This window comes from Hahella sp. NBU794, from assembly GCF_050749805.1.
In the GTDB taxonomy this organism is placed as follows: domain Bacteria; phylum Pseudomonadota; class Gammaproteobacteria; order Pseudomonadales; family Oleiphilaceae; genus Hahella.
Map to the genome: position 1 here is coordinate 3,109,323 of NZ_CP192738.1, position 55,726 is coordinate 3,165,048.

55 protein-coding genes (2 of these 55 only partly in view) are annotated in these 55,726 nt (G+C 54.3%); 25 read left to right on the top strand and 30 right to left on the bottom strand.

Annotated features, from left to right (window positions below; genetic code table 11):
• On the top strand, window positions 1-404 hold the 3' portion of the coding sequence (locus tag ACQYWX_RS13845; protein WP_431689198.1) for a gamma-glutamyl-gamma-aminobutyrate hydrolase family protein. Its footprint begins 298 nt before the window's first position; only the last 404 of its 702 coding nucleotides appear in the window; its start codon lies off the left edge, out of view; the stop codon is at window positions 402-404.
• Here the strand turns inward: ACQYWX_RS13845 and tcyN are convergent.
• The 4 genes from tcyN to ACQYWX_RS13865 form a co-directional block, all read right to left on the bottom strand.
• On the bottom strand, window positions 380-1,156 hold the full coding sequence (gene tcyN / locus ACQYWX_RS13850) for an L-cystine ABC transporter ATP-binding protein TcyN (RefSeq protein ID WP_431689199.1): 777 nt from the start codon (window positions 1,154-1,156) through the stop codon (window positions 380-382). The genes ACQYWX_RS13845 and tcyN overlap by 25 nt on opposite strands.
• A 5-nt stretch (window positions 1,157-1,161) precedes the next feature.
• Window positions 1,162-1,830, bottom strand: a complete 669-nt coding sequence (gene tcyL / locus ACQYWX_RS13855) for a cystine ABC transporter permease (RefSeq protein ID WP_216740278.1) — start codon at window positions 1,828-1,830, stop codon at window positions 1,162-1,164.
• Entirely contained in the window at window positions 1,827-2,627 is an 801-nt protein-coding gene (gene tcyJ, locus ACQYWX_RS13860; RefSeq protein ID WP_431689200.1) for a cystine ABC transporter substrate-binding protein, read from the bottom strand. Before tcyJ ends, tcyL begins: the two co-directional genes overlap by 4 nt.
• Before the next feature lie 126 nt (window positions 2,628-2,753).
• The gene (locus ACQYWX_RS13865; RefSeq protein WP_431689201.1) at window positions 2,754-2,888 is read right to left on the bottom strand and encodes a hypothetical protein; all 135 of its coding nucleotides are present in this window, start codon (window positions 2,886-2,888) and stop codon (window positions 2,754-2,756) included.
• 36 nt (window positions 2,889-2,924) lie between these two features.
• Between ACQYWX_RS13865 and ACQYWX_RS13870 the strand changes: the two genes are divergently transcribed.
• The gene (locus ACQYWX_RS13870) at window positions 2,925-3,863 is read left to right on the top strand and encodes a hypothetical protein (RefSeq protein WP_431689202.1); all 939 of its coding nucleotides are present in this window, start codon (window positions 2,925-2,927) and stop codon (window positions 3,861-3,863) included.
• Window positions 3,864-3,998: 135 nt separating this feature from the next.
• Window positions 3,999-4,505: a hypothetical protein gene (locus ACQYWX_RS13875; protein WP_431689203.1), complete on the top strand. Its 507-nt coding sequence runs from the start codon at window positions 3,999-4,001 to the stop codon at window positions 4,503-4,505.
• Window positions 4,506-4,556: 51 nt separating this feature from the next.
• Here ACQYWX_RS13875 and ACQYWX_RS13880 read toward each other — a convergent pair whose 3' ends face one another.
• Window positions 4,557-5,729, bottom strand: coding sequence for a low temperature requirement protein A (locus ACQYWX_RS13880; protein ID WP_431689204.1), 1,173 nt, complete (start codon window positions 5,727-5,729; stop codon window positions 4,557-4,559).
• Between the two features lie 406 nt (window positions 5,730-6,135).
• Between ACQYWX_RS13880 and ACQYWX_RS13885 the strand changes: the two genes are divergently transcribed.
• The 3 genes from ACQYWX_RS13885 to ACQYWX_RS13895 all read left to right on the top strand — a co-directional run bounded on the left by ACQYWX_RS13885 (window position 6,136) and on the right by ACQYWX_RS13895 (window position 9,329).
• Entirely contained in the window at window positions 6,136-8,124 is a 1,989-nt protein-coding gene (locus ACQYWX_RS13885; RefSeq protein WP_431689205.1) for a methyl-accepting chemotaxis protein, read from the top strand.
• A 322-nt stretch (window positions 8,125-8,446) separates the two neighbouring features.
• On the top strand, window positions 8,447-8,704 hold the full coding sequence (locus tag ACQYWX_RS13890) for a YjhX family toxin (protein WP_127970261.1): 258 nt from the start codon (window positions 8,447-8,449) through the stop codon (window positions 8,702-8,704).
• Window positions 8,705-8,777: 73 nt separating this feature from the next.
• Window positions 8,778-9,329: a GNAT family N-acetyltransferase gene (locus tag ACQYWX_RS13895; RefSeq protein ID WP_431689206.1), complete on the top strand. Its 552-nt coding sequence runs from the start codon at window positions 8,778-8,780 to the stop codon at window positions 9,327-9,329.
• Window positions 9,330-9,477: 148 nt separating this feature from the next.
• Here the strand turns inward: ACQYWX_RS13895 and ACQYWX_RS13900 are convergent, their stop codons facing one another.
• The gene (locus tag ACQYWX_RS13900; protein ID WP_431689207.1) at window positions 9,478-11,406 is read right to left on the bottom strand and encodes a M66 family metalloprotease; all 1,929 of its coding nucleotides are present in this window, start codon (window positions 11,404-11,406) and stop codon (window positions 9,478-9,480) included.
• A gap of 810 nt (window positions 11,407-12,216) precedes the next feature.
• Between ACQYWX_RS13900 and ACQYWX_RS13905 the strand changes: the two genes are divergently transcribed.
• Window positions 12,217-12,561 carry a hypothetical protein gene (locus ACQYWX_RS13905; RefSeq protein WP_431689208.1) on the top strand — a complete coding sequence of 115 codons (345 nt, stop codon included), beginning with the start codon at window positions 12,217-12,219 and terminating at the stop codon, window positions 12,559-12,561.
• A 24-nt stretch (window positions 12,562-12,585) separates the two neighbouring features.
• Here the strand turns inward: ACQYWX_RS13905 and ACQYWX_RS13910 are convergent, their stop codons facing one another.
• The 6 genes from ACQYWX_RS13910 to ACQYWX_RS13935 all read right to left on the bottom strand — a co-directional run bounded on the left by ACQYWX_RS13910 (window position 12,586) and on the right by ACQYWX_RS13935 (window position 18,803).
• Complete coding sequence (locus tag ACQYWX_RS13910; protein ID WP_431689209.1) at window positions 12,586-14,271, bottom strand: RNA-directed DNA polymerase; 1,686 nt, start codon at window positions 14,269-14,271, stop codon at window positions 12,586-12,588.
• A gap of 328 nt (window positions 14,272-14,599) precedes the next feature.
• Window positions 14,600-15,364: a hypothetical protein gene (locus tag ACQYWX_RS13915; RefSeq protein ID WP_431689210.1), complete on the bottom strand. Its 765-nt coding sequence runs from the start codon at window positions 15,362-15,364 to the stop codon at window positions 14,600-14,602.
• 2 nt (window positions 15,365-15,366) lie between these two features.
• On the bottom strand, window positions 15,367-16,116 hold the full coding sequence (locus ACQYWX_RS13920) for a hypothetical protein (protein WP_431689211.1): 750 nt from the start codon (window positions 16,114-16,116) through the stop codon (window positions 15,367-15,369).
• Window positions 16,116-16,868: a hypothetical protein gene (locus ACQYWX_RS13925; protein ID WP_431689212.1), complete on the bottom strand. Its 753-nt coding sequence runs from the start codon at window positions 16,866-16,868 to the stop codon at window positions 16,116-16,118. The genes ACQYWX_RS13920 and ACQYWX_RS13925 overlap by 1 nt, the downstream gene beginning before the upstream one ends.
• Before the next feature lie 25 nt (window positions 16,869-16,893).
• Window positions 16,894-17,658, bottom strand: a complete 765-nt coding sequence (locus tag ACQYWX_RS13930; RefSeq protein WP_431689213.1) for a hypothetical protein — start codon at window positions 17,656-17,658, stop codon at window positions 16,894-16,896.
• Entirely contained in the window at window positions 17,655-18,803 is a 1,149-nt protein-coding gene (locus tag ACQYWX_RS13935) for a hypothetical protein (protein WP_431689214.1), read from the bottom strand. The genes ACQYWX_RS13930 and ACQYWX_RS13935 overlap by 4 nt, the downstream gene beginning before the upstream one ends.
• Window positions 18,804-19,304: 501 nt before the next feature.
• Between ACQYWX_RS13935 and ACQYWX_RS13940 the strand changes: the two genes are divergently transcribed.
• Window positions 19,305-19,949 carry a hypothetical protein gene (locus tag ACQYWX_RS13940; protein ID WP_431689215.1) on the top strand — a complete coding sequence of 215 codons (645 nt, stop codon included), beginning with the start codon at window positions 19,305-19,307 and terminating at the stop codon, window positions 19,947-19,949.
• Window positions 19,950-20,039: 90 nt separating this feature from the next.
• Here the strand turns inward: ACQYWX_RS13940 and ACQYWX_RS13945 are convergent, their stop codons facing one another.
• Together ACQYWX_RS13945 and ACQYWX_RS13950 are read right to left on the bottom strand one after the other, a co-directional pair.
• Entirely contained in the window at window positions 20,040-20,525 is a 486-nt protein-coding gene (locus ACQYWX_RS13945) for a GNAT family N-acetyltransferase (RefSeq protein WP_431689216.1), read from the bottom strand.
• A gap of 39 nt (window positions 20,526-20,564) precedes the next feature.
• Window positions 20,565-21,026, bottom strand: a complete 462-nt coding sequence (locus ACQYWX_RS13950) for a DUF6368 family protein (RefSeq protein WP_431689217.1) — start codon at window positions 21,024-21,026, stop codon at window positions 20,565-20,567.
• Between the two features lie 489 nt (window positions 21,027-21,515).
• Between ACQYWX_RS13950 and ACQYWX_RS13955 the strand changes: the two genes are divergently transcribed.
• Together ACQYWX_RS13955 and ACQYWX_RS13960 are read left to right on the top strand one after the other, a co-directional pair.
• Window positions 21,516-23,321 (top strand): carbohydrate-binding protein, encoded by a 1,806-nt coding sequence (locus ACQYWX_RS13955; RefSeq protein WP_431689218.1) that lies wholly within the window; start codon window positions 21,516-21,518, stop codon window positions 23,319-23,321.
• Window positions 23,322-23,580: 259 nt separating this feature from the next.
• Window positions 23,581-23,976, top strand: a complete 396-nt coding sequence (locus ACQYWX_RS13960) for a hypothetical protein (RefSeq protein ID WP_431689219.1) — start codon at window positions 23,581-23,583, stop codon at window positions 23,974-23,976.
• A gap of 656 nt (window positions 23,977-24,632) precedes the next feature.
• Here ACQYWX_RS13960 and ACQYWX_RS13965 read toward each other — a convergent pair.
• Genes ACQYWX_RS13965 through ACQYWX_RS13975 form a run of 3 tightly spaced genes read right to left on the bottom strand, consistent with a single transcriptional unit; the run spans window position 24,633 to window position 26,481 of the window.
• Window positions 24,633-25,127 (bottom strand): hypothetical protein, encoded by a 495-nt coding sequence (locus ACQYWX_RS13965; RefSeq protein ID WP_431689220.1) that lies wholly within the window; start codon window positions 25,125-25,127, stop codon window positions 24,633-24,635.
• 18 nt (window positions 25,128-25,145) lie between these two features.
• A complete protein-coding gene (locus ACQYWX_RS13970; RefSeq protein ID WP_431689221.1) occupies window positions 25,146-25,742 on the bottom strand; it encodes a hypothetical protein in 597 nt (198 codons plus the stop codon).
• A gap of 10 nt (window positions 25,743-25,752) precedes the next feature.
• Window positions 25,753-26,481, bottom strand: a complete 729-nt coding sequence (locus ACQYWX_RS13975; RefSeq protein ID WP_431689222.1) for a HupE/UreJ family protein — start codon at window positions 26,479-26,481, stop codon at window positions 25,753-25,755.
• Window positions 26,482-26,701: 220 nt separating this feature from the next.
• Between ACQYWX_RS13975 and ACQYWX_RS13980 the strand changes: the two genes are divergently transcribed.
• Together ACQYWX_RS13980 and ACQYWX_RS13985 are read left to right on the top strand one after the other, a co-directional pair.
• A complete protein-coding gene (locus ACQYWX_RS13980) occupies window positions 26,702-27,085 on the top strand; it encodes a hypothetical protein (protein WP_431689223.1) in 384 nt (127 codons plus the stop codon).
• 65 nt (window positions 27,086-27,150) lie between these two features.
• Window positions 27,151-27,885, top strand: coding sequence for a hypothetical protein (locus ACQYWX_RS13985; protein ID WP_431689224.1), 735 nt, complete (start codon window positions 27,151-27,153; stop codon window positions 27,883-27,885).
• Window positions 27,886-27,914: 29 nt separating this feature from the next.
• Here the strand turns inward: ACQYWX_RS13985 and ACQYWX_RS13990 are convergent, their stop codons facing one another.
• A complete protein-coding gene (locus ACQYWX_RS13990; protein WP_431689225.1) occupies window positions 27,915-28,301 on the bottom strand; it encodes a winged helix-turn-helix transcriptional regulator in 387 nt (128 codons plus the stop codon).
• A 78-nt stretch (window positions 28,302-28,379) separates the two neighbouring features.
• On the opposite strand from ACQYWX_RS13990, the gene ACQYWX_RS13995 reads away from it, so the two are divergent.
• Complete coding sequence (locus tag ACQYWX_RS13995; RefSeq protein ID WP_431689226.1) at window positions 28,380-29,132, top strand: SDR family oxidoreductase; 753 nt, start codon at window positions 28,380-28,382, stop codon at window positions 29,130-29,132.
• Between the two features lie 178 nt (window positions 29,133-29,310).
• Here ACQYWX_RS13995 and ACQYWX_RS14000 read toward each other — a convergent pair whose 3' ends face one another.
• Window positions 29,311-29,670, bottom strand: a complete 360-nt coding sequence (locus tag ACQYWX_RS14000; protein WP_431689227.1) for a hypothetical protein — start codon at window positions 29,668-29,670, stop codon at window positions 29,311-29,313.
• 389 nt (window positions 29,671-30,059) lie between these two features.
• Here ACQYWX_RS14000 and ACQYWX_RS14005 point away from each other — a divergent pair, with 389 nt between their 5' ends.
• Entirely contained in the window at window positions 30,060-30,350 is a 291-nt protein-coding gene (locus ACQYWX_RS14005) for a hypothetical protein (protein WP_216736163.1), read from the top strand.
• A 43-nt stretch (window positions 30,351-30,393) separates the two neighbouring features.
• Here the strand turns inward: ACQYWX_RS14005 and ACQYWX_RS14010 are convergent, their stop codons facing one another.
• From ACQYWX_RS14010 to ACQYWX_RS14040, 7 genes are all read right to left on the bottom strand, one after another.
• The gene (locus ACQYWX_RS14010; protein ID WP_216736164.1) at window positions 30,394-31,728 is read right to left on the bottom strand and encodes a magnesium transporter; all 1,335 of its coding nucleotides are present in this window, start codon (window positions 31,726-31,728) and stop codon (window positions 30,394-30,396) included.
• 51 nt (window positions 31,729-31,779) lie between these two features.
• A complete protein-coding gene (locus ACQYWX_RS14015) occupies window positions 31,780-32,607 on the bottom strand; it encodes a magnesium transporter MgtE N-terminal domain-containing protein (RefSeq protein ID WP_431689228.1) in 828 nt (275 codons plus the stop codon).
• Between the two features lie 36 nt (window positions 32,608-32,643).
• Window positions 32,644-33,504, bottom strand: a complete 861-nt coding sequence (locus ACQYWX_RS14020) for a mechanosensitive ion channel family protein (protein ID WP_216736166.1) — start codon at window positions 33,502-33,504, stop codon at window positions 32,644-32,646.
• Window positions 33,505-33,563: 59 nt separating this feature from the next.
• Window positions 33,564-34,478, bottom strand: coding sequence for a 30S ribosomal protein S6--L-glutamate ligase (rimK, locus tag ACQYWX_RS14025; protein WP_216736167.1), 915 nt, complete (start codon window positions 34,476-34,478; stop codon window positions 33,564-33,566).
• A 301-nt stretch (window positions 34,479-34,779) separates the two neighbouring features.
• Window positions 34,780-35,385 (bottom strand): hypothetical protein, encoded by a 606-nt coding sequence (locus tag ACQYWX_RS14030; protein ID WP_431689230.1) that lies wholly within the window; start codon window positions 35,383-35,385, stop codon window positions 34,780-34,782.
• 152 nt (window positions 35,386-35,537) lie between these two features.
• Window positions 35,538-36,377 carry an alpha/beta fold hydrolase gene (locus tag ACQYWX_RS14035; protein ID WP_431689231.1) on the bottom strand — a complete coding sequence of 280 codons (840 nt, stop codon included), beginning with the start codon at window positions 36,375-36,377 and terminating at the stop codon, window positions 35,538-35,540.
• A gap of 157 nt (window positions 36,378-36,534) precedes the next feature.
• Complete coding sequence (locus tag ACQYWX_RS14040) at window positions 36,535-37,713, bottom strand: ATP-binding response regulator (protein WP_216736169.1); 1,179 nt, start codon at window positions 37,711-37,713, stop codon at window positions 36,535-36,537.
• A 296-nt stretch (window positions 37,714-38,009) separates the two neighbouring features.
• Here ACQYWX_RS14040 and ACQYWX_RS14045 point away from each other — a divergent pair, with 296 nt between their 5' ends.
• The 9 genes from ACQYWX_RS14045 (at window position 38,010) to ACQYWX_RS14085 (ending at window position 48,205) form a co-directional block, all read left to right on the top strand.
• Window positions 38,010-39,716, top strand: a complete 1,707-nt coding sequence (locus tag ACQYWX_RS14045) for a putative bifunctional diguanylate cyclase/phosphodiesterase (protein WP_431689232.1) — start codon at window positions 38,010-38,012, stop codon at window positions 39,714-39,716.
• Between the two features lie 203 nt (window positions 39,717-39,919).
• Complete coding sequence (locus ACQYWX_RS14050; protein WP_127970285.1) at window positions 39,920-40,288, top strand: response regulator; 369 nt, start codon at window positions 39,920-39,922, stop codon at window positions 40,286-40,288.
• Window positions 40,289-40,320: 32 nt separating this feature from the next.
• A complete protein-coding gene (locus ACQYWX_RS14055; RefSeq protein ID WP_431689233.1) occupies window positions 40,321-40,587 on the top strand; it encodes an STAS domain-containing protein in 267 nt (88 codons plus the stop codon).
• Window positions 40,588-40,855: 268 nt separating this feature from the next.
• A complete protein-coding gene (locus ACQYWX_RS14060) occupies window positions 40,856-42,988 on the top strand; it encodes a chemotaxis protein CheW (RefSeq protein ID WP_431689234.1) in 2,133 nt (710 codons plus the stop codon).
• Between the two features lie 138 nt (window positions 42,989-43,126).
• A complete protein-coding gene (locus tag ACQYWX_RS14065) occupies window positions 43,127-44,785 on the top strand; it encodes a methyl-accepting chemotaxis protein (protein ID WP_431689235.1) in 1,659 nt (552 codons plus the stop codon).
• 30 nt (window positions 44,786-44,815) lie between these two features.
• Window positions 44,816-45,328 carry a chemotaxis protein CheW gene (locus ACQYWX_RS14070; protein ID WP_216736174.1) on the top strand — a complete coding sequence of 171 codons (513 nt, stop codon included), beginning with the start codon at window positions 44,816-44,818 and terminating at the stop codon, window positions 45,326-45,328.
• Entirely contained in the window at window positions 45,328-46,167 is an 840-nt protein-coding gene (locus ACQYWX_RS14075) for a CheR family methyltransferase (protein WP_431689236.1), read from the top strand. Before ACQYWX_RS14070 ends, ACQYWX_RS14075 begins: the two co-directional genes overlap by 1 nt.
• Window positions 46,140-47,099: a chemotaxis protein CheD gene (locus ACQYWX_RS14080; protein WP_431689237.1), complete on the top strand. Its 960-nt coding sequence runs from the start codon at window positions 46,140-46,142 to the stop codon at window positions 47,097-47,099. The genes ACQYWX_RS14075 and ACQYWX_RS14080 overlap by 28 nt, the downstream gene beginning before the upstream one ends.
• Entirely contained in the window at window positions 47,096-48,205 is a 1,110-nt protein-coding gene (locus ACQYWX_RS14085) for a protein-glutamate methylesterase/protein-glutamine glutaminase (RefSeq protein WP_431689238.1), read from the top strand. The genes ACQYWX_RS14080 and ACQYWX_RS14085 overlap by 4 nt, the downstream gene beginning before the upstream one ends.
• A 77-nt stretch (window positions 48,206-48,282) precedes the next feature.
• Here ACQYWX_RS14085 and ACQYWX_RS14090 read toward each other — a convergent pair whose 3' ends face one another.
• Genes ACQYWX_RS14090 through ACQYWX_RS14100 form a run of 3 tightly spaced genes read right to left on the bottom strand, consistent with a single transcriptional unit; the run spans window position 48,283 to window position 52,318 of the window.
• Window positions 48,283-49,404: a response regulator gene (locus tag ACQYWX_RS14090; protein ID WP_431689239.1), complete on the bottom strand. Its 1,122-nt coding sequence runs from the start codon at window positions 49,402-49,404 to the stop codon at window positions 48,283-48,285.
• On the bottom strand, window positions 49,401-51,791 hold the full coding sequence (locus tag ACQYWX_RS14095) for an ATP-binding protein (protein ID WP_431689240.1): 2,391 nt from the start codon (window positions 51,789-51,791) through the stop codon (window positions 49,401-49,403). Before ACQYWX_RS14095 ends, ACQYWX_RS14090 begins: the two co-directional genes overlap by 4 nt.
• Window positions 51,788-52,318 carry a heme NO-binding domain-containing protein gene (locus tag ACQYWX_RS14100; RefSeq protein ID WP_431689241.1) on the bottom strand — a complete coding sequence of 177 codons (531 nt, stop codon included), beginning with the start codon at window positions 52,316-52,318 and terminating at the stop codon, window positions 51,788-51,790. Before ACQYWX_RS14100 ends, ACQYWX_RS14095 begins: the two co-directional genes overlap by 4 nt.
• A gap of 463 nt (window positions 52,319-52,781) precedes the next feature.
• On the opposite strand from ACQYWX_RS14100, the gene ACQYWX_RS14105 reads away from it, so the two are divergent.
• Window positions 52,782-53,759 (top strand): calcium/sodium antiporter, encoded by a 978-nt coding sequence (locus tag ACQYWX_RS14105; RefSeq protein WP_216736181.1) that lies wholly within the window; start codon window positions 52,782-52,784, stop codon window positions 53,757-53,759.
• 169 nt (window positions 53,760-53,928) lie between these two features.
• Entirely contained in the window at window positions 53,929-55,170 is a 1,242-nt protein-coding gene (locus ACQYWX_RS14110; protein WP_431689242.1) for a hypothetical protein, read from the top strand.
• Between the two features lie 35 nt (window positions 55,171-55,205).
• On the opposite strand, the gene ACQYWX_RS14115 is transcribed toward ACQYWX_RS14110, so the two are convergent.
• Window positions 55,206-55,726 carry the 3' portion of an SDR family NAD(P)-dependent oxidoreductase gene (locus tag ACQYWX_RS14115; protein ID WP_431689243.1) on the bottom strand. Its footprint extends 199 nt past the window's final position, so the window shows 521 of its 720 coding nt (coding positions 200-720); its start codon lies beyond the right edge, outside the window; the stop codon is at window positions 55,206-55,208.

Genomic DNA, 55,726 nt, shown 5'->3' on the forward strand with positions numbered 1-55,726 from the left:
GTCGCGGAGCGCAACTGATTAACTGCGTGCTGGGCGGGGCGCTGCATCAGGACATTCGTCATATGCGCAAGCTCACCTACAACCGGCCGGGATTGCTGCCCACCAAACAGGTGCAGCTGGAAAAGGACTCACGGGTATCCGCCATCTGCGGCGCCAGAAAACTGCGGGTCAACAGTTTGCATCATCAGGCGATCAAGGTGCCCGGTGCGGGCCTGAAAGTGGTGGGGCGCGATCTGGACTTTATCGTGCAGGCGGTGGAATGCGTCAGCGGACGCAAGATTATCGGCGTGCAGTGGCACCCGGAATATCTGTTTTACCTGCCGTCGCAGTTCGCGTTGTTTCGCTGGCTATTGCAGGCGCAACCGCACCGGAAGCACGCTCACGCGTCTTCCGGCAGGGGCTGAGCGGTGTTGTCGCCGAGGAATTTATTCAGGAACTGGCGGGTGCGCGCTTCCTTGGGATTGCTGAACAGCGTTTTGGCGTCGCCTTGCTCGACGATGACGCCGCCGTCGATGAATATGGCGCGATTGGCCACATCCCGGGCGAAACTCATCTCGTGAGTGACGATCACCATGGTGCGCTTTTCTTCCGCCAGACTGCGAATCGTCGCCAGCACTTCGCCCACCAGTTCGGGATCGAGGGCCGAAGTGGGCTCGTCGAACAGAATCACATCCGGCTCCATGGCCAGGGCGCGGGCGATGGCGACTCGTTGCTGCTGTCCGCCGGAAAGGCGTTTAGGATAGGAATCCTCTTTCCCGGTCAGACCGACGCGAGCCAACAGACTGCGGCCTTTGGCGTCGGCCTGCTCGCGGGGTTCCTTTTTCACCACCACCGGGCCTTCCATTACGTTCTCCAGCGCCGTGCGATGAGGAAACAGATTGAAGTTCTGGAAGACGAAGCCGACATGCTGCCGCAGCTTACGGATCAGACCTTGCTGCGGTCCCAGAGGACGGTTGGCGTCGATGTCGAAATCCCCGACGCGGATATGGCCGCCGCTGGGCTCCTCCAGCAGGTTCATACAGCGCAGCAGCGTGGTTTTACCTGAGCCGCTGGGGCCGATGATAGCGACCACTTCACCGGGCTGAATCTCCAGGTCAATGCCTTTCAGTACGGCTTGTCCTTTGAATTGCTTGGTCAGATTGCGCAGGGTGATCATATCAATCAGGCGTCCTTTTCATGCAGGTTGACCCGGGCTTCCAGGCGATTCTGTAAATGCGCGAGAAGGCTGGCGAGCACCCAGTAAATCAGCGCCGCGGCCAAATACATGGTGAAAATTTCGAAGGTGCGGGCGGTAATCAGTTGCGCCTGACGGAACAGCTCGGGCACCTGAATGGTCGCCGCCAGGGCGGTGTCTTTCACCAGCGAGATGAAGCTGTTGCCCAGCGGGGGTAAGGCGGTGCGCGCGGCTTGCGGCAAAATGGTGCGGTACAAAGTCTGCGTGCGGGTCATGCCGATACTGGCGGCGGCTTCCCATTGTCCCCGGTCGATGGAGGCGATGGCGGCGCGCAGGATTTCCGCGGCATAGGCGGCCATATTGAGAGAGAAACCGATCAGCGCGGCGGTTAACGGCTCCAGACGGACGCCTAATTGCGGCAGCCCGTAGTAAATCATGAACAGTTGCACCAGCAACGGCGTGCCGCGAAAGAAAGAGATATAGACCCGGGCGGTCCAGTCCAGGGCGCGGAAACTGGACAGCCGCATCATCGCCAGCGTGAAGCCCAGTATCAGGCCGAAAAACATACCGCCGAGACTGAGCCCGACGGTGTATCCGGCGCCTTTCAGCAGGAATGGGGCGGAGTCCGCAATCAGCTTGAGACTGCTTTCGATCATTGCGTTACGTCAGCCTTGAACCATTTCTCCGACAGTTTTTGCAGCGTGCCGTCTTCGCGCATTTTGGCGATGGCCTTATCAATAGCCGCCAGCAGTTCCGGGTTGCCTTTACGCAGGGTGACGCCAGCTTCCTGACGGGAGAAAGGCGAGCCAGCCAGGGTGAGCGCGTCGCCGGTTTTATTCAGCAGTTCGAACGCGGCGAAGCGGTCGATCAGAATGGCGTCGATGCGGCCGAAACGCAGATCCTGGTATTTGGTGGGATCGTCGTCGTAGGTTTTCACTTCCGCTTGCGGCGCGTTTTCACGCAACCAGGTTTCATAGTTGGTGCCCAGACCCACGCCCACTTTCATGCCCGCCAGATCGGAAGGGCCGTTGATCTCGCTTTCCAGATCCTTGCGGGTCAGCGCCTGAATGCCGGACACCGTGTAAGGCGCGGAGAAGTCATATTTCTGTTTGCGCGCATCGGAAATGGTCACTTGGTTGATCACCACGTCCAGACGTTCGGATTCCAGCGCCGCGAGCAGGCCGTCCCACTTGGTGGTCTGATACTCCGCCTTCACGCCCAGCTGATCCGCCAGCGCTTTGGCGAACTCCACTTCGAAGCCGGTGAGCTGGCCATTTTCATCCTGATAGTTAAACGGAGGGTAGGTGCCTTCCAGGCCAACCTGGATGGAGCCCCGTTTTTGGATGCTTTGCAGCAGGTCTTCTGCGGCAAAGCTGGGGGTGACTAACGCGGAGGCAAGGGCCAGACCCAGGCCGCCAAGTACAAGAGTGCGACGTAAGCGATTGAGTTTCATAAAAGCCTCCCATGGCCTGTGATAAAGATCGGACAATTCTAGGTGTCTTCTTATATGCAATAAAATAATTAAAAATTATGTGCTAATTCGTTTTATGAATATTGTTTCTGCGCTTTCGTGACAATGTCACATTTTTGCGTCCAAAAAGTTAACTGCCCCCTGATCCACCCCTTCGTAAACTGAACCCATCCTGATGACAGGCAACGACTCAAACCAGCGTCGTTGCAGCAAGGTTTCCAGCAGGCTGCGCCGCCAGTTCATCGCGGAGCCCATGGATCATAAATGCAGGAGGCAGCTATGAAAACTATTCATTTTTCCATCGCCATCGTTTTAGGCGCGGCGATCAGCGTCGCCGCCATTAATTTATTGGGGGAGCGCGCGGAGCCTGTTAAACGGGGCGTTGAAGTCGCCTCCGCGGCGTCTGTCAAAGCGACTGCTTCTGAGCGCGACACGTCCGTCTATGTCCCGGAAGAAATCCCGACGCAAGAGAGCGCAACCAAACCTGCGGATGGGACTATCGACGTCGCCGCCAACGGATTGGTGTCAGTCAATGTAAACGCTTATCCCTTATCGTTACTGACTAACAAATTGGAATCGCTGACCGGGGTGCGTTTTTATCTGGATGACCGTCTGCGGGATAACAAGCTGTCCTTGTTGGTGGTCAACGCACCCATTCCCGACGCTATGAAGCGCCTCTCTCAAACCTATAACCATGCGGATCTTTACCACGGCGAATCTCTGGCGGCGATCAGTCTGTATCCGAAAGAGCAGATTGAGCTGACGGAGTCTCTGTTGTTTCTCAACGCCAGTCTCTATGCGTCCGCGCCAGCAGAGGCAGTGGATGACAATCCGGTGACTCAGTATCGGACCAGCCTGTTGAGCGCAACGTCTGAACAGGTGAGCGAGCTATTTGATCAGGGCCTGCAATCCAGCGATGCGGATACCCGAGCGATGGCGCTGAGCGCCTATGCGGAGCGGGGCGAAGCGGCGCCGTTCGAGCAACTTAGCCGGCTGGCGCGGCAGGACCCATCGCCACTGGTGCGCGCCATCGCCTTCAACCAATTGATGGGGCAGGAAGAGATTGACGTCTCCCTCAGGCGGGATCTGGCACTGGCGATGCAAAGCGACAGCGATCCTTTCGTCAAAGAGCAGGCGACCGCCATCCTCGCCTCCCTTAATTCAACCCGCAGCGTGGCGGCTTTGACCGACAACGAGCAACAGGCGCAGACGCCTTAACCGTTAACTGACCTCAAATTTCCAGCGCATTTATCCGGAATTCACAGAGCACACATTCCCTCGTCGTCGCAGTTGCGGTTTAGACGACGAGTGGGCGGTGCGCGCCTCAATACGAGCAAACAAGAGGGCATTACAATGAAAACCAAACAAAGACTCATCTCCTTGACCGCTGGCGCGCTGCTAGGCGCAGCCTCCGCTTTCAGCTTCGCGGATGTGGAATCCAGCGTGTATTACCTCAATCCGGTAATCTATTCAGACGGCGCGGCGCACGCGCTGCCAATCACGTCCAGCGGCGGCACCATCGCCTATGTCTACGCCAGCAACGTGGATACCCGGGCGGTGTTCTTCAACGCGGAATGCGCCGTGCAGTCTGCTGACAATTTCACCTGGTTCGATATCAATCTGGAGGTGACTTATCCCAACGGAACCGTCTCCATCATTGCGCCATCCAACAGCGACAATGCATTCTGCACCGGCCACGGCGATAACATTCTGGGGACCTGGAGCAGCAATGAAACCCATGGGACCTTCTATGCCTCGCAAACCGGCTGGTATCGCATTCGCGTGATCGGCCAGTTGATGGGCTACACCAACGGCGAACGGGTGCGCATGGATGACATGTCCCTGATCGTGATGGATTAAAGGTAGATTAAGAGAGCGCCAACGCGTATCTCAATCATATGGAGGCCGGCGTCAGTCGGCCTCTTTTTGTTGTGTTTGCAGCTGACGCGCATTGAGACGGCCGCAAATGACGCCTTCGAAGACCACCAGCGCCATCAGTCCCAAGGCGGTGGAGAGCGCCGCCAATTCCCGGTTTGGGTGCAGCATCGGCAGTGACAACAAGGCGACGGCGAGCAGACTGCGGGCGACGCGCACCGGACGATTGACTGCGCCTTGTAATTGCGCTTGCGCGATGGAGATCGCGGCGAGAAATACCGCGAGGCCGCCGCAATACGCCCACAGACCGCCTGTGACGCCATGCTCTCCCTGTTCTCCCACCATGACTCCCACGCCGGCGGCGACAAAAGTCAGCGCTCCTAGAATGGGCAGGTGAGAGTAGGCATAGGCGACGATAGGCAGGGCTTTGCGCGGCAAGTGTTTCCCGTCGATTTGTTCGAAATAGAGCCACCACAACGATACGGCGGCGATGAAACAGCACACCAGGGTCATCACCAGTGAGCCGCTCCACTCGACTTCCAGCGCTCCCAATGTCACGGAGACGATTAGCTCGCCCAGTACAATAATGGTGAACAGCCCCAGACGCTCCGGCACATGCTCCGGGTCGGTGGGAATATGTTCGTGTAAATGCGTGGTGAGCCAGGGCTGGGCGAGGTCGAGCAGCACGGCCGCCGCCCAGAGCCCCAGAGCGACGGGCAGGGGAACGAAGGCGGAAATGATCCAGAGACACACGCTGAACGCGTATACGCCGCCATAGCGAGCAGCGAGGGGTTTGGCGACGGGGACGAAACGCCACACCAACGCATACAGCATCACCAGAATGCTCCTGAGCGCAGCGAACGCCAGGGCGAAAATGCTGTGGTGACCTTCCGCCACATGAGGCGCTTGCGCCGCCAGCACCAGCATCGCCAGCATTTGCCCGAAGGCGGCGATGCGAAAGGCGGGGTCGTTGTTGTCGAAGCGGTCCGCGTAAAAGCTGAAGCCCTGCCAGCCCAGGAAGATCACGCAGAACAATCCGGCGGCGGCCAGCGCGGCGGCGATGGAAGGGTGATGAATGTACACATGGGCGATCTGGGCGATGGACACCACGATCACCAAATCGTAAAACAGCTCCAGCCAGGAGGCGTGGCGGCCGCCATCCGGGGTTTCCAGAGTGCGTAAACTGGGACGACCAATGGGTTTGCTCACAATGACCCCTCTCAAAAAATCGTGACGGAATGATAGAAATACATGACGGCTTAATAAAACTGCATGATGACTTGATAAAACTACATGGTGGCTTGATAAATATAGTTAGCGAAGCCAATACGGCAACGCCCTGATGGCCCGAGTCGCAAGCCGTTGGCGCAGGTTGCGAATCCCTGCAGACATAACAGACTGAGAATAACCTTTGATGACAGCGGCGTTCTGAATCTGGCGGCCGCGCCTTCGCGTTTATCACCGATCAGCCTTGGCATTCACGGCCGCAACCGGCGACGTAAAGGGGAAAATCTGGAATTTAGTGCTATATCTTATAGTTAGTCGCGATGCGGCTTTCGCATCCTGAATCGACCCAAAATATCCAGTAACCGAGGCGCATATTCGGGGAGACGTCATGTCCATACGTTACAGATACACCTTGTTTTTAATCGTGTTTCTGGCCATCGTCGGCGTATTTACGGCGTTAGGAATACAGCAGTGGGTAGCGCCCACCCTGGTTCAGGGAGAACAGAGAAACATCAACAGCGTGCTGCATGCGCTGGTGCACGAGATTCTGTCGGAGCTGGCCGAGGTGCAGGCGCAACAGCGGGTGATCACCCAGACTGTGCCTTTGCTGGAGAGCGATCAGATCGACAAGCAACTGGGCGCAATGATCGATCAATACGGCAAGAAGCAGGTGTTCGGCGGCGGCGTCTGGCCTCTGCCGCGCAAGCGGGACAGCAATGTCGTCAAGAACAGCACCTTTATTCATCGCGACGGCAGCGGCAAGCTGGTCACCAACACCTACTGGAATTCCGCGGAGTCGCAGAATTATTACGAGCAGAGCTGGTACAAAGACGGTTTGAACGCCCCGGCCGGGCAGTGCGCCTGGGCGCCGGCCTATCGGGATTCCGCCAGCCCGGAGGCGCGCACCAATTGCTCCATGGGCATTCGCATGAACGGCGAAGCTTATGGCGTTTCCACTATCGATGTGACCCTGGGGTTCTTTAATGGCCTGGCGGCGGAGAAGGAAAAGGAGCTGAACGGCCAACTGCTGATCTTTGAACGCGACGGCAAGATTCTCAACAACAGCAGCGGACTGCAGGGCGATGCGATTCTGAAGAACGTCAGCGAGCTGGCGTCACAGTCTCCTTTTCTGGCGGAGGTTAAAGATTATCTGGGCTCCGCGTCCAATCAAGAAACCTACTCCAGCGAGTATGAAAACGCCAAAGACGGCGAGGACTATTCCTTTTTCGTTCGCGATGTCCCCGGCACGCCCTGGTTGCTGGCGGTCAGTATTAAAACGTCTTTGCTGAGCGCGGCGACGGACTCGGTAATGTCCACCTTGGCGGCGATCCAGATTCCCATTGCGCTGGCGATCGTTTTCTTCGGCTTCCTGGCCTTCACGCAGTTGAGCAAACGTCTGGGCGTGCTGCGCGCTAATATCGATATTCTCAGCACCGGCGAAGCGGATCTGACCAAGCGTATTCAAATCAGCAGCCACGACGAAGTGGGCAATGTCGCGGAGTCGGTGAATAAATTCATTAAGTATCTGGCGGCCATGATCGGTGAGTTGTCGGTTTCCAGTAAACAGATCTCCGGCATTGTGTCGGAGGTGGAGAAGCAGAGCAGAGAAAACTATCGCATGATGAACAAGCATGCGGGAGAAACTGAGCAGGTGGTCACCGCCGTCACAGAGATGGCCGCTACCGCGGAATCCGTCGCCAAGAACGCCACGGAAACCTCTACGTTCACAGAAGAAGCCAGCCGCTCTGCGCAGAAATCCAAAGAGACGGTTTCCCGGGCGCGGGTGAGCGTGGTGGATCTCAGTCGTCGGGTGTCGGAGGCGGTGGAGAACGTCAACACCATGCGTCAGGAAGCGCAGTTGATCAGCAATGTCATCAATGTGATTCGCGGCATCGCCGAACAGACCAACCTGTTGGCCCTCAACGCGGCCATCGAAGCCGCCAGAGCAGGGGACCAGGGCCGGGGCTTCGCCGTGGTGGCGGACGAGGTGCGCGCGCTGGCCGCCCGCACCCAGAACAGCACGGAAGAAATCGACGGCATGTTGAATCGTCTGGAGAGCGGCGTGTCCGTCGTGGTGAACGCCATGTCCGGCATGAAGGACAGCAGTGAAGTGGTGGTGAAGGACAACGAAGAACTCACCCAGGGGCTAGATAAAGTGCTCAGCTCTTTTGATGAGATCAACGACCTCAACACCCATATCGCCACCGCCGCCGAGGAGCAGAGCCAGGTCAGCGACAAGATCAGCGAGAACATGTCGGAAATCTCCATGATCATCAGCGAGCTGACCAAGCTGGCGCAGGATTCCGAGGCGTCCATGAATCAACTGTCCAGCGCCAACGAAGGGCTGAACGGTCTGGTGTCGCGCTTCAAGTTATAACGCAGCCCTTCTTTCGCACCCCAGTCGCCGCCGGAAAGCGCCTCCGGCGGCTTGACGTCTGCAGGAAAAATAGGCTAACTTCTCCCGCCTGACGCAAAGCGTCTGTTTTCAATCAGAATTTTTTATTTCATCCCAGCTAAAAAAACAGCGGGATGGAATTGCCTATCAGCCTTTCAAGAGGTGTATATGTTGGAGATAGCAGTAATCCGATAACCCAACCCCTGTTTCCTCAGGAGTTTCGGTTATCGATACGCGCATTTTCGTGGCGAGCATGAACGCATGCTTGCCGTGTCGCATATTTGATTACTGCTACAGGTTCCACATGAACATTTCCAAGCCGGAACAACGGACGTTGCACGTCCTCGCCAAAGGCGGCCGCATCATATTCACACGTAATACCTCAGGTAAGGTGACATTCGTTGAATGCTACACCCGCGAGGGCTATGTGCTTGCCGACTGCACGTTGCCGGTTTTCACTAAACTCAAAAACAAACGCCTTATCCATTCAAAAAGCGGAAAGCCTTATCAAATTAATATGGCCGGGCTAAAAGCCGTACGTCCGCAATTGGATAACCAGTAAAACTTCATTCCCTGGCGGCTGGCGACAGCTCGCCAGGGCTAGCCTTGTTTGGCAAGCAACAACGAGACAACACATGAATTTCCATATTCGCAATGAACAACCCGGCGACTTAGACGCGATCACCCGCGTCACCGAACAAGCGTTCCTGAACGCGCCTCATACCAGTCATACGGAGCACCATATCGTCAACGCGCTCAGGCAGCGTGGCAAGTTGACCATTTCACTGGTGGCGGAAGCGCAGGGCGAGCTGATCGGTCACATCGCTATTTCCCCGGTGGCTATCCAGGGCCATCACAGTTCTGGGCAAGCCGATGCCGCTAATATTCAAAACTGGTACGGCCTCGGCCCGGTTTCCGTACACCCGGATCGACAAGGCCAGGGCATTGGCTCCGCCCTTATCAGGGAAGCATTGAGCTGCCTGCAAGCGCATAACAACGCCGCTGGCTGTGTGCTCCTCGGTGAACCCGATTACTACGGCCGTTTCGGCTTTAAACCTCATCCTGGTCTGGAGTTACCCGGCGTACCGCCGGAGTATTTTATGGCGCTGGGGTTTGGGGGAGAGACGCCAGTCGGCGTGGTGAAATATGATGAAGCGTTTGAGTTGGAGGCTAAAGCCTCCAACTGAAGACCTTCGCAAACGGCGACTTAAATAACGTGAAACTTTCCCCCAAGCTTGATTCCGCTCTTGCTAATAAAGCCTCGGCGCATAAGTCGCTCCGGTTTTCTAAAGCTGAACGCTCAAGCATTGGGGGCAAGCTGTATCTGTCTAGATGCTACAGCTGTTTGACGACCAGCGCTTTCGCCGCCATAACAGCGGTGGGGCTCAAATTCCACAGCATGGGCGTGTCGAGCAGCTCAAGCTTTTTCACCTTCGGCGCGCCCTCGGGCGCCACCAGCGCTACCGCCCAAAACAGATAGCTGTCTTTACTGTTTTCATTCAGATAGTCGTCCTTCCACACAGAAGGTTGCCAATCCTTGCGGGCGCTTCCTTTTAACACTCGGTATGAGGTCGAGCCGTCTTCGTAGGTGACCTTGAGGGTGAAGTCACACCCCTGGCGTCGGCAGTAATCGGAGTATTTGGCTCTGGCTCCGCTTGAGATATCGGCGTTAATGCTGTTGAGGTCGTCCTGATCGATCGCGTCGACATACTCAATGGCGTTTCCTTTGTACCGGATCGGGTTATAGAACTGCGACGCAGCGTCGGTCCCTGCGAGGCTGTACGTGACCATGATGAAGTCAGTGGTTTCATCAAACGACACGGGGAAGTGTTCCTTGATATGCCATCCCGCGTAGTGTTTGGTTTCTGGAACAAAGTCCGCCCAGTCGCCGTTATCGTCAAGCACCTGAAAGCCATTGTTGGTGGAATTCATCCTGGCGCGGTTACGCACCCAGCGCTGCATTTTTCCTGCATTAAAATCCGAGAATAACGGGAAGTCGGCATCGGGGTCTTTTTGCTCGTCCGCAGAGTGCATCGGGTCGAATCGATAGCAGCGTCCTTCCGCGTTTTTCTGGAAAACGCCACCGCCTCGTTCTCCACTGCAGACGAAGTAGCGGGAAGTAGGCGCGGTAAGGGGAGAGCGGAAATAGCCCTTGTATTGATCATACCCCCAGACTGAACCGCTTAAACTGCCCTCTGCATAGGGATAGTAGGGGCCATTCACGTCTTTGCTGCCGCTCAACGAGTGTGGAAGACCGATGGCGTGTCCGCCTTCGTGCCAAAGCAGTCCGAGAGAGGGGTAGCCCATAGACGCCCCGGAGCCGGTGTAAGCCACGCCGCCCAATCCACGGGTTTTAATCGGACCCGTTTTTGAGTGGTCGATGAGCATGGATGGGGCGAAGGTGATTTTGTTCAGCGCCATATCGCCCAGGGCGTATTCGATGTGCCAGACCATATCCAGAATCGGCCTGGAATAGTCCGGGTCCGCCGCGGATTCCACTTTCTTCGCCGGAGCCGAGCCTGAAGGTGGCGCAATCAGATAGTCCGATTCAAACACTCCCAATGGATGGTTAACGATATGGGTCTTTGAAAAGGGCATTCCCGCAAAGCCCTGTCCGGCGGTGTCGGGGTCTGCGAACATCACTTTCAGATCGTCGATTTTAAACGGGATATTGCTTTCATTGACGCCGTAGATCAGAAAGGGCAGTGATTGAATAGTGAGATCCAATTCAGGATGCATGGCGGGCGTGACGGTTTCCGATGCGCTCTTACCTTGCGCGACGACGCGGATATTCACGCCTTTAGACATGTCATCAGACGGAATCACCGCCGACCAGGCGTCATCCGAGTAGGGCAGATCGTCGCCTTCAGTGGGAGGGAGATCACTCGGCTTTGACAGGTTCAGGGAAGAAAGTAACTGATGGTTTTTATCATAAACGCGCACTTCCGCAGCCTGCACGGCCTCGTCGAAGGTGGCCAATACCAGCGTGTCTCTTTTTTCGACCAATTGCAGCTCGCCGGATTCTTTAAGGTTCCAGCTCAGACCACTTGGAGGAATAACGTGAGACTGGGCGAACTCAACCGAACGCAGCGATGTCGGTTCCAGCGGGGCGTCATCATTGGATGAAGAATTATCGTCGGGCGCCACATCGCCGCTACTATCGCCGCTCGCTTGAGTCCCTTCCGATTTATTGTCGTTGTTCCCTCCACAGCCGGACAATTGCCCAGCTAATACTAACAAAACCATGATCATAGATAGCTTCATAAAAAGCACCTCATCTATTTTCCAAATCAGTTGTTTGGCGGTGTAAGACCCCTCGACGGCGCCATCGCTGGCGTCAGTGCGAAGTCATCGAGTTTATTTTTCTTTGAATCGTCGGCGTGTTGACTGTGAAGGCGTCTGGCTATGCAGGGAGAACCGTTGTCGCGTATTCCTGATAAATACTGGATCGACAGGCTCTCTGTGTCGGCGGTGTGGCGTCACTCCCTGATACTTTTCCAAACACTTCCTCGAAGCGCGGTAATAGGAAAATACACTGCTCCACCCGATAGATGTGACGCCATCATCTGCATTAAGGAGTAGTTTATTGGTACAACGAAACCTTAAACCGGTAATCCATTGCAATGGAGTGACCCATTAGCCGCTTAAACTAATCGTGATAAGTTTCACCTACAACCCTCAATCACAACAGATTCTCCCTGCCGTGACCCAGCCCGCAAAGTTGAAGAAAAGTGCGGGGCGATTTTGGTGCGTAGTGGTTTTTTGTATGGGAATCAGTGCACTAGGATGGGGCGTGGTGATCATCGCAAAGATGACTGCTGGGGGCGGTGGCTTCTGCTGTGTCATTTTTATCAGCCTTCGCCTTATCTGATGTTGTTTATTAGCTTGGAGCTATGCAAACGATGACCTTCCTGACAGAAGCACGTTGTCGGATTGGTTTTCCGCTAAGCTTAAATCAACAGCGAGTGAGCGCTTTACGTTCTTTTCCACAGGTGAAAAATGCCTGCTTTTCGAAGTTGAAGTCTCAAAAGTGGAGCGGGGATGTGCTAGCCCGATGAGTGAGAGAGGGGGGACATGTTGAGGCAGCAGGAAATTCTGGCGCTTAAGCTCATTTTCCGAGGCGAAGATGATCTAAGCCAAGCAATCAGAGTGCGCATACATGAGGCAAAAAGCTTTAATTGGCAAGAAACAGGAGTTGGCTTTTACTCAACGATAAAATTGAAGCCGCCGCTTGCCAGGGCGCCCGACATACGCATGTGGGAATATAATTTTAGACACCCTGACTTTCCTCATGGAGGCTCATTTATGTGCTCTGTAATTAGTGATAATGAACTGGAATTGGAGGCTGTCGCATTGGGTGGCGCATGTTGGCCATATCCGACTGCCCCGGAGCAATTTAAAGAGCTGGGGATAGTTTGAAATTATATAACTATGTGAAAAGTATTACTCGTAATCATAATCTCCTCTCGACAGTCTATATTGAATTACTTCTCCCCCAGACATACCAATCCCTCGTTTGACTGCAGCTTCTACTGTGCGGGGTTGCTCTGGGAGCCTTCGTGTTGCTCTTGGGCTAACTCCATATCTCGGTTTTTCAAGCTCTTTAAGGTAATTGATGAGCTGGGTGTGGTCAGGGCAGGTTTCTTGGGCTCTTTGGTATAGTCTATTTCTTAACCCTGTTTCAAGCTCTTGTATTGCTATGAGTATGGCGCGTTGAATTGGGTAGGAGCGTTGTACGCTAAAGTGCTGTACGAAAAGCATTTCTCTCTGTTGATTGTTTGCATGCTTACCGTAGCAAACTATTGCTTGAGCTCCTTCAAGTTCTGAGATGGCAGATGTTACTGTACTATATGCAAAATTATGTAAATCCTCAGGAATAGAAGGTCTTGCTATTAATAACTTCCATAAGTAAAACCGCTGCCAATTATACACGGAAGGGTCGTCTTTAAGTAAACGGCTGGCCATATCAAGCCAATCGCCTGATGGACTTGATTGAAGTATTTTTGTCCAATAATCACTTCGATTTGGGTGAGACTCCATTCGTGTAACGACAAATGGAACTAGCTGTGAAAGTACTTGGTCTTGAAACTCTTGATAGTCAGCTATTTGCAACGTGCGATTTGCATATGCCCGAAATTTCCGGTCATCGCCAGATGGGGATGCATGTTGTTTTAGGCGATGAAGAACTTCTGGGATCGCACTGTTTATTTCTTCGCGGTCGCCTCGTGCTATTATATCTTCGACTGAAGAAATATATGCGTCATCCTCGACATCAACTAACTCTTTGAACTCCTCGCTTTCCTTTAGATATATTTTTGTTTTATCACTGGCAAGGAACATTCGATGGTGGGAAAGGGCCTCCTGTAAATCATGTAAAGCTCTTATGGCCTGCTTTTTATTTTTTGCACAAATTCGAATGTCATCTACCCAACGGAAGTATCTGTATCTTTTTTGTATTATTTCGTGATCTACGCCAGAAAGGAATAACGATCCAAAAAAACTACTAGCGTCAAGATTTTGAGGTATGCCGTAGCCATCGGTACTCCACTGCCTTATTAGCGCTTCTAAAAAATCGACCATAATCCGATCATCTTCGCTCATGCCTGCACCGAGTAACGCTCTGATACGTACAGCAAGATCTTCTATGCGAATATGATCATAAAAGCTAGCGATGTCTGTTATTAATACAGCTCCCGTTTGTTCATCAAGGCAAGCTCTTCTAAAGTCGTTGTGGAATTGCTTCCAACGATCAATTCTATTCCCAAATGGGTAGCAGTCAGGATCATCTGCGTCTAAGCGGTATGAATATACCTCTGGTGGTAAGTGATGGTCTAGCTTGGGTAAGAAATAGTGTAAAGCTGCTAAATAGAGCAGCCGATGAACTGGGTGGAGCCAAATTGCTTCTCTGACCATCCCGCTAGCTTTGGGGACAAAGTCTCTAAGGGAAGTCAGAGCATCAATTTGGAGTAGTCGGTGCTCTCGCTGGGCTAGATATTGTTCAAGATGACCTGCGACATCGGAAAAGTTTAGAGGATCAGGGAAAAAGTCATCATCACTGTCTCTGACTAACCATCTACCAGCTTTCGACAGCTGTAGTATGCGCTTGATATGTTGGTAGTTTATTGCCATCTTATTTCCTTAATGGCTTGTTTTATATTGGGTTTTATCCCTACATTGCCTATCCTAATTTTGCTATTCTTACGAGTGCTCCTCATTTCTTTAAAAGTAGAACCCGTATATAAGCTTTTCAAGGCGGGTTTTGTAAATGGGTAGTAGCCTCGGGCTAATTAGTTATAACAATCAGGTTCATTGAGAAAGTGTCAGTATGATTCAGAAATATCTGTGTGATATATAAAAACATTTGAAGAGATATCCTTTTCCTTAACTTAAGGTCAGGTCTTGGTAAATGTTACTAAATTGATATTCGATCATAGTAAGCTCAATAATTTCTTAACTATCAGGCTTTTCGAAGTGCGACCATCGACATAATGCGCTTGGCGTCTTCGTACATGCGTTGGTATCTCAGCTCTTTGTCGCCCACTTCGGAGGTCAAATGAAAATTGAATGTTAGGTAGTAACCAGCGCCCAATGGATAAGCCCAGTAGTAGTTCAGACCTCGGCCGACGCCTTCGCCGCGAATGCCGTAGTGCAGCCAGTCGATGCCGTTGATTTCTTGTCTGTAGTAGACTTCCGGCAGATGGGTGACTAACACGAGTTTCCCGAGTGGAATGTAACCTTGGGCGCTCATTTCCTCTGGGTGCTCAAATGCGTACCGCGCCTCCCAGTTGGCTCCGGGTTCTCCGTCTTTATTTTTCTCAGTTTCGTAGTAGTCCCATAAATCCTTTTTCAGGTATGTCTCCAGGCTATCGAGGTCTCTCTCGGCAATTGGGGTGTGGGACTCTGCGCGGTTTACGTCAATCGTGAGGCTCATGTCACCGAGCTTACCGGAATGGCCTTGTATGAACAGGCCTCTGTACGCCCACCATTCGAAACAGGCATGTACATACTCCCGATTGAACTCTTTCTCTAAGTTCGCCTTGAAAACATCCGGAGTGAGAAGAACTTGTGTAAGGTCAGGGTCTTTATGTTTGGCTAACCTCTGAACATTGCCCGGTAACTTGAACCTCAAGTGATAATCGCCAATCTTGCATTCCTTGGCGGTAAGCTCAGAAAAATCTGGCCCTTTGCCCGTTAGGGCAGGCCTGAGTAATTGGTCGATCATAGTCAGCCCTTACGAAGTTCCATCATGGACATGATGCGTCTGGCGTCATCGCGCATTCGTTCGGACCGCATTGATCGGTTTCCTATTTCGAGCTGCATCCAGAAACTGATGGTGAGGTAGAAATCCTTGTTTAGGGGATAGGCCCAGTAGTAGGTATGGTGGTGTCCGGCCATGCCTTCCGAGTTGATGTGGTAGGAGAGCCAGTCTGCGCCATGGATGCGTTCTTTGGTGTAGGGATCAGGTAGTTTCACCAGAAAGCCTGAGACAGGCGTATCGCCCATCAAAACCTTGTTGTTTTCGTAGTGCTGTCTGGCTCTCAGGTTAATGCCGTCGCCAGTTTCTTCTGTTTCGTAGTATGTCCAATACTCTTGTTTCAGATAGGACTCTAAACTATCGAGGTCGCCTTCTTTGATTGGCGAGTGGGGCATGGCGCGATTGACATCAATGTCCATACTCAAGTCGCCGAGTTTGCCAAGATGACCTTGAAGGAATACACCTCTATACGCCCACCACTCAAAATCCATTCGCACAAAAGTGCGATTAAACTTTTGCTCGTTTTCATAGGAGTTGAATAAGCCTGGCTGCAAATTGACTTGTCGAGGTCTGGCTTTTTTGGCTCTTCCTGTATCAATAACATTCCCCGGCAACTTATAGCGCAACCTATAGTCTCCAATACCGCATTCCTTGGTCGTCAGCTCAGCAAAATTCGGCCCTTTGCCTGTTAAGGCAGATTTGAGTAATTGGTCGATCATTATGAGCTCTTGTAAAGTTCCATCATGGACATGATGCGTCTGGCGTCGTCGAGCAGGCGTTCCGACCGCTTTGCGTGATTTCCTATTTCGAGCTGCATCCAGAAACTGACGGTGAGGTAGAAATCCTTGTTTAGGGGATAGGCCCAGTAGTAGGTGTGGTGGTGTCCGGCCATGCCTTCCGAGTTGATGTGGTAGGAGAGCCAGTCGGCGCCATTGATGCGCTCTTTGGTGTAGGGATCAGGTAGTTTCACCAGAAAGCCGGAGACAGGCGTATCGCCAATCAAAACCTTGTTATTTTCGTAGTGCTGTCTGGCTCTCAGGTTTATGCCGCCGCCTGTTTCTTCCGTTTCGTAGTATGTCCAATACTCTTGTTTCAGATAGGACTCTAAACTATCGAGGTCGCCCTCTGATAAGGGTGTATGAGGCTCTGCGCGATTAACATCCACATGCAAAGACATTCTTCCTAGTTGGCCAAAACTGCCTTGTAGGAAAAACCCGCGATAGGCCCACCACTCAAAACCCATTTGCACAAAGGTGCGGTTGAATTCTTTGTCGCACTCATACGTCGCAAACAGATCACTATTTAGATTCAAGTGCGAAGGATTGGGCTTCTTAGGTATGCCAATATCAATGGCGTTCCCTGGCAGTTGATACTTCAGCCGATAGTCTCCGATGCTGCATTCCTTTGCAGTAAGCCTTGAAAAAGCAGGCCCTTTGCCCGTTAAAAGTCGCTTCAACAGCTGCTTGATCATAGTAAGCCCAATAATTTCTTAACTATCAGACTTTTCGAAGCGCGACCATCGACATAATGCGCTTGGCGTCTTCGTACATGCGTTGGTATCTCAGCTCTTTGTCGCCCACTTCGGAGGTCAAATGAAAATTGAATGTTAGGTAGTAACCAGCGCCCAATGGATAAGCCCAGTAGTAGTTCAGACCTCGGCCGACGCCTTCGCCGCGAATGCCGTAGTGCAGCCAGTCGATGCCGTTGATTTCTTGTCTGTAGTAGACTTCCGGCAGATGGGTGACTAACACGAGTTTCCCGAGTGGAATGTATCCTTGGGCGCTCATTTCCTCTGGGTGTTCAAATGCGTACCGCGCCTCCCAGTTGGCTCCGGGTTTTCCGTCTTTATTTTTCTCGGTTTCGTAGTAGTCCCATAAATCCTTTTTCAGGTATGTCTCCAGGCTATCGAGGTCTCCCTCAACTAGCGGGGACTGAGGTTCTGAACGGTTAACGTCAATCGTGAGGCTCATGTCACCGAGCTTACCTGAATGGCCTTGTATGAATAGGCCTCTGTACGCCCACCATTCGAAACAGGCATGTACATACTCCCGATTGAACTCTTTCTCTACGCTCGCCATGAAAACGTTCGGAGTGAGAATAACCTGTGTCAGGTCAGGGTCTTTGTGTTTGGCTAACCTCTGAACATTGCCCGGCAACCTGAAGACCAAGAGATAGTCGCCAATCCGGCATTCCTTCGCGGTCAGTTTTGAAAAATCCGGCCCTTTGCCTGTTAAGATCGACCTGAGTAGTTGATTGATCATAATAGGCCTAACTCTCTCATTGTATGTTTCGCCAGCCTTTCCGCTTTTCTTTGATAGCCGTTCATTTGCAAATGTCTGATGGCGCATTCGGCGCTGAGGAAGGGTAACGTATGGGGGCTGGCTTGCACAGGACGCTTATCGCGGAATACCAGAAACATGCTGTTCATGCTGCGCAAGAAAGAGCCGGGGGATAGGTCGTTGAAACCAGCCAGGTTTGGCACGAGGTCGTTTGGGTGATCCCGCTTGATTTCATCAATGGTTATACCTGCCTGCCTGAAGGCTTTCTCTGCGCGAGTCTTCTCATTTCCTCCTGCATGAATCGAGACTCTTTGTCCTTCCAGGCGCACGCCTCTTTGATTCACCAGCTCTACGGCCCGCGTCAGGATAATTCCGCCCTGACTATGCGCCGTCCATTTGCGGTGCAAGCCTTTTTGCTGATTTTCGATCAACATAACCGCTATAAATTTCGCTAACTCGGTAGTGGATATCTTATCTGCGATGCATTCGAAGAAGTCGATTTTTCCACGAGTCGGGTTGTAGAAGAGCGTGTAGGCTTTGGCGTAGTCGTCCCAGTAGGCGGTATCCGTGTGGACGCCCATCAGCCAGGAGGCTTTTTTCAAATCATTCGACATACCATTGATTGCAACATGTTCTGTTCTTATCTTAGGGACGGGTTTTGGTTTTCCCCAGGCCAACTCAAGTCTGGGAATTTCCCTTTCAGTTATTTCTTCTCGCCACCGAATATCAGACTCCCGCCTAACCTCAAACAACCCCATCTGCTGCATGTTCGCCGGTGTTTCAACCTGTGTAATTTCCCGCTCCAGTTTCATCCGATTAATAACAATCATCTCGGGATTCACGCTGTACATAAAACTGACTCCGCCTGAGCAGATCTTATGACGCATAAACATGGGCGCTTTTTGAAAACCTCTGCTGTTCCAGCCATAGCCGCCGTCGCTGGTTAGTTTGAGGGCCTCTTTGTATACCTGGGTTTTCTCATACAGATTCAGGCTGCGCATAAAGACATTTGCTTCCCTGGTGATCATCAGTTTTTTACCGGCCTTGGGAGTTTGAGAGTTCCAGGCAGGGAGCGGGTTTTCCAGCGGCAAAAGTTGATGCTGAGCAGGGAGGTTGTTGTTTTGCATTTCGCTTTCCTTAGGTGTGCAAGAAAAGCAATAATTCTAGTAATTAGACGAGTGAAAGCAATTTATCTTTTGTTCGAGGCTATTTGGTCTAAAAGCCAGCTTGCAAACAATTAGCGATAAAATACGCTAATTATCATGAAAATAAAGGGAAAAACATGGCGCTTGGCGATAGGCTCGATAGGTAGTGTTTGGTACTGTAAGGCAATAATACTTGCTTAATGGCGCGAACTGAACTGGCGTTGATAATTGAACAAGGGCTTCTGTCTTGTATCTAGGATGGTCTGACTAAACCGGGAAACAGGGAGCGCATCGTGCCGCCATTCACCCTGCGTGAAGGTAAATTTCCAATAAAAACGATAAAGGGTTTTGTTTCAGGTGGGCGCTAACTTAAACGAAAAATGCAGCGTCAGTGAATGACGTGGAAAGCTGGCGCGTTGAAGTTGAGCTGAGATTAATAAAAGAATCTGGACACAGAATTCAGCAGGGATCAGGGATTTACTTATGGCATTAATACATGTGCAAAACGCGATTAATATTGCTGAGCAGTGGCATCAACAAAACAGACGGATTACATGGTCTCCGTTAGTTATGCCGCCTCAGGTCATGGGGCGTCGCTGGCGTTATACCAGCTCCATGGAACGCTGGGCGAGAGGGCTGGATCATAATGTTCCCAACCCGCTGACAATGGGACCCAATCAAATAGAAATATGCTGTTTTGAAATGCTGTTTCTGGCCGCCGCCGCAGCCCAGGCGCCGAGACAATTTTTCTCTGATCGTTATAACCGTGCGCATACCGCCAGGGTGATCAATGGACGCAACTGGGGCGTACAGATAATGCGCAATATGTTTCACAACGAGACGTTTTATCCCTGGCCGGCGCCATTTCCCGCGTCACTGAACCGAGGCGATGTCGTCGTTTTTTCCTACCGCAATCAACCTCTCTACAACGGACAGTTCCAACTGGGACACGCCGTCCTGCTCACCGGACAAAGAGACGCTTTTGGCCGACACATCGCAATGAGCTTTTGCGGAACCAATACGCAGCCAGTTACCCGAGTGGAAAGAGTGACGGTTGAAGAACAGATTCTTAACAGCGGCAACCTGGCCAGGGCGTTTTATGGTCGCCCCGCCTGGTTGGGAGCGTAGGGCGTATTTAAAAGGCGAGGGGAGAGGTTTCTAACTCTCCCTGATGACTCAATCAATGGTGGTTGTACTTGGTTTCGATCTGCCTGCCGCCTATTCGGACAGCGCCATTGTCATATATTGCGATCCAGGATTTTCACCCAATGCGGCGTTCACTCGATAACCGCAGGCTTCATACACCCGGATCGCATTTTGATTGGATTTATATACTTCAAGCAGCAGCGTTTTTACGGGCATTGCGCGACAAAGGTTATTGATAGCCGCCAGCATTTTTCCGCCAACGCCGGCGTTCTGATTCGCCGGCTTCACGTACATTTGAATAATCTCCCCAGCGTCAGGCGCGACTTGAGTTTGAAACGTCACGCCGCAGATGCCCACCAGCTCGCTATTTAGAAACGCCCCAACCATCATGGCTTTGTCGGAGCGCTCTTCAATGCGCATCTCGAAATAGAGTTTTTCCAGTTTCACTTGCTGCTCATAACCCGAACCAAAGTGCTCAGGGAAAGTCTTTAACGCCTCTAATCTGATTGCTCGGTAGGCCTTTGCATCCCTGGGTTCCAATACTCTGACTTCGTACAAGGTCGACTCCTTTTAAACATGCGCCTGTTTGTGTTGGGGCTATTTGACCATACAGAAATCTGGGTGTTGTAACCAACGTTCAAATAGATCTGGGGAAATGAGTGATTCACCTTGGATGTCGATAATCCCTTTGTCCATTACTATATCGGGATCATTGGTATAGAGGCTAAGTGGATTGTGAAAGGCGATCCAGCCATTAAATAACCTTGCTATACTGAGTGCGACTTTCCCCAACAGAATATGGTCTTGGGCGTCATTACACATCGCATACAGCCCAATTATATCTTTTGGCTCCCACCCAATTACTGAGTGCGCCCTAGAGTATTCTGCAATCTCTTCTGCGTACTCAGGGCCGATCGCGTAGCCTAGCGGTCTGCTATCGACCCAGAAGTTTTCGCCATTGATAGCATTCGAAATCGACGTTACGAAGACATGCAAACTTTGTTTGCCTGTCGCCGATATCTTTTCCCTAATTAATATGCCTACAGTAGGTCCAGCCACTTATATCTTATCCTCATGGTTTCGTTAATTTAGCCCAAAACGGTGGATTGATATTGTCTCCCAAAATTGCTGGTCCAAGTACCTATAGTGGTCAACCCATGTCGCAACCCCGGGGAAGTCGAATGTGATATCGATTTGTTCATGGTTTTGGGGCTGTGGACGCTCTGGATGTGTGTTGTGTCGGGCGGTTTGGGTTTATTGATTTTTGTCTTTAAAACTCTCAAACGTACGGGGCAATAAGCTCCCTGTCAGCTTGGCCCAAGATACTGCAGACCATGAAATGAGGAGTGCTGTCCGCCCGGAAAGTTCCTGTTCGTTTCCTGCGTTATTCCATTCGATTGATAAGCGTTGGCGAGGTCGTACACATAGGCGCGAAGGCCTGCGCTTCAAAACATGGACTCCTACGCCATTTGGGGGGCGTTTGGGACGTATTCCCACTCTAGACTCGGGAGTGCGCCCTAATAACGACGACCAAAAAGGACTGGATTCATGCCAAAGAAGAAATTTCGACTCGCCCTTTTATCCGCTCAGCTGCTGCTCGTGGGCATCGGCGCCGCTGGCGCGCAGAGCGTTTTCGCCGCCGACTGCCCCGCCAACTGGGCTGAAGGAGCCCAATATCAAGTCGCGCAGGAAGTGCTGTATCAAGGCGATATCTATCGCGCACTGGTGACGCACACCGCCTATCCCGGCGCTGGCTGGACGCCGGAGGTGGGATCTCTATGGGAACGAGTCGGGCCCGCTGATTGTGATGATGATAGCGACGGTGGCGATAACGGCGACGGCGACAGCGGAGGTGAGGATGGCGATGGTGGAGATCATGGCGGCGGCGAAGGTCCTTATAATGGCGCGCCCATTCCGATACCGGGTGTACTGGAGGCGGAGCACTATGATTACGGCGCTTTCCAGGACACCACTCCCACCAACGAAGGCGGAGCTTTGCGCCAGGATGCTGTGGATATCGAGCCCAGCACGAGCAATGGCTATAACATCGGCTGGATCGAGCCCGGGGAATGGTTGGAATACAGCGTTAACGTCAGCGAAGGCGGCGTTTACACCATGTCCTCACTGGTTGCGGCGGAAAGCGTCGAAGGCCGCTTCGCGGTGAGCATTGACGGCGCCAGGGCGGTGGAAGTGACGGCGCCTGTGACTGGCGGCTGGCAGAATTGGACCTGGGTGGACGCCGGCATTGAGTTAAGCCCAGGCGCGCACACGCTGAGAGTCACCATGCTGCAATCCGGCTTCAACCTGAACGCCCTGCAATTCACGCTGGGGGACGGCCCGGGGCCAGACCCTGACGTATCCCGCCTGTGGGCCGGCGCCAACCAGTATCAGCTTGCGCATATGTCCGAGGCGGATCGTCGCAAACAATTGCAGGCGATGAAGGACAGTGGATTGAAAGTCTTACGCGTTTTTGTCACGCGCAGGGGCGATGCGCCATGGGAGATCCAACCCAAGGGCTGGACCTATGAGGAACCATTGGGCGTATACCACGACGATCAGCTGGAGAAAATGGATAAGCTGATGCAAGAGTGCCAGGAGATGGGCATAAAGATGGTGCTGGCGTTGATCAACTTCGCTTATGCTCAGGACTCCAACTCAGTCTATTACAATGCTTTCGGCCCTGTCGGGATGTATCAGCAGGATGCGATAGACGCCTATAAAAAACGCTTCTCCCACTTCCTTAACCATCAAAACCCTTATCTCGGCAATAAGAAATGGAAGGACATTAACGATGTGGTGCTGGCCTGGGAAATCGCCAATGAATCCGGCGTCTCTCTGGCGGATGAGAACCTGTCGAACGATCAGAAATACAATATCCACCGCAACTTCCTGACCCAGATGGCCGCCCACCTGAAAGCGGAAGACCCGGACACCTATGTCGCCCTGGGGATCGCTGGCTACGATAAGTACTACAACAAAGGCAGCGCCGACGATATTAAAACACTGGGCGACATTCCGGCGGCGGATATCTATACCTTGCACTATTACGGCGGCGACCTGGATCAGTGGTTGAACGACGCTCTGCCGTCAGTGCGACAGTGGGGCAAACTGTTGTTCGTGGAAGAGTTTGGTAAAGAGCGCAAGGTGGGGATGGAGGCGATGACGAATGAATACCGCCATGTAGCGGAGACTGCGAGGCGTCGTGGCATCCCCTGGATGTTCTGGCGCATGGGATTGCGCAAGGATGAGAATACCTGGTCGGTCATGAATGACGATGGCGTCTGGCGCGACGTGATTGATCCCGAATCAAAGCGGATATCGGAGATTGAAACCAGCGATCCCTGGTTGCGTTAGTCTTACTAGTCTTATCAGTCCTATTAGTCCAGCAGACAAGTAACTTCCTTCTATTTGTGTGCGAATGACAGGTTGTCTGCGGATGACAGGGATGAGAATAGTTGACCTTGTGTTACTATTTCTCCGGCTTAAATGGAGGCGTCGGATGCATTAAATCCGACGCCTCCTGAACCGACCATTGTCTGACCTGTCCCACAAACATATTGAGAGCCTGTGAAGACGTATCTGCGCCAACACGCCGCTCTCGTGAGGAGAAAACATGCCGAAGGGAATCAAAGTCATATCCATCATCAACACAGTTTTTTTGTTGCTCAACCTGGTGCTGGTCATCATCGTAGCTGATGATTTATCCCGCTATGTGCTGATGGCGAATTGCGTTGCCTGGACCCTGTGCGGACCCTTGCTGTGGGTGCGCTCGAAGTATGTCTGGATGCTGGCCAGACCCTTGATATACGGCTGGGCGTTACTGACGGTATTCGGCATGTTGATGGGAGATTGGGCGTCTTTGATTGTTAGTTTGATCACCGGTATTCCGTTTCTGGTCTACATCATTGGCGTTCGCGGATACCTGAATGAAGACCACGTCAGAGCCTACTTTGGCGTACCGCCAAGTGAAGTGAAAACAACTCAGGGAGATGAAACCGCTCCGGCGTGAGCTGGAACTCTGGTTTTATATCATCCGATTCCCTGGCCATATTCCCCGTTCGCCCTGAGCCTGTCGAAGGGCTTTTCAGAGCGCTAGTTTGAAACCGCCATATGCGTTATGACTCTGGGATAGGGGGCTTTTCGTTTTATTCGCCCGGGAGGGCCCTTCGACAAGCTCAGGGCGAACGGAGTGGGGATAAGCGTTGGAGGGTGATTGTAGGACGGTTTAGCTGGATCTGATTGGAAGGATTCTGACCGGAAGGATGGATGGCGCTGGGTGAAAAACTGTGTGTCCTAAGTGTTGAGATCAACTTAGATCTCACGCGAAAGGAAAACCTGACTAACTCCTCCTGAGCAATTTAACTTTCCAGCTCCCATATTCCCCGTTCGCCCTGAGCTTGTCGAAGGGCTTCCCAGAGCGTTGGTTTGAAACTGCCATATGCGTCACGACTCTGGGTTAGGGTGTTTTCCGTTTATTCGCCCGGGAGGGCCCTTCGACAAGCTCAGGGCGAACGGAGTAGGAATAAGCGCGAGGGGAAATACATTCTAATGATCCTTGAGGATCGTGTGATGGCGCTGTGCCCAAGAGGGCCCTTCGGCAGGCTCAGGGCGAACGGAGTGCGGATAAGTGTGGGAGTAGAAATGAGCGTGGGTGGATGTTTGGGATTATTCAAAAGCCTGTTTGTATTCAAGCATGGGTTTTTGCGTTGCTTCCAGGACTTCTTCTTTGGTGAAGGATATGACGTTGCTGGTGTAGTCTGGAATTATCATGGGGTCGTATCTTAGCTGGAAGTCGATGCGGTCGAATTCGAATGTTTTCAGATACGTGAGACATTCGTGAAAGCTTCTGTAATTGGGATATACGCCGTCCAGTGTGCCATCAAAGAAATCCACTTCGTCATTGCCTTTCACGATTGTGGCTCGGAATTGATTGAGGAAATCTTCCGTATCTATCGGTTGATCCGACTTAAACGTAATCACCAAATAATCGCCATCAAATAAGTAGGGATCGCCGTTCGCCCACTTTTTAGTTTCTTTGACGTCAATGGGTAACAGCTCGGCGTGGCTGATTGTCAGTTTCTGTGTGGAGCAGCCGAACAGGAAGGTGGCAAGCAGCGTCAGCACAGCCAGTCTTAACTCTTTCTGTATCTTCTTTGACATGGCGTGAAGCCCCTGCGACTACAGCTTATAAAGTTTCTCGTAAAAACCAGTTGTGGTGACGGTTACGGTGACGGGTTGATTGCCGCCGTTGTGCCAGTACCAGCCGTGAACGCCTTCGAAGGGGGCCTGGAAGGCGCCGTTGGCGTTGGTTTTATTTCTGCCTACCCAATAGCTGGTGAATTCGTCGCCGGCATTGGGGCGTTCGCCGTGCATGTCGAAGTTGACGGGGCCTTGCGATTCCCATTTGAACATGAAGCGGTCGCCCTCCTGCATTTGCGCTTTGATCTCGGCGCCTTCATTGGGACCGAGAGTGATGGTCAGGGTGTCGTTGCGCAGTGGAGCGTTGCTTTTCCATACCGGGTTGAGCAGGGAGGCGAGTTGGGCGTCGCTGATCATGGGGTCTTCCACCGGCTCTGCTGCTTCCTGTGGGGCGATGGCGTTGAGCTGGGTCAGGCCCAGGTAGCCGCCGACGCCGGTGGGATCGATGCCGTATTCCGCTGGCAGCACTGTCGTGACGAGCAGGCCCGCGCCAACTACCATGGCGATCGCGGTTGCTTTAAACAGTGTTTTGCTGGATGGCGATTCAGCGCGGTTGCGGTGGGTGATGTCATGCATGTCGATTATCTCAAGAACTCACGAAAAAGCCGGTGAGTTGGTAGCCTATTAACATAAATCCGGCGCTCATCAGGAGCACATTGGCGGTGAAGGCCTGCTTGGCGAAGGCGTCGGTTTTGCGCCAGAAACTCATGATAATGAGAATGGCGCTCAGCGCCAGTAACTGACCGATTTCCACGCCCACATTAAAGGCGATGATATTGGGGATCAGGCCATCCTGGGACAGGGTGAAATCCTGCAGCTTCGTCGCCAGTCCGAAGCCGTGAAAAAAGCCGAAGATAAGCACAGCCGCTTTGGTATTGGGCTGAAAGCCGAACCAGCGAGGGTAAGCGCCAAGATTATCCAGGGCCTTGTAGACAACGGAAAGACCGATGATGGCGTCGATCAGATAAGGGTTAACCTGGGCGCCGCTCAACACGCCATACAATAAGGTGACGCTGTGGCCGATGGCGAATAGCGTGACGTAAACGCCAATGTCTTTCATCCGATACAGGAAAAAAATCACGCCGATAAGAAACAGCAGGTGATCATAGCCCGTCACCATGTGCTTGGCTCCGAGATAGATAAAGGGAATCAGGTGCATGCCTTCCGCCTGTTCGATGAACAGCGCGTCGCCTTCCGCCACGCCGTGCGCGAACACGGGAGACGCAACGATGGCGAGAAACAGCAGGAAGAGAATGAAGGGACCGCGTGCGCTAAGCGTCGTATTTTTATATTGAGCTGAAGAAATCAAAACCACCCGGCATGGCCTCCGAAGTCTGTGTATGAGGTCGCTGTCGTAAATGCCGAAAAACTATAGCCCAGCTGCATGGCCGAACCTATCAGCCGAAATGCTGAACTTGTCGCTTTTGTGAAGAGTACGGCGAAGGTTATGCCTCCCGGCGGGGGCTCGCAAGCGTTGAAGTCTGGGATCTGTTATTGCGATACTCGTCAGTCCCATCTCATGCCTCAATTTGATTATGGCCAAGAAACGCAAAACGAAACCTTCGCCCAAAAATCCCCTGGACGCCAGTTGGCTGCTGGCGGAGGCGGATAAGCGCGACCAGCTGGAGGCGAGGGCGGCCAGAATTAGCGCCAGAAACGCCCGCATCGCCAGTAAAGTCGTGAATGAACTGGTGCGGACGGACGCCGACTGGGAGCAAATCTTCAAAGCGCTGAATCCCCGTAAAGACGAGAAAATTCAAACACTGCTGCTAAGATTCCGCGGCCCGCACATGTTCGCCCCCCATGTGGCGTTGAACATCCTGCAACACTGCCTCGAAGCGAATCCGACCCTGGATTTGAATGGCTTGGTAAACGCGGCGGTTGATGAATCAGGTAAAGTGACGAAGTTTAGAAGTTAGTGGGGCGGCTCAAATGAAGCTTTCTATCTTGTCCCGTTAATTGCGAAATCCGTGGAGCTTTTATAATGCAGTTTATGAAAATAGTTGAGAGGCTTGTAGAGTACTATGATCCTATGCTTCAGCATATTATAAGCTTGCTGAAAAAAAGTGATTATAGACAGCCCATTGATGGCGATTTTATCGCCATCGGCTATGAGCAGTTTAGACTTCGATACAACTATATGTTTGGCGACTCTGTATGTGACATAGATGACCTAAGTGACATAAATCTGGGAGAGTCAATTGTTAAAGAAATTGAAGTAGAACTATTGAATAATGGCATATTCGTTAGAGAGTACGAGGACGATGAAGGCGAATGGGAGGTTGACGACTCCGAAGCGTTTCTTGAGTTGATCGTGTTTGCGGCTCTACCATTGGTATTGCTCATGTGTAGACAACGTTTAGCCGAGTCAGGCTTGACTCTGGATGGTATTAATTGGATTGTATTTGACGATGCAGAGGGAATGCCTGGCCAAGCGAATTTGTATATGAAAAGCGATGTGGGCGACACAGATTCTGTTATCGCACTTCAGTGGTTAGCGTCTATTAGTTCAGATGAAAAAATTGCTCGTTTCTTACAAACAATTTACATACTCAGGTTTTCGGGATTCTCAACTAGTAGGAATAAGATAAAACGAAAATCTATTTTAGAGGCGTTTCTCACTACGATTTCTGGAGAGCACGTGGCTCTTACTTCTGAAGACTGGCTGGACTGTGAGCATATTTGGGACGTGGCGCTGAAATGCTTCCCAGAGCTCTGACATTTGCAGTTTCCATAATCGCTGCCCTTTTAACTCGCGTTATTCCGACTATTCGTCAATAACTCATCCCGATGCTCGGTCATCCACTGCGCCAGTGAGTCCAGTGTGGGTTTCAGCGTTTTTCCGAGTTCTGTAATCTGATACTCAACTCGTGGCGGCATTTCCGGGTATTCCTGTCTGGATACGATGCCTAATGATTCGAACGTCCTGAGTTGCTTGGTTAATTCTTTTTGCGTAATGCCGCCAATGCCTCTTTGCAGGGCGCCAAATCGAATAATATCGTCGGTAATAATTAAGCGATATAAGGTGGGGATCGCCCATTTTCCGGAAACGATATTGATGAAATCCGTCATTGGACAACGTGAATCGTCCTGAATTTTTTTATCCGAATGACTGATTTTCTCTTTAGTATCCATTTGGAACCTACTGTTTTAACCAAAATAGCCTGCCTATACTATAAATCCTCTAATGAATTGCAAGTAAAGGCGAGTAGTATGTCGAAAAGGCTGGATGGGAAATATGCATTAATTACAGGTGGAACAGCGGGTATTGGTTTGGAAACCGCTAAGCAATTTCAACTTGAAGGGGCGACCGTTGCCGTCACGGGCCGTAATGAATCTGGTTTGCAATATGCGCAGGATCAACTGGGAGAGTCGGCGCTGGTTATAAAGAATGATGCTGGCAAAGTAGATCAACAAACTATATTGGCTCAGCAATTATCTGAAAAATTTCCGCGTATCGATATTGTATATATCAATGCCGGTGATGTAACCCATAAACCATTGGATAAATGGGACGAAGAGTGTTTTGACAGAGTGATGGACATTAACTTGAAAGGGCCCTTCTTTTTAATTCAGTCATTGCTCCCTTTATTGTCTGACTTGGCATCCATTATTTTATGCGGTAGCGTTTCAGCCCAGATCGGGTTGGCGCAAAGCAGTGTGTACGCGGCGAGCAAAGCGGGACTTAATTCTTTATCCCGGACGCTATCCGGGGAGCTGCATCACAAAGGAATTCGGGTTAATACTCTCAGCCCTGGGCCTACTTATACCGACGCTTTTCAGAAATTTGGTTTATCGGAGGAGAAACAGCAGGAACTGATCGAGGAGGTTAAGGAACTCGTGCCGTTAAAGCGCATGGGAACGCCATTGGAACTGGCGAAAGCCGCCGTTTTTCTGGCGTCGGATGAGTCGGCTTACATGTTGGGAGCAGAGCTGTTGGTGGACGGCGGAGTGGGAAATATATAATTGGGAAAGATTTTTCTTCTTTAAAAGAATCAACCTGACATTACCGGTAACCGTCAGGTGTAAATACCGCTATGGTTGGCCTGGAGGGGCGATCCCAGCGTAATAACTCAACGTATAATCGCGAGACCTTAATAAGGTTCTATCTATGGCCGGGCGCCCCCATATTCTTTTTCAGCGATTACCTTTTTAAGTTGATGATAAAGTCGTTTTCGTCAGCGTGGCCAATGACCTGCGGCTCTTCCAGTTTCACCAGGACTTGTGAGTTGAAGGCGTGGCTTGCTTCTGGTTCTTTCGCATTGCTGATAAAATCAACATCCACGATGTAATCGGCGTTCTGCTTCTGAATTTTTCCAGATAGTTGCACGCTCTTCGTATCCGTTTCCATGGCGCCGGCGAAGGCGTTGTTTTCGTCGATAGGCGCTGATATTAAGGTATCGCCGTAAGTGAACACCACCTGGGTCGGCTCCGAGGGTTGATTCGACGCACAGCCGATTAATAGTGAGCACATTGCGAGCATTAATTGGGACTTGATCTTCATTCTGCTATGTCTATAAATTTCCAAAAAAGAGCGCTAACTATTCGTTGTTTTATTAACGATGTAAAGTTAACAATTCCAACTACTTAGGCCGCATTGGAAAATTCTTGAGCAAGCCTGAAAGGGCGGTCTTTTTTTCTGGTGTAGTTTGATAATGATCTGGCCAAAAGTTTGGGTTTATTTTCGTTATGAAGCGCTCGCATTTTCGCTTGGGATCTGTTTACACTGAAACTTCGTAATCACCCCGTTGAAATTTAAAGAGCGGCAAAACTTATCGAGTTGCAGCCGGGCATGACGGCGCGAAAGCGTATGAATCACCGCCCGCCGATGGAAGATTGTTCCTGGCGCTTCTCCATAACACTCAAACCAATGATTAAAGGCAGGAGCAAACTGTGTACGTAATGCTGCATGAACCGGGCTCGTGGTTTCTTTTCGAGCAGGACACGAAGTTCTATCTCGACGCCAGATGTTCTCGCTCGTTTGTGGATTTTTCCATTCTCATCGAACTCAATGAGGAGGAGAGTGAGGCGTATCAAGCTGAAGGCAAGGCGTTCATTGATCAATTGGCGACGCGCATCAACGCCTGTCAGAACGAGTTTTTGCCCAGAGACATCACCAATGCTCATCTGGCCGCAGTGAGCCAGGCGGTTTCCGAGTGGCGGGAAACCACCGTCAGGCATTAATTGTCGTTAGTGACTGGTCTGGCCTGTCTACATCAGCAAGCCTCTATCCCTCGGGCAAGAGTCCCGACAGCAAGGTCGCAATCCCCAGAAATGACATAAAACCGGCGATGTCGGTCACCGTCGTCAGGACGATGGAAGAGGATTGCGCCGGGTCCAGGCCGAGTTTCTTGAGCGCCATGGGCACCAGGGCGCCGGCGCCGCAGGCGATGGTCAGAGACAACACCATCGCGAGGGCGATGATCAGCGCGAGGCCAATAGAGCGGCTCCAGATCCAGACGCCGATAGCGCAGGTCACGGCGATAATGACGCCGTTGAGAAAACCGGCGAAGCTCTCTTTGCGAAACACCTGTCCCATATTACGAATCGTGATCTCTTTGAGAATCAGGCCGCGCATGGTTACCGCCAGGGCCTGAGCGCCGGCGTTGCCGCTTTGGCCCGCCGCCACGGGCAGCAAGATCGCCAGGGCGGTGTACTTGGAAATAATGCCTTCGAAGGCGCCGACCACGCCAGCGGCTACAAACGCCGTCACCAGATTGATCTGCAGCCAGGGCATGCGTTTGCGTACGGCGAACCAACTGCTGGAAAGCGCTTTTTCATCCTTGCTCGCGCCCACCATCGACGCGATATCGGAGGCGAGGTCTTCCTTGGTGCGCTGATAAATATCCGCGCTGCGAATCAGGCCAACCACCTGGTCATGCACGTCCAGCACCGGAAGGCTGTTGGCGCGCATCCCTTCGAACTTTTCGATGACGTCGTCGACCGGGTCCAGGGTGCTGAACGACGCGGTGATGGGACGCACGATTTTCGAGGCTTTGTCCTTGGCGTTGGCGAGAATCAGATCGCTCAACTCAAAAATCCCGATGACGTTGCGCTCATCGTTGATCAGGAAAAAGGCGTCCATGTGTTTGGGGCGTCGGTACTTAATCTGCTGCAGCACTTCTTCTACGGTTAGATCTGCGTGAAACATCTGCACTCGGGCGTCCATCATGCGGCCCGCCGTGTTGAGCGGATAAGAGAGCAGTTCGGTCAGTTCCTTCTCTGTCGCTTTTTCCGTCGCGGCGATGCGCGCCAGAATCGCCTCTCTTTGCTCGTCCTCCAGACGGGACAGCAGCGCGGCGGTAAGTTGAATATCCAGCTTCAGCAGCAGCTCCATCGCGGCCGCCGGCTCCCAGTTCGCGATCAACTGTTCGCCCAGACCGGGAGGCATATAGGGAAACAGATTGGCGACGACGGACGCGGGTTGCTGGCTCAGGAGCGAGACCGCCTCCTGATTCGGCATCTTGGCGATTTCACGTGCGGCCTTGGCGGGAAAGCGCAGCAGATAAGCATCTGTCAGCTGTTGCGCCGTGTCTTTGATGTAGGACGTTGTGTTATCCATAGAGATTCCTTGCCAGAAGTTCAGGCGCTATGAGCCTTGTCTGTGAGCCGGTCATACCAGGGAGTCGCGCACGGCCTCCACCATCGCCTGCATGCTTTCGCCATGGGCGCGCAGCAAATCCAACGCCGCCGATCCCGACGGCTTCTGCGGAGACGCCAGCCAGTCGGAGTGAGTAGACAGTAGCTCGCGTAATCGGCTGTGCCATATCACGCCCATGAATTCACTGTGGTGAAACACAACCGGCGCGAAATCCTGGGCGGTCCATAAGGGATGACTGGCGGCGTTGCTCAGAGATAGACGACTGTTCAGGCTGATCAAAGCGGGTTTGACCAGGGCCCCCAAAATCACCTGCTTGGGCGAGCGCAGCAGCTTGATCGCAGGGATGGCGCCCAGGGGCGACCGTTGCTGATCGAGTACGAAAACGACCCGCTCTTCCTGATATTCCCGCTTTTTCAGCCGGGTCATGGCGTCTTCCACGGTCATGTCGCGGGTGAAAACCGGAACGTCAATTTCGGTCCAGGCGCCCAGCATGCTGTTGCTGTAGGAAAGCAACTGCTGACACAGCGTGCGCCGCGCCAGCGGCAGCAGGTTCAGCACGGTTTCCCGACGTTTGGGCGGCAGGTGACGCAGAATATTGCAGAGCTGGTGCGCGCCCATCTCGGCGGTCCACTGCGTGGCGCTGCTTTCCGGCGCAGCGTGAATCACCGTGGAGCAGAAACGCGGCAGCATTTCTTTCAACACGCTGATGGCGACGGGCAGGGGGGCGTTGGCGAGGAACTGCGCCACTTCTCCTGCGTCCCTGTCCTCCAGCAGTCGCGCCGCCGCTCTGGGCTCCTGGCGCAGGAAGCTGAACGCTAGCTGGTAGGTCTGATCGGTCATGGCGAAACTCCGTCTGTGTCAGGTCGCGGCGGCGGTTTATTTCTCTTTGGCGTGGTTGGCGGCTCCAGCCCTTATCTGGCTGATGTGCTCCATGAAAAAGGAGCCGGGAATCGCGGTTCTGCCTTGCGGGGTTTCCAGCACGATGACGGAACTGGTGATGTCGACGACCACGCCGTCCACGCCGGCGATGCTGACTTCATCCCCCAGTTGCACCAGCTTGTTCACCTGCTGGGAGCCGATGATGTTCGCCACCAGATATTTGGCGCCGAGGGCGAAGGCTAAGGAGAAGCCTCCGGCGATGACGGCGGAGAGAATGATGGTGAACTGGGTGAAGAACTGGATGTTGATGCCGATCTGCTCGATGCCGATCACCACAGCGATAAAAATCACCGTGAACTGCACGCTGCGGCCGATCAGCGCCGACTGTCTGATCCCTACCGACTCCGCTGCGGAGGTCATCACCAGATTGATCACTTTGCTAAGCAGATAGCCCCCCAACATGATCAGCATGCCGGCGGCGAAATGAGGCAGGTAGAGCAGGAGCTGACTCATCCACTGGGAGACGATGTTCAACCCCAGACTGTTGGCGCCGGCGGCGATAAAGAACAGCAACACCAACCAGAAAACCGCTTTGCTGATGACGTTGGTGTAGGACTGCCGCAGCTTGAGGGAGGAGGGGCTGGTGGAGAAGCGCGCAAACAAGCGACCAAGCAATTTCTCCAGCAGAGTCACCCCGGTGCGCACGGCGCGCGCCAGCGCCAACGCGATGAAAAAGCCGAAGAAGAACAGCGCCAGCGCGCCCAGAATATTGGGCGTAAAGGCGATCAGTTGCTGTATTGTCTGCTCGTAAGTCTGATGTAAGAGTTCCCGCCAACCTTGAGTTTGTATCGGATCCATGGATGCTCTCTTAGTGATAACGAGGAAATAGACCGACCTCAACGCCGTCTACGGGCGTCTTATCCTTTCCCTTTGGGCTTATTCGGGCCGTTCCGCACGTCCTTAACAATGTAGTCGATGATGGCCCCGGCGATGTCTTTATTGGTGGCGCTTTCAATGCCTTTCAGGCCGGGGGAGGAATTGACCTCCAGCACCAGTGGACCGTGACTGGAGCGGATAATGTCCACCCCTGCCAGATCCAGCCCCATTACCGTGGCCGCCTGCACCGCCAGACGCCGCTCATCCGGACGCAGCTTCACCACCTGGGCGCTGCCGCCGCGATGCAGATTGGAGCGAAACTCTCCCGGTTGCGCGGTGCGCTGCATGGCGGCGACCACTTTATCGCCGATGACAAAACAACGGATGTCGCTGCCGCCGGCTTCTTTAATGAATTCCTGCACCAGGAAATCCGCCTTCAAACCGCGGAAGGCGTTGATCAGGGTCTCGGCGGCCTTATCCGTTTCCGCCAGCACTACGCCATTGCCATGAGTGCTGGCCATGACTTTCACGATCAAGGGCGCGCCGTTCACGGATTCGATCAGGTCATTGGTGGCGTCCGCCGAATGCGCGTAACTGGTTACCGGCTGCCCCACGCCTTTGCGGGCCAGAAGCTGATGGGCGCGCAGTTTGTCGCGGGACCGGGTAATGGCGATGGATTCGTTAATGGAATACACGCCGCTGACCTCAAACTGACGCAGCACCGCGCAGCCGTATGTGGTTACGCTGGCGCCGATGCGGGGGATCACCGCATCGAACTGCAATTCCTCAGAGACGCCGCCGCTGCGGTAGCGCACAGTAGGCGCATTGGTGGTGATGTTCATGTAGCACTTCAACACATCCACCACGCGCGGTTCATGCCCACGCTCGCGGGCCGCCTCCACCAGACGGGACGTTGAGTAGAGTTTGGAGTTTCTTGAGAGTATGCCTATTTTCATTTTTTTTATTCCTTGTGACGGTTGTGGGGCTACTGACATCCCTGTGACAGCCTGTCTGCCCCGGGCGAAAAGAAGGGGTTAATAGACGTTTTTGAAATAGGACTGCGATAAATTTTTGGACTGCTATGACTTCCAATGCAGCAACTGCGGACTGCAATCAATAAAGTATAGACCCGAAGTTGCATTCATTCTGTCTGAGTGACGGGAAATCAGGCGATCCGGCGCAAGCCTGTCGAGCTGGCGTAACTATGAACAAGCCTTGCGCAGCGCTGGTATTGCTGGTGTGAACGGGGAGATTGGGCTATCTGACGTTCATCAACCTGAAATTCATCAACCAGTGCCGGTCCGCTTCATTGCGATAACAGGCGTGGGCGAACTCGCGGAGAGAATTCTCAGAATTGAACAGCGCCGTGATGTCGCGTTTGATCGCGTCATCATAGAAGTGAGTGTCCTGCATAGTTTTTTTCCACAGTGAGAAATCGCCAGCCTCCTCAAACAGAACCACAAAGTCATCGGCGGTTGTATATCCTGCAGTTTGCACAAAGTCATAAACGGCATGCTCGATAACATGCAGATTGGTATTCCACAGTTTGCACATCAATGCGCCGGCGCTGAAAAACTCAAACTGATGGGGAGGAATGTCGGGAAACGTTTTGACCAGAAAGTCGTTGACCGGATCGTCTTCATCCACGTTGGGCGGCAGGGCGCAGTCATCACGGATTGGGTCTATTTGCAGTTCGGTAATCTGGTCATTTGCGTCAACCCAGAGGCACAGGTCAGGCCAATAACAGACTTGTCCGCGCAGAATATGTATTGATCCAATCGGCGTGTTTTCTGGCAGGTTTTTCCGTAATGCGTCTTCAGTGCAGGCGATCACAGCGTGGCGATAGATATCAAGGTTATACATGCGGTGGCGACTCTTAAGGGCGTTGCGTTTTTGTGGCGGCGGCGTTGTTTAAGCTCAACGCTAGCAGATGCCGCGACCAGTGGGAACCGACGCATTACTGTGGACCGTTGTTTAACTGCAGATAAGGGGCGTTGGCCCTTTGTTACGTTGAATCACTCTGAGGTCAGAAAATCCAGCAACGCCTGATTAAACAACTCTGGCTGGTCCATCAGCGGCAGGTGGCCGGCGCGGGGAATGCGATGCAGTTTTGCGTTTGGCATCAGTCTGGCGGCAGCTTCGCCGTGCTCGATGGCGAACAATTGGTCCTGCTCTCCCCAGATAATCAGCGTCTCATTGTGAATGCGCCGCAGGGCTTCCTCCGGCAAAGCCGCTACTGCCGCGCCACGGCCTTGTGTGAAGGCGTTTTTGCCGCCGGGGCGTTTGAGCACTTCAATGGAATAATGAGCATGATTGGGGTCCCGCTTGTCCGTATCGAACAGCAGCGAAGGCGTGAAAAAGCGATTCGCCAGCGCGGACGGAAAACTATTCAACCAGATCATGCCGACCATGGGACGCAAGGAAGGCCGCGCGCCTAATGCCGCAGCGTCCACCAACACCAGTTTGTCTACTTTGTCGGGGCAATCCAGAGCAAATTGCAGGGCGATGGCCCCGCCTTGGGACAGACCGACGATATGCGCTTTGGGAATGGCCAGCGCCGCCATGAACTCCTGCAGCCAGGCGGAAAAATAAGGGCGATCATAGGGGGCGTCGGGTTTGTCGGATTCGCCGTAACCGACGATGTCTGGCGCGATCACATGAAAGTGTCGAGATAGCGCGCCCAGAGAGGGATACCAAGTGACCGCGCCAGCTCCGGCGCCATGCAGACATATCACCGGCGCGCCGGCCCCGGCGGACAGGTAGGCGGTATTGATATTCCCGGCGCTGACCTGATTTTGCGTGACGGGGATTCCCATTTTATCTATCAGCGCCTGCCGATAGTTCACATTTTCCATTGGGTAACATCCTGAATTTTAAGCTGATCCATCGAAAATAGAGGCGCAGCCTAACGGGAGTGACGCGGTCAAGTCAATAAAATGGGGGTAAAATTAGCCGGGCGCGTCTGGACGCGCTCATTACGGATGAAAACGAAAGGAGTAGACGCCGCGCGCGTCAATAAATCATGTCGCAAGATCCTCCCGCCGAGGCGCGATAGGGGAGTCGGATGAAAAAGCTGCTGCCCTGGCCGAGTTCGCTTTTCACCTCGATACTGCCGCCATGCAGCAGCACCAGTTTGTGCACCAGGGCGAGGCCCAGACCGGTGCCTTCCACGTTTTTCTTTTTCATGGAGGACTCCGCCTGCTCAAAGGGCAGGAAGATACGCTGCAAGTCTTCTTCGGACACGCCACAGCCTTGATCGAACACCTGGATCAGCAATTCCTGGTCGTCATGCAGGCTGACCTTGAGACCCACTTGCTTACCCGAGTCGGTGAACTTGATGGCGTTGCTGAGCAGGTTGATGAGAATCTGCTTGACCCGCAGGGGATCAAGCTCCGCCGGGCCGATGTCTTCCTGTATGTCGGTCAGCAGCAGGATGCCATGGCGGGAGGCCTTTTCCTTGATAATGCCAATGACGCTGTTGACCAGAATTTCGATGTGGGTGGGCTGAATTTCCAGCTGCAGTTTCCCCGCTTCGATTTTGGACAGATCCAGTAAATCGTTGATGATGATCAACAGATAGGAGCCGCTGTCGTAGATCTCTTTGCAGTATTCCGTCTGCTTGGGATTCATTTCCCCCATCATGCCGTCCAGCAGCACTTCCGAGTATCCCAGTATCGCGTTGAGCGGAGTGCGCAGCTCATGGGACATGGAGGACAGGAAGTTGATCTTGTACTGATTGGACATGCCCAACTGCTTGTTCTGCTCCCGCAACTGTTGCTGGCTGCGCTTGAGCTCGTCGTCGAGACGCTTGTGCTGCAGATGGTGGCGGATGCGCGCCAGCATGACGGGGAAATCAACCGGCTTTTCAATGTAGTCGTTAGCGCCTTGCGCGAAGGCGCCGATGATGTCTTCATGGGCGTTTTTGGCGGTGACCATCAACACCGGCAGTTCGACGGAATTGAAGTCTTTCCTGAGAATCGCCAACACTTCCATGCCGTCCATTTCCGGCATCATGACGTCGAGCAGAATCAGATCGGGCGGTTGCGCCTCCACTTGCCGCAACGCCTCACGGCCGCTGAGTGCGATAGCACAGCGAAAGCCCTTACGCTCCAGGCGTCGGTTCAACAGGTCGCAGTTATTCTGGTTGTCGTCAACGATCAGAATGGATGCATTGTCCGATTGCTCTGTCATCACGCCCTCCAGGCGGAATTCGCCGCGGTCGCAGTCGTCGTTACGGGGGAGGGAAGCGACGCGCCGCCGGTTTCCCATCCCTGATCGCTTTGCGGAAGCGCTTATCTATAAAAACTACCGCTAATTTGACAAAAATCAAATTCAGAGCTGTATTAAGAGACAGATGCTCATGGAGCTGATTAGTCGGGCCAACGCCCGGATGCGAGACTCTTCCCCCGTGGCTATAGAGGGATCTTTCTTCGCTGATAATCCTTGTTCTGTAACATTCATCCTTTCAACGGCAGGAGCCTGTAGTCATGCACCCACTCACCGGTAGCAGGCTGCTTATTGTTGATGACGAGCAGCGCAACACCAAACTGCTTACGGATATCTTTCGGGCGCAGGGATTTGACGCCTTTCCTCTCAATGACGCCAATGAAGTGATTGGCGCCGTCGCCAGCTACGAGCCGGATTTGATTATTCTGGACGTTATGATGCCCGGTAAGACCGGGTTTGAGCTGACCCGCGAAATCAAGGCCCAGGAACACTGGAAACACATACCCATTATCCTTCTCACAGCACTGGCCGATCGCGATTCCTGTGTGTCGGGACTGGAGTGCGGCGCGGAGGATTACGTCAGCAAGCCGTTTAACCGGCGCGAACTGCTGGCGCGGGTGAACAACCTGCTCAAGCTTAAGAAGCTGCACGATTTTCAACATCAGAATCTGCGTCTGCTGGAGGAATACGATTCCGTCACCGGCCTGCCGAAGAAAGATATTTTGATGGAGTTGATCGACTCGCTCATCAAGCAGAAAAACAACGCCAGTGTCTGCGTGTGCGTCTGCGAAGTGGACATGGACCAGACTCTGATCGGCTTGCTCAGCAGTCATGACCGCGATCAGTCCGAACGTCAGGTCAGTCGCGCCGTGGTGGAGCGTATGTCGTCCATTTTCCCGCCAGGCATGCTGCTGGGCTGTCTCGGCTCCGGCAAATTTGGCGTGGTGCTTGAAGCGGATGAGGAGGAAGGCGCGGCGCATTTGCGTCAACTGCAGCAGAAATTGAGCCTGCCCATCCTGGTGGAAGGGCAGGAATTCTTACTCAAATTCTCTGTCGGATACGCGCCGCCGCCGCATCCCCGCGTAGAGTGGATCGTACTGTTTAACCATGCGGAAATCGCAGCGCTGGAAGCCAGGAAAGAAGGCGGCAATCTGGTGAAACGTTTTGCGCCGGAAATGGACGTGGAGAATCACGAACGCTGGTGGATGTCGCGGGCGCTGTTTCAGGCGGTGCGCGAACAACAGTTCGAGGTTTATTACCAGCCTCAGGTGGATATTCTGCAGGAGTCCCTGGTGGGTTTTGAGGCGTTGTTGCGCTGGAAAACCCCGGAGAAAGGCCAAATCAGCCCGGCGCGCTTTATCCCGCTGGCGGAGGAAAACGGGCAGATCTACGACATCAGTCTGTGGATGATGGAGCAGGTGTGCCAGCAGATTGCGCTCTGGAAACGGGCCGGCAAGCGCCTGCGCATGGCGATCAACATCTCGCCGGTGCAACTGCATCGGGATGAGTTCACCCAGGACTTCGTCGATCTTTTCACCCGCTATCATCTGTCCCCCAATGACTTCGAACTGGAGCTGACGGAAACCAGCCTGATGGACCCGAAAGGCGGCGGACAGTTGCGCGAGTTGTGGCGCCAGGGTTTCGATATCGCCATTGACGATTTCGGCACCGGCTACAGCAATCTGGAGTATCTGCGCAAATATCCTTTTAACCGTTTGAAGATCGACCGCTCGTTCATCTGCAATATCTGTGATTCCGGTGATGACTCCGCCATCGTTAAAGCCATAATGGCCATTGCTCAGCACATGGGCTTCAAGGTCATCGCCGAAGGCATAGAAACGGTGGACCAATTGGCGCGCCTGCGCAGTCTCGGCTGTCATGAGGCCCAAGGATATTTATTCAGCAAGCCGGCGCCCGCCGCCAACGCCACGGCCATGCTGTTCAATGGACTTAAGGCGCCGGCCTAGGGCGCCCTGAAAGGCGGGCGGGACTTGCATAGCTGGATTTTGTGGCTAAATTTTGAACTACACTTAATCTACTTTTATTGATTAATTATTTAGGACGGTATCTTAAGAGTTTGTTGATGATTCGGCGTCGCCACCCATGACGCCGAATTATTCACGGACGCGACTGGAAGACCAACAACGCACGGCGCTAATGGACGATTGCTATGGCGAAGACCATTCTGATCATTGACGATTCCATCTCTCTGCGGCAAATGGTGGACATCACGCTCAAGTCCGCAGGCTACAACGTAATACAGGCGGAAAACGGCCAGGACGCGCTGGGAAAGTTGCCTGACGCCAAGCCCAGCTTGATTGTCTGCGACGTGAACATGCCGGTCATGGACGGCATCTCCTTCGTCAAAGAGCTTAAAAGCCTGCCCGAATACAAATTCACGCCGGTCATCATGCTGACGACCGAAAGCACCGAAGATAAACGTATGGAAGGCCAGATGGCGGGCGCCAAGGCGTGGATGGTGAAACCGTTCCGTCCGGAAGCCATGCTTAAAGCCGTCCAGAAACTGATACTGCCCTGACGCGCAGTCACCCGCCCAGGGAGGGAGACACAATGAGCATAGACTCCCAACACGACCCCGAGCAGAACCGGCTGACCCTGAATGGTGAGCTGACGATCTACTGTGCGGCGGAAGCTAAAGCGCCCCTGCTTGAGCATAAAGATATCGACATCGATCTCAGCCAACTGACGGAATTGGATGGGGCGGGCCTGCAACTGTTGATCCTGGCCAAACGGGATCGAGGCGCGCGACTGGTGAACGCCAGTGAGGCGGTCGACAAAGTATTCACGCTGACCGGACTCGCGGACATGTTGGAGTAGAACGGTCTGGCCCGATTGAGCGTATAGAAGAAAAAATAGAAAACCGGGAAATAGAAAAGTCAGAAAAAGCAGCAGGAAGCAGAAGGAAGAAAAAAACATGGGACCGCTTAACGACGGTCCGGGAAGGACCCCTTCTCGAACGCCCGGAGGGCGACAATCAGCCGGTATGACGAATAAGACTTGCCGGGCTGACCGGATTCGCGCTCGCCGATGAATCTGCCTCGGCGACGCAACCCGCAGCCTGCGTCACGGAAAGGGAAGACGGATAATGAGCCTGGATTTCAGCGGCGCCTTAAAGGCCTTCGCCCAGGAAAGCAAAGAACTGCTGGCGGAAATGGAGCAGTCGCTGCTGACCCTGGAGGAGGAGGGCGCCAAAAAGGAACTGGTGGATGCGGTGTTTCGCGCCGCCCACACCATCAAGGGGTCCGGTGGGTTGTTTGGGCTGGACCATGTCGTCGCTTTTACACACGATGTGGAAGGCGTGCTGGACGCTGTTCGCGATGGTCGCCTGGACATTGACGGCGATCTGATCAGCCTGTTGTTGAGTTGCGGCGATCAAATCGGGCGGCTGGTGGAAAGCTCCCTGGCTGGGGAAGTGGAAGGCGAGCTGCTGCGTAAAGGCGCTGCGCTACAGGCGCAACTGCAACGCTATCTGCCCGGCTCCGCCAGCGCCGTCGCCACGCCGGAAGCCGATGTCGGCGAGACGCCACAGGGTGCGCGCGGCTGGCATATCTCTTTGCGCTGTGGTCGCGACTTGCTGCGCGACGGTATGGACCCTCTTAGCATCCTGCATTACATCTCCACCCTTGGCGAACTGGTCCGGGTCACTACCTTCTGCGGGCATATGCCGGCGGCGGAGGAAATGGACCCGGAATCCTGTTATCTCGCCTTTGAAATGGACCTGATCACCGAACAGGCCAAAGAAGAAATCGAGGACGCGTTTGAGTTCGTGAGCGCCAGCAGCGAGGTGCGCATTACTCCGGTGGGCGATCCTGACTCCTGGGACGAAGCCATTGAGGCGACCCCGGATGGTGAGCATCGTCTTGGCGAGATTTTGCTGGATAGCGGCGCCGTCACCCGCAATGAACTGGAGCAGGCCTTGAAACAACAGGAGAGCGTGCCGGAGAGGCCCAAGCTGGGTGAAATACTGGTCGCCCGTAACGCCGTGCAGGAAAAAACCGTCAATACAGCCCTGGAGAAGCAGGCCGGCGTCGTCAAAAAACAGCGTCAGGACAGTTTCCTTAAAGTCGATGCGCAGAAGCTCGATCACCTCATCAATCTGATCGGCGAACTGATGATCGCCAACGCGGAGGTAAGGGTGCGGGCGGAGCGTATTCATGAGTCCGTGCTGCATGAGTCCGTCGCCAACTCCACCCGTTTTATTGAGGCTGTGCGCGACTGCGCGCTGAGTCTGCGTATGGTGCAGATCGGCGATACCTTCAATCGTTTCCAACGGGTGGTGCGCGACCTCGCCCGCGATCTGGGCAAAGATATCCGACTCGTCGTCAGCGGCGGCGACACCGACCTGGATAAAACCCTGGTGGAGCGCATCAGCGAGCCGCTGACCCATCTGGTGCGCAACGCCATCGATCACGGCATTGAATCAGATTCACTTCGTCGGGAGCGGGGTAAGGCGGCCACTGGCGTGATTCGCCTGAACGCCTTTCATGAGCGCGGCAGCATCGTCATTGAAGTCAGTGATGACGGCGGCGGCATGAACCCGGAAAAAATCGTCGCCAAAGCGATGGAAAAGCAGCTGATTCGCAGCGGCGAAGGCATGAGCGACGGCGAAATTTTCAAACTCATTTTCGAACCGGGATTCTCCACCGCGGAGCAGGTGACTAATGTCTCCGGTCGGGGCGTGGGCATGGACGCAGTGAAGAAAACTCTGGAAGAACTGCGCGGCAGCGTGGAGGTGGAGAGCGCGCTGGGCAAAGGCTCCACCATTCGCCTACGACTGCCGCTGACCTTGGCCATCATCAACGGCTTTTTGGTGGGAGTGGGGGACAGCAAATATGTGGTGCCCCTGGAAATGGTGGACGAATGCGTCGAGTTGAACGGTGATGGCGGCGGCGACTTTATGGGCCTGCGCGGGCTCGCGCTGCCGTTTCTGCGATTGCGTGATCTGTTCAGTATCGACGGCCGTCCCTCCGACCGGCAAAGCGTGGTGGTGGTGCAATACGCCGGCCGCCGCGCGGGGTTGGTGGTGGACCGTTTGATGGGCGAATTGCAAACCGTTATCAAGCCTCTGGGCGACATCTTTACGCCATTGAAATGGGTCAGCGGATGCACCCTGCTGGGAAGCGGCGATGTGGGGTTGATCCTGGATATACCGGAACTGGTCACCCGGGCGGAAAACGCTCAGAACCAGTCTGTGGGCAGGAAAATGGCGGCGGGCTGACGCCAGTATGAATGGCATGTCCGACGGAACGAATTCACTGACTGAAGCCTGTAATAAAGCCAGTACTAAAGCTAGTAACAAAGACAGCAACGAAGCCAGTAATGAAGAGAGAAACACTGGAAACATGGGAGAGGGATCATGGGTTGGTTTAATAATCTGAAAGTCTCCGTAAAGCTGATAGGCTCCTTTCTATTGATGCTCGCGCTGATGGCGGTGGTGGGGTATCTCGGTATCTCCAACATGGGCAAAATCAACGAGTCTGACACCAAGATGTATAAACGCGATACCTTGGGCATCTCCCACATCAAGGAAGCCAATATCCAGCTTCTCAACCAAAGCCGCGCGCTGCGTAACCTGATGCTGGCCAGCTCCATGGAGGAGCGCGAAGCGTTCATGCGCTCGGTGCAGGAATTTGACACGGCCATGCACAATGAGCTGAATATCTCCAAAAGCATTGCTGAAACGGAAGAAGCGAAACGTCTGTATAAAGACCTGGATCGCGCCTATCAGGAGTTCATTCCGCTGCGGGATCGCTTGTTGAACATCATCAGACAGGAAAGCCTGATGTCCAACCGCGATTCCGTCGAGTTCGCCATGACCACGCTGCGTCCAAAAGCGGACGCGTTGGATAACATGATGACAGAGCTGGTGCAGGTGATTGAGCAGAATGCTGAGGCTACCTCCAAATCCAACGATGAGCTATACGCCACCAGCAAAACCGTGATGCTGGCGGTGATCGGCGTCGCCGCCATATTGGGTCTGATGCTGGGTTTTATTATCTCCCGCGCTATTTCCCGTCCGCTCGGACACGCGGCGGATGTGGCCTATCGTTTATCTGAAGGCGATCTGAACGTGAGCGTCAACGTCAACAGCCGGGATGAAACCGGGCAGGTGCTGGCGGCCATGTCGCAAATGGTGGAGAAATTCACAGATATCATCAGCGACGTGCGCAGCTCCGCGGACAATTTGTCCTCTGCCAGCGAGGAAGTCAGCTCCACGGCGCAGTCCCTTTCCCAAGCCGCCAGCGAACAGGCGGCCAGCGTTGAGGAAACCACCGCGTCCATGGAGGAGATGAACGCCAGCATTTCGCAAAACACCGAAAACGCCCAGGTCACCGAGGACATCGCCACTAAGTCATCCCAGGAAGCGCAGGAAGGCGGACAGGCGGTGCAGGCCACCGTCACCGCCATGCGCGATATCGCCGGCAAGATTAAAATCATCGACGACATCGCCTATCAGACCAACTTGCTGGCCTTGAACGCCGCCATCGAAGCGGCGCGGGCGGGGGAACACGGCAAAGGCTTCGCCGTGGTGGCGGCGGAAGTGCGCAAGCTGGCGGAACGCAGCCAGACCGCCGCGCAGGAAATCAGCAACCTGGCCGACAACAGCGTGGATCGCGCAGAGCGGGCGGGCTCCTTGCTGGAAGAGTTGGTTCCCTCCATTGTGAAAACCGCCGGTCTGGTGCAGGAAATCGCCGCCGCCAGTTCCGAACAGGCCAGCGGCGTGGCCCAGGTCAATACCGCCATGACGCAGGTCAGTCAGGTGACGCAAAGCAACGCCTCCTCCAGTGAAGAGCTGGCGGCGACGGCGGAAGAGCTGAGCAGTCAGGCCCAGCAACTGCAGCACATCATGGCGTTTTTCAAACTGGGCGACAGCAGTCCCAGCAGCGCCGTGCGGGCGGTTGTTCCGCGAGAACCAGCGCCCAAGAAGACCGCCAAGGTCAAACCCTTGCGGGTGGTCAACAAGCCGGCGGCGGAAGCGCCGGAGCCGGACGAAGCGCATTTCATTCGTTTTTAATCGGAAACCCTCGCCTGGAAGGAGACGGATATGGCTCAGGCATTGGAAACAAGCGCCCAGCCCGCGGACAGCGAACAGTACCTCACTTTTATGCAAAGCGGGGACATGTACGCCATTCCTCTGTTAGGGGTGAAGGAAATCATCGAATATGGCGGCATCACTCCGATTCCGACATTACCAAGTTTCATCCGTGGGGTGATCAATTTGCGTGGTCGGGTGGTGCCGGTGATCGACCTGGGCTGCCGCTTCGGCAAAACCGAGCGGGAAGTGACCCGGCGCACCTGCATCATCATCGTGGAGGTTGGCTCAGGAGAAGAGAGCCAGGACATGGGGGTGATCGTGGACAGCGTGAGCGCGGTCATTGATATTCCCATGTCCAATATTCAGCCGCCCCCGGCGTTCGGCGCCAAGATCCGGGTGGATTTCATTCAGGGCATGTGGAAATCCGATGATCGCTTTGTCATCGTCATGGACATTGACCGGGTGCTGTCCGTGGATGAAATTACCAACATGGCGGAGGCCTTGCAGGAGAGCGTGGCCTGATGGTCAAGATCGTCGCCAGTGAAGGCGCTGCGCCGAAGTCCGGTCTTTATCGCATCGGCGACAGAGAGTTCGCTATCGTTAAACGCTTTGTGCACGATGCGGCGGGCATCTTTCTGACCGACGCCAAGAAGAATCTGGTCACCGGTCGTCTCGCTAAACGTCTGCAGGCGCATAACCTGCAAAGCTATGGCGATTATCTGAAGCTGATTGACGCCGATGCGGAAGAGCGCCAGATTGCGCTGAACCTGCTTACCACCAACGAAACCTATTTCTTTCGCGAGCCCCAGCACTTTGACTTCATGCAGCGGCACATCTTGCCTCAGCGTGCGCGAGGCCGGCCGTTTCGGGTTTGGAGCGCGGCCTGCTCCACGGGAGAAGAGCCCTATAGTATCGCCATGTTGCTGGATGACTCACTGGGACAGTCCAATTGGGAAATTCTGGCCACCGATATTTCCACTGACGTGCTTACTCACGCCAGGCGCGGATGTTACTCCATGCAGCGGGCGCAGCATATGCCGCCGAATTACCTGAGGCGGTACTGCCTTAAGGGCGTGGGGCCGGAAGACGGCAATCTGTTGGTGGACAAAAAATTGCGCGGAGTCGTGCAGTTCAAAAACCTTAATTTAAACGCCACGCTGCCCAATGTAGGGCTGTTCGACGTGATTTTTTTACGCAATGTCATGATCTACTTTCAGGCGGACACCAAGCGTCAACTGATCGCCAAATTGATACAACACTTGCATAAAGGCGGTCACTTGTTCATCGGTCGATCAGAGAGTCTGAATGGCGTGACGGAGCAACTAGAGCAGATATGTCCCGCCGTGTATCGCAAACCGTAATCACCAAGCCTGAGGAGCCCCTGGAGATATTTCTGGATGCGGGGGAGTTGTATCTGGCGGAGGCCGACACGCGTATTCGCAGCCTGCTCGGGGAGGGGGGCATCGTCACCCTGTGGCACCCGCACCTGAAGCTCGGAGGAATGTGCCACTTTAAAAAAGTGCGCATGGACGCCGGCGAGCCCACCGGCCGAACGCTGAACGCCGCCTATGCGGATGCGGCGCTGAGTCTGCTGCAATTGGAGATGGTGCGCGCTGGCGCGCCGCCTCGCCGCTTTGAGGCGAAATTGTTTGTCTTCGATGGACCGGATGCAGACAAGACGGCGAAAGAGGCGGGCCAGCTGCTGCATGACTTTGGCTTCAAGCTGGCCATGGATCACAACGGCAGCGGCAATCTGGTGTTCGATATCTGGAACGGAGACGTATGGATTCAGAAAGACGCTCCCAGCATGATCGACGCCGGCAAAGCGCCGCAGGACATTCTGGAAGTCTATCTGGACCCGGGCGAATGGTATTTTTCCGACGCCGACACCCGCATGAAGACGCTGCTGGGCTCCTGTGTGGCGGTGGTGCTGTGGCACCCAAAAAAGCGCCTGGGAGGCATGTGTCATTACATGCTTCCGCAACGCAACGGCGGGGCGCCCAAACAGGGGCTGGACGGTCGCTATGCGGACGAGGCGATGCAATTACTGGTGGACGCCTTAAAGAAGGAGCGTACGCGGCCGCAGGAGTACGAAGTGAAAATATTCGGAGGCAGCTCTATGCTGGAAGGGTCCTCAATCAACGTGAGTAAACGCAACATTGAAGCGGCGTATCGTCTGCTCAAACACCATGGATTTCGAATAATGGGCGAAGACCTGGGCGGCCGGGCGCATCGCAATCTGGTGTTTGACGTCTGGAGCGGCGATGTGTGGCTAAGGAAGGGAAGCCGATGAACACTAAGATCAAGGTCATGCTGGTGGATGACTCGGCGGTGGTCAGGCAGGTGCTGCAGCAAGTGCTGGAGCGGGATAAGAATATCGAAGTGATCGGGGCGGCGGCGGACCCCATTTTCGCGCAATCGAGGATGAGCAAGCAGTGGCCCGATGTCATCGTGCTGGATGTGGAAATGCCGCGCATGGACGGCATCACCTTCCTGAAGAAACTGATGGCGGAGCGGCCCACGCCGGTGGTGATGTGCTCCAGCCTGACCAGCAAGGGCGCGCAGACCAGCATGAAAGCGCTGGCCGCCGGTGCGGTGGCGGTGGTGGCGAAACCGACCGTGGGAGTGAAGGAGTATCTGGAGAGCGCCGCCGGCCAGTTGATCATGGAAATCAAAGCGGCGGCGAAAGCCAATATGCGCAATATGCCGACCGCAACGGTGGCGCCGGCGCAAGCCGTGACGACTCCCGCCAAATTCTCCGCGGACGCGGTGATTCCTCTACGCTCCAGCGGCTCGACGGTCTCCACCAACAAAATCGCCGCGCTGGGAACCTCCACCGGCGGCACCCAGGCGTTGGAATATGTACTGACGAGGCTGCCCCGTAATTGTCCAGGCATTGTGATCGTGCAGCACATGCCGGAAAAGTTCACAGCGGCGTTCGCTGAGCGCTTGAACAGTATCTGTGAATTGGAAATCCTGGAGGCGGAAAGCGGCTATCAGGTGGCGCCGGGACGCGCGCTGATCGCTCCTGGCGGTAAGCATATGCTGCTGCGGCGTAATGGCGCGCAGTATTTTGTGGAGATCATGTCCGGGCCGCCGGTGAATCGACATCGGCCATCCGTCGACGTCCTGTTTCGGTCGGTGGCCCAGGCGGCGGGCCGCAACGCGTTGGGAATCATCATGACCGGCATGGGGGACGACGGCGCAAAAGGGCTGTTGGAGTTACGCAATGCCGGCGCTTTGACCATTGGTCAAGATGAGCGCTCCTGCATCGTTTACGGCATGCCGAAAGAGGCGGCGAAAATAGGTGCGGTAGCCCGGGAAATTTCTCTGGACCGCATCCCTCAGTGCATTCTGGATATGGGAGCGTCGCTCACCGCCAGCGCCCAGCGGGGATGAAACACAAAGCGCGCCCACAAACAGGGGATGGAGAGGTGACGTGATTAGGGGCGTGAGAGCTTGAAAACGGGGCGAGATCACGCCCCCCGACAGTGCTCCATGCGATGGATAATAGCCTCTAACTGTTCATCCAGCCCGGTCACTTCTTCATAGGTTTTGAACGTGCGCTCCAACCCGTTGCGCACCACCTTGGTGAGAGTCTCTTCCTGACTTTCCAGCAACGCCAGACTATCGTAGGCGATCACCAGTTCATCCAGGGTTTGCTCCAGCACCTGAAACGCGGTTTTATGTTGGCGTTCACGCACTTCGTTGATGTCTTTCAAGGCTTTACGGCTGTCCTGCAGTACGCCTTCTATCAACGCGATCAATGTCTGGTTTTCAAGTCCTTGACGGCGGAACTCGGCGCACTCCAGCAACAGCAGTAAATTGTCGCGGGCGCGGCCTTTCTTCTCGTCATCGTCAGGCATTTTGGGCACCAGCAGGGAAAACGGTGGAATGTTGACCAGTAAGCGCTTATTGAATTCCAGTAGCCGCTGCTCCTGATCTTTGACTTTGAGCAGCAGCTCGGACTCCAGCGGTGAGACAAAGCCTTTGCTGCTGTGGCTGACTTTGTCGTTCTCCAGATTGATCTGTACGGTGCCCTGCAGGTCGAATTCCTCCAGGGTCTCAATGATCAGTCCCGCCAGATCAGCCAGCGTGTCCACCCTCATGCTGCGGCGCAGGAACTCCAGAATCACCCCTTGTTCGCCCGCGACGGTGATGGCGGTCATCGCGGTGGACATGGCCGCCTGTTGCGCCTCCTGGCCCGCTTTGGCCTGTTGCATCTGCTGAATCGCCATGCGCACTTTCTTGCGCAGTACGTCCGGTTGCGCGGGTTTGATCAGGTAATCCCGGCCGCCGGCGTCATAACCCGCCAGTTTTTCCTCCACCGTATCGTGGGCGGAGACGAAGATGACTTCTATATGTTGTGTAGCGGGATTCGCCTTCAGCCGTCGGCAACATTCATAGCCGTCCATTTCCGGCATGGTCACGTCCAGCAGCACCACATCCAGCTCCGGATCTTTCTCCGCCATCTGCAAGGCTTTGGCGGCGCTGGTGGCGGCTTGCACCGCATATTCGTCTTTCAGGTTCTCCAGCAGGAAATGCAGGTCGTTTGGAGAATCGTCGACGATCATCACATGGGGCTTTTCGTCGCTCATTGTGGTTCACCCTGAGTTTGAATGAGTTGGGATAAGTGGGTTTGAGCCTGCTCGATATCGAACTGAAACAACGCTTCCTCCAGCTGCGACAGCGCTTGCACCTGCGGTGGATCGCTGACGGTGGCGCGGAGTTGGGCGAGGGATTTCTGCGCCTGCCCCAGATCGCTTTCCAGGTAGTCTCTTAGTTGCAGCAACTGCGGCAGCAATGGACGCTGATCTTTGCTGAGCATCGACGGCGCAGGAGCGGATTCGTTTTGCTCCAGGCGCGACAAGCCGGTCAGTACTTCCTCCAGCGTTCGCAGCAGCGGCGCCATCAGGTCGCGGGTCTGACTTTGATTGCCAGCGCGGGCGGCGCTTTCCACCGCGCCGGCGGCCTTGCCCAGCGCCTCCGCGCCAATGGTCGCGCCGCTGCCTTTGAGGCCATGGGTAATGATGGCGATTTCACTGAGCGCATTCTGTTCCGCCAGGGTTTGCAATTCCTTGGGGGCGTCCTCCCACTTTTCATAGAAGCCGCTAAGAATGCGTTGAAACAGGGGCCATCGTCCTCCCAGGCGCTGTAAGGCTTCGGCGATGTTGAGGCCGGGCAGGGAGGGAATTTCGTGCCCTCCGGCTGGCGCGGTGATGACGCTTTCCCGCGTCGCCGGCGCGGGGGTTTTACTGCGCAGCCAATGGCCCAGCGTTTCGAACAGTTCTTCGGCGGCGAAAGGTTTGACGATATGGCCGTTCATGCCGGCGTCACGGCTCAGGTCGCGATCGCTTTGTTGCGCGTGAGCGGTCATCGCCAGAATGGGAATCTCCTGATAACGTCCGCCCAGAGCGCGAATGGCGCGGGTGGCGTCGAGCCCGTTAAGCTCGGGCATCTGCACATCCATCAGAATCAGGTCGTAGTCTTTGCCCTGTACGGCGTGAACTGCGGACAGGCCGTTGTCCACCACATCCGGCTTGACGCCGACGGAGCTGAGCAGGTCGATCGCCACTTCCTGATTGACCACATTGTCCTCCGCCAGCAGCACTTTGGAGCCGCCGAACCACCAGCTTTGCTGGTCCTCATCGTCGTCGTGGTCATCCAGGCAACAGGCGCGGCAGTTTTCGCCCACATAATGGTTTTGCAACAGGACGAATAAATCATGGGGACGAATGGGCGAGCGTAATTCGGAGTACAGAGCTTCCCCGCTTTCCAGGTCCACCTGGGCGCCGAATACCCGCACGGCGGTCGGAATCTGGTCGCCGTGTTTGTTACGTAGCCAGGCCAGGATTTCCTGCGGCGGCGGCTGTTGGTGAACCAACATCAGGTCGAAGGGGCGGTAGGCGCTTTCCAAGGCTTTCAGAGCTTCTTCGGTGGAGCTGGACGGAGCCAGTATATCCACGCCGAGTTCACGCAGGCCTCGCTTCAGGAAGGGGGCAATGGACTCCTCCGCCAACAACAGAATGGGTTTGTCCGCCCAGGGCGCCGGCGGCGGCTCCCGGGTCGATCCGTCAATAGACAGGGAGAGATAAGGCAGGGAGAAGTAGAAGTCGGCTCCAACGCCGGGTTCGCTGCGCACTTGCAGACGACCGCCCATGGCTTCCACCAGCCGGGAGCTGATGGACAGGCCCAGCCCAGTGCCGCCGTAGCGCCGGGTGTGAGAGTCGTCCGCCTGACTGAACGGCTCGAAAATCTGCTGCTGCCGATCTGCGGGAATGCCGACGCCGGTATCCGCCACGCCGAACATGAGGCGGTCCTCCACCGGGTAGCAGTACAACGACACTTCTCCCTGTTTGGTGAACTTCACTGCGTTGGACAACAGGTTGCAGATGATCTGCTTGAGCCGGGTAGGGTCTCCCATGATCTGATCCGGCAGATGGGCGGCCAGAGTCAGCGTCAACGTGAGCCCCTTATCGGACGCCTGGCTGCAAACCACGGGCAGGCAACTGTCCAGCAGACGACCAAGCGAGAAGGGAATGCGCTCCAGATTGACCTTGTCCGCCTCCAGTTTGGAGAAATCCAACAGATCGTTGATCACCGTCAGCAGCAGTTTGCCGGAAGTGAGGGCGGTTTTGGCGCGGGCCTTTTGTTCCCGTGACAGGTCGCCATGCATCATGGCCTGCAGCATGCCGATCACCCCATTCAGGGGCGTGCGGATCTCGTGGCTCATGTTAGCGATAAACAGACTCTTTGCCTTGTTGGCGGCCATGGCCTCATCCCGCGCCTCTTCCAGTTTTTTGGTGCGGTCTTTGACCATGTCGCCGAGGGAGTGCACCATGCCTGCGGTTTTCTGCAGGGCGTCCTCCAACAACAGATGGCTCTCATACAGTTCGCTGGCTTTCAGTTCCAGCAATTGCTCCGCCTGATGACGGGCGGCGCGCTCCCGGGCGAGGGCGCGCTCAAGAACGGCGATTTTGGTCATTGGATTTTATTCAGCTCAAAGGTGATATGGTCCTTTTCTTCGGTGCGCTGACTTAATACGACTCCGTCATTGAAATGGGCTATTGCGCCCTGTATCAACCCCTCCGCCAGGTCTTCCAGATGTCGGGTTGAATAGTAATAGAGCAGCAGTTGGTCGGGCTGCGGCTGACTGCAATCGAAACGCGGCAGTTCCGCGTCTGGATAGAGCTTCTGTACTTCCTGGTGGATATAAACGTCGATTTTGCTGAGAAAGTCGAAGGAGCCGTGGATGTCCTTGAAGAATTGCGGATACAGGACATAGAAACGGCCGAATAAATGATTACCGAATGTTTTCAACAAGTCAGGGATGGGAGCGTCGTGACGGGCGCTGAGCGTTTTCAGCAGTTCGACCATTTCACTGTGGTCGTAGGTGCCTACGGAGGTGTATATCCCTGAAACGCCGGATTCTTCAATAAGGGCGTCGACTTCCTCAAGCCCGAATTTATCCTCCACCAGTTGCAGAAATTCGGTGAAAACGATGCCTTTCATCTTGTTTCTCTTCCTGAGCAGGTCCGTTACCAAAATTGTAGCAGTGAAGGTGGGCAATGCAATGTAACCTGAGCGATTGTTAATGCGGCGAAAGCCGCGGGGCGCAAGGGCTTTAGCGATGGCTGCGGCTGCGGCGGAAGCTTTAGGTTGTCCCTGTTGAAGGAGTTTGCTAGGATTCGCCCACTCTTAGGGGAGTAGTCTCCCGGCGATAGCCGGGACGGTCGTCAACAGTCTCCGGGCGCAAAGTCCGTGGCGATCGTGTCCCTCCCAGGATTGATGAGACCTAAGACGCACGAAAAGCAGCCAGGGGTGGATGTTTTTCGTGCGTCTTGGCGTTTATCTTTCCACCCCAGAGGCTGCAAATGATGAATATACTTGCTCTTCATAATGCCGATTCCGTTCCATGGAACTTGGTTACTCTTAAGGCGTATGCGCCGAATTCCGTTAATTGCGAGGTGATCGCATGATGCTTGCATTGCTTGCTATTGTCGCTGGCCTGGCGCTGCTGGTTTGGAGCGCAGATCGTTTTGTGGATGGCGCCGCCGCGACGGCGAAGCATGGAGGCATGCCGCCCCTGTTGATTGGGATGGTGATCGTGGGGTTCGGCACATCCGCCCCGGAAATGGTGGTGTCGGCGCTGGCGGCGTCGGAGGGCAACCCCGGTCTGGCGCTGGGTAACGGTTACGGCTCCAACATTACCAACATTGCATTGATTCTTGGTCTGGTGGCGGTGATCAGCCCCATCGCCGTACACTCGCAGGTGCTGCGCAAAGAACTGCCGATTCTGGCCGCCATCACCCTGCTATCCGCAGGCTTGTTATGGGATGGCGACCTGACCCGCGTCGACGCGGCGATTCTGCTGGTGGTGTTCGCCGGGTTGATGGGCTGGACCATTCGCGAAGGCATGCAGCAGCGCTCCGATGCGCTGGCGTCGGAAGTGGACGATGAAATGATCGCGCACCCCATGCCCCTGAAAAACGCCATATTCTGGCTGGTGGCCGGCCTGATTCTACTGATTATCAGCTCGCGCATTCTGGTGTGGGGCGCGGTCACTGTGGCGCACAGCCTGGGCGTCAGCGACCTGATCATCGGCTTGACCATCGTGGCCATCGGCACTTCGCTGCCGGAGCTGGCCTCTTCGCTGGCGGCGATCCGTAAGGGCGAGCATGACCTCGCCATCGGCAACGTCATCGGCTCCAACCTGTTTAATACGCTCACCGTTGTCGGCATCGCTGCGGCGATTCATCCTCTGGAAGTACAACCGGAAGTTCTGTACCGCGATTGGACATTGATGGCCGGCCTCACCCTGGCGCTATTCGTCATGGGCTTCGGCTTCAAAGGCAAACAAGGCCGCATCAACCGCGTCGAAGGCGGCATTCTGCTGGCGGTGTACCTGGCTTACACCAGCTACCTCGGCTACACCGTAGTGGCCGCTGCCTAAACAGATCGAAGCGGGCGTTGGGATAGGGTCCCGACCGCCCGCGGATGATTTATTTCCTCATTGTTATGCCGCATTCTAATAGCCGGTTAATGCGCCTGGACTTCCATGCACATGTTCGCCGTGGCGCAGATCGCGCACTGTCCGATAAATACATTAGAGATGGTATCCCGTGACGATTCCTTACGACGCTATACACGCCCTCAAAGCTGAAATCGAAAACAATATCGAGACTGCGGTCAACGCCTTCCAAACAGATTTTGCAGCGACGCTGACGACGATCAGCCGTCAGACTTCCCCGATATATGACTTTCTCAATAACGACGAATTATGGACTGACGACATTGACTGGGATATCCGCGCGGAGTTGAGCAAAGAGTGTTTTACCGCTGTCGAAAACGGGCTGCACGCCTTCTGCGATACGCTCATCGCCAGGGCGAACGCCTCGGAGACGTTCATGCAGTCGCTTCATGAGCATATGGCGGAGACAGAACGGGACTATCGCTATTACCTGTTTGCGAATATGAGTGACGAGACGACATTCTCCATGTTGCTCGACAAACTGACGCAGCAGCTGGAAGTGGAGGATCACGACTATAGTTCCGGCTGGCTGCCCACGTTGCATGGCTGGGGGCGGAAAGCGGAATACGCGGGCAGAGTCACAGCGTTTCTGGAAACCAGCTTTGAGCGGCATTTCGAGTACGCCAAAAGAGTGCGCAGCGAAAAGTTGAACTCCTATGGCTTCACGCCATCGCTATATCATGAAACCAACAAAGGGCTGGTAGGCGCTCTCGCTATGGCGTACACGCGCCACCACATACCCAACGCGACCGATATCTTGTTAGGGGTGTTGCAGAAGGTCAGCGATGACGACGCCTCCTATGGGTTGAACTGCAAGACCGGCCCTGTGGCGATCGCGCTTTCGCTGTGCGGGTATGCGGGGGACGTGAGCGTATTGGAGTCCTTCCTGGAAAGTTTTGAGTGGCGTTATGAAGGCGCGCAATTCGTCATGGAAGCCCGCTATGCGTTGTGGATGATCAAACGTGACGCAGACGGCGCAGCGGCGTTCCTCGGGAATCCCGAAAATACCAAGAATCTGTCATACGCCGCATGCGCCATCGCCGACCTGGACGCCAAACAGTATTTGCCGCTAGTGGAGCAACGCTTCGCCGATATCGACAAACCCGTCGCCAAAGAAGTCTTTAAAGAAACCATTACGCGGCTGCGTGAGCAGACTTCTGCGCCGGCGCTGTCAGACCGCATGATTTATCTATTTGGCGAGACGGATAGAACGGAAGTTTTGCTGGGCGGCGATTATTCGGGGGAGTTTTACAGCCGCGCCAAGGCTGCGTCGTTGGATAGCGCCATCATTGACTTCACGGAAGAAGACGATGACTCGGCGGATATTTTTTAGGGAGCGCTATCCTGTTGTCAGTGGTCTGCGGGGCGTCAAAACGGAATCTCGCTACCATCCCAGGCGAATAGTTTGCCGGTGTCTTCCGGGCGCAATCGTTCGATAACCTTCATGAGATGTCCAGCGGCCTGGTCTGGCGTAAAAAGCCGCTGTGGCGGGACGCGCTCCAGAAAGGGGGCGGAGAGGGCGCTGGCGACGGTACCAGGATGCAGACCGACGACAATCGCCTGTTTATTACGGCGCGCCACTTCAATGCTGGCGGTTTTGAGGGCCATATTCAGGGCGGCTTTAGAACTCCGGTAAGCATACCAGCCGCCTAATCGGTTATCGGAAATGCTGCCGACTCTGGCGGATAAGGCGGCGAACACCGCAGGACGGCTTGGATGTAAGAGGCCGAGGAAGTGCTTGGCCACCAGCATCGGACCAATGACGTTGGCGAGGAAGCAGGCTTCAAAGTTCGTTCTTTCCAACTCTTTCAGCGCCTTCTCAGGTCGCATAGTCGCCGAGTGCAAAAGACCCACCGCCACGATCACTCTATCTAGTGGGCCCGAAGCGG

What these genes read in the sequence shown, in the direction of transcription:
- tcyN (WP_431689199.1), bottom strand. Translation starts at nt 1,156, where the DNA reads ATGATCACCCTGCGCAATCTGACCAAGCAATTCAAAGGACAAGCCGTA.
- tcyL (WP_216740278.1), bottom strand. Translation starts at nt 1,830, where the DNA reads ATGATCGAAAGCAGTCTCAAGCTGATTGCGGACTCCGCCCCATTCCTG.
- tcyJ (WP_431689200.1), bottom strand. Translation starts at nt 2,627, where the DNA reads ATGAAACTCAATCGCTTACGTCGCACTCTTGTACTTGGCGGCCTGGGT.
- ACQYWX_RS13865 (WP_431689201.1), bottom strand. Translation starts at nt 2,888, where the DNA reads ATGAACTGGCGGCGCAGCCTGCTGGAAACCTTGCTGCAACGACGCTGG.
- ACQYWX_RS13870 (WP_431689202.1), top strand. Translation starts at nt 2,925, where the DNA reads ATGAAAACTATTCATTTTTCCATCGCCATCGTTTTAGGCGCGGCGATC.
- ACQYWX_RS13875 (WP_431689203.1), top strand. Translation starts at nt 3,999, where the DNA reads ATGAAAACCAAACAAAGACTCATCTCCTTGACCGCTGGCGCGCTGCTA.
- ACQYWX_RS13885 (WP_431689205.1), top strand. Translation starts at nt 6,136, where the DNA reads ATGTCCATACGTTACAGATACACCTTGTTTTTAATCGTGTTTCTGGCC.
- ACQYWX_RS13890 (WP_127970261.1), top strand. Translation starts at nt 8,447, where the DNA reads ATGAACATTTCCAAGCCGGAACAACGGACGTTGCACGTCCTCGCCAAA.
- ACQYWX_RS13895 (WP_431689206.1), top strand. Translation starts at nt 8,778, where the DNA reads ATGAATTTCCATATTCGCAATGAACAACCCGGCGACTTAGACGCGATC.
- ACQYWX_RS13900 (WP_431689207.1), bottom strand. Translation starts at nt 11,406, where the DNA reads ATGAAGCTATCTATGATCATGGTTTTGTTAGTATTAGCTGGGCAATTG.
- ACQYWX_RS13905 (WP_431689208.1), top strand. Translation starts at nt 12,217, where the DNA reads ATGTTGAGGCAGCAGGAAATTCTGGCGCTTAAGCTCATTTTCCGAGGC.
- ACQYWX_RS13910 (WP_431689209.1), bottom strand. Translation starts at nt 14,271, where the DNA reads ATGGCAATAAACTACCAACATATCAAGCGCATACTACAGCTGTCGAAA.
- ACQYWX_RS13915 (WP_431689210.1), bottom strand. Translation starts at nt 15,364, where the DNA reads ATGATCGACCAATTACTCAGGCCTGCCCTAACGGGCAAAGGGCCAGAT.
- ACQYWX_RS13920 (WP_431689211.1), bottom strand. Translation starts at nt 16,116, where the DNA reads ATGATCGACCAATTACTCAAATCTGCCTTAACAGGCAAAGGGCCGAAT.
- ACQYWX_RS13925 (WP_431689212.1), bottom strand. Translation starts at nt 16,868, where the DNA reads ATGATCAAGCAGCTGTTGAAGCGACTTTTAACGGGCAAAGGGCCTGCT.
- ACQYWX_RS13930 (WP_431689213.1), bottom strand. Translation starts at nt 17,658, where the DNA reads ATGATCAATCAACTACTCAGGTCGATCTTAACAGGCAAAGGGCCGGAT.
- ACQYWX_RS13935 (WP_431689214.1), bottom strand. Translation starts at nt 18,803, where the DNA reads ATGCAAAACAACAACCTCCCTGCTCAGCATCAACTTTTGCCGCTGGAA.
- ACQYWX_RS13940 (WP_431689215.1), top strand. Translation starts at nt 19,305, where the DNA reads ATGGCATTAATACATGTGCAAAACGCGATTAATATTGCTGAGCAGTGG.
- ACQYWX_RS13955 (WP_431689218.1), top strand. Translation starts at nt 21,516, where the DNA reads ATGCCAAAGAAGAAATTTCGACTCGCCCTTTTATCCGCTCAGCTGCTG.
- ACQYWX_RS13960 (WP_431689219.1), top strand. Translation starts at nt 23,581, where the DNA reads ATGCCGAAGGGAATCAAAGTCATATCCATCATCAACACAGTTTTTTTG.
- ACQYWX_RS13965 (WP_431689220.1), bottom strand. Translation starts at nt 25,127, where the DNA reads ATGTCAAAGAAGATACAGAAAGAGTTAAGACTGGCTGTGCTGACGCTG.
- ACQYWX_RS13970 (WP_431689221.1), bottom strand. Translation starts at nt 25,742, where the DNA reads ATGCATGACATCACCCACCGCAACCGCGCTGAATCGCCATCCAGCAAA.
- ACQYWX_RS13980 (WP_431689223.1), top strand. Translation starts at nt 26,702, where the DNA reads ATGGCCAAGAAACGCAAAACGAAACCTTCGCCCAAAAATCCCCTGGAC.
- ACQYWX_RS13985 (WP_431689224.1), top strand. Translation starts at nt 27,151, where the DNA reads ATGCAGTTTATGAAAATAGTTGAGAGGCTTGTAGAGTACTATGATCCT.
- ACQYWX_RS13990 (WP_431689225.1), bottom strand. Translation starts at nt 28,301, where the DNA reads ATGGATACTAAAGAGAAAATCAGTCATTCGGATAAAAAAATTCAGGAC.
- ACQYWX_RS13995 (WP_431689226.1), top strand. Translation starts at nt 28,380, where the DNA reads ATGTCGAAAAGGCTGGATGGGAAATATGCATTAATTACAGGTGGAACA.
- ACQYWX_RS14000 (WP_431689227.1), bottom strand. Translation starts at nt 29,670, where the DNA reads ATGAAGATCAAGTCCCAATTAATGCTCGCAATGTGCTCACTATTAATC.
- ACQYWX_RS14010 (WP_216736164.1), bottom strand. Translation starts at nt 31,728, where the DNA reads ATGGATAACACAACGTCCTACATCAAAGACACGGCGCAACAGCTGACA.
- ACQYWX_RS14015 (WP_431689228.1), bottom strand. Translation starts at nt 32,607, where the DNA reads ATGACCGATCAGACCTACCAGCTAGCGTTCAGCTTCCTGCGCCAGGAG.
- ACQYWX_RS14020 (WP_216736166.1), bottom strand. Translation starts at nt 33,504, where the DNA reads ATGGATCCGATACAAACTCAAGGTTGGCGGGAACTCTTACATCAGACT.
- rimK (WP_216736167.1), bottom strand. Translation starts at nt 34,478, where the DNA reads ATGAAAATAGGCATACTCTCAAGAAACTCCAAACTCTACTCAACGTCC.
- ACQYWX_RS14030 (WP_431689230.1), bottom strand. Translation starts at nt 35,385, where the DNA reads ATGTATAACCTTGATATCTATCGCCACGCTGTGATCGCCTGCACTGAA.
- ACQYWX_RS14035 (WP_431689231.1), bottom strand. Translation starts at nt 36,377, where the DNA reads ATGGAAAATGTGAACTATCGGCAGGCGCTGATAGATAAAATGGGAATC.
- ACQYWX_RS14040 (WP_216736169.1), bottom strand. Translation starts at nt 37,713, where the DNA reads ATGACAGAGCAATCGGACAATGCATCCATTCTGATCGTTGACGACAAC.
- ACQYWX_RS14045 (WP_431689232.1), top strand. Translation starts at nt 38,010, where the DNA reads ATGCACCCACTCACCGGTAGCAGGCTGCTTATTGTTGATGACGAGCAG.
- ACQYWX_RS14050 (WP_127970285.1), top strand. Translation starts at nt 39,920, where the DNA reads ATGGCGAAGACCATTCTGATCATTGACGATTCCATCTCTCTGCGGCAA.
- ACQYWX_RS14055 (WP_431689233.1), top strand. Translation starts at nt 40,321, where the DNA reads ATGAGCATAGACTCCCAACACGACCCCGAGCAGAACCGGCTGACCCTG.
- ACQYWX_RS14060 (WP_431689234.1), top strand. Translation starts at nt 40,856, where the DNA reads ATGAGCCTGGATTTCAGCGGCGCCTTAAAGGCCTTCGCCCAGGAAAGC.
- ACQYWX_RS14065 (WP_431689235.1), top strand. Translation starts at nt 43,127, where the DNA reads ATGGGTTGGTTTAATAATCTGAAAGTCTCCGTAAAGCTGATAGGCTCC.
- ACQYWX_RS14070 (WP_216736174.1), top strand. Translation starts at nt 44,816, where the DNA reads ATGGCTCAGGCATTGGAAACAAGCGCCCAGCCCGCGGACAGCGAACAG.
- ACQYWX_RS14075 (WP_431689236.1), top strand. Translation starts at nt 45,328, where the DNA reads ATGGTCAAGATCGTCGCCAGTGAAGGCGCTGCGCCGAAGTCCGGTCTT.
- ACQYWX_RS14080 (WP_431689237.1), top strand. Translation starts at nt 46,140, where the DNA reads ATGTCCCGCCGTGTATCGCAAACCGTAATCACCAAGCCTGAGGAGCCC.
- ACQYWX_RS14085 (WP_431689238.1), top strand. Translation starts at nt 47,096, where the DNA reads ATGAACACTAAGATCAAGGTCATGCTGGTGGATGACTCGGCGGTGGTC.
- ACQYWX_RS14090 (WP_431689239.1), bottom strand. Translation starts at nt 49,404, where the DNA reads ATGAGCGACGAAAAGCCCCATGTGATGATCGTCGACGATTCTCCAAAC.
- ACQYWX_RS14095 (WP_431689240.1), bottom strand. Translation starts at nt 51,791, where the DNA reads ATGACCAAAATCGCCGTTCTTGAGCGCGCCCTCGCCCGGGAGCGCGCC.
- ACQYWX_RS14100 (WP_431689241.1), bottom strand. Translation starts at nt 52,318, where the DNA reads ATGAAAGGCATCGTTTTCACCGAATTTCTGCAACTGGTGGAGGATAAA.
- ACQYWX_RS14105 (WP_216736181.1), top strand. Translation starts at nt 52,782, where the DNA reads ATGATGCTTGCATTGCTTGCTATTGTCGCTGGCCTGGCGCTGCTGGTT.